We start from the raw sequence: 57,671 nt of genomic DNA on the forward strand, positions 1-57,671 counted from the left end.
ATGAACGAGGACGACATGAGCGAGCGCGGCCTGAAGCTCTTCGACGAGGTCGACATCACCAGCGTCGCCAAGGACGGCAGCACCCGCAGCCTGTACCGCTACAAGGCGGTGCCGTACGACATCCCGCAGGGCTGTGCGGCCGGGTACATGCCGGAGATGAACGTGCTGTGCGCCATCGGCGACTACAGCACGCAGAGCGACCAGCCGCTGATGAAGAACGTCAACGTGCGGGTGGTCCCGGCCGCTCCGGCGAAGTAGACCCCGGGCGCGCGTGGCCGGTCCCCACGGCGGGACCGGCCGCGCCGTGCCGTAGGCGTGCCGTGCGCCGCCGCGTCGTCAGCCGCCGAGTTCGATGGTGCGCCGGGTCTGCGCGCCCGTCTTGGGCAGCAGCACCGTCAGCACGCCGTCGGAGAGATCGGCCTGCACGCCGTCCACGTTCACGTCGCCGGGCACGCGGACGCCGTAGGAGAAGGTGCCCGACCTGCGGCGCAGTGCGTTGGTGCCCTCGGTGTCGTCGAGTCTGCCGTGGATGTGCAGTTCCCGGCCGTCCACCTCGACGCTGACCTGGTCGCGCGGGATGCCGGGGAGTTCGGCGCGCACCAGATAGGCGTCGCCCGCGTCCTCCTCCTCGACGAGCGGCATCCAGTGCCGCGCCGGGCTCTCCGGCTGCGCGGACTGCTCCACCAGGCGGCTGACCTCGCCCCAGAGCTGCTGGAGTTCCACCACGGGATCGTGACCGGCCCACCAGGCCGACCTCGCGGTCCCGGCGTCGCCCGCTCGTTCGTCCATGCCTGTCTCCGATTCGTCTCCTCGGCCTTTCGGATTTCCGAGTCTAGGCCCGATGCTCTCCGCCCGCGCAGGCAACGGAGAGTGACGGAATTCGGGTGTGCGTGATACAGCGATAAAAGATGCGCGCGGTGCTCCGACAAGGCGCCATTAAGAGAGGAGAAAGCCGCCGGACGACCTTGTGAAGAGGTCTGGACAAGCGGTGTGGAAAACCCCCTGGAGCCCTTGCGGGAGCTCGCCCGCTCGGGTTGCGGCGCACTGGACATCGCGGTTCAGTGAAAACCTGATCCGTCGCGCACCAGGAGCTGCCATGTCGATGTCGTTCGGCTCACCGTTCGGTTCGTCCGACCCATTCAGCGATCTGCTGAATCGGTTCTTCGGCATGTCGCCGGCGTCCTCGCCCCCAGCAGTCCAGCGCGTGCCCATCGGCCGGCTCCTGACCGAGTCCTCGCAGGAACTGCTCAACCTTGCGGCGCAGCGCGCGGAGGAGGACGGCACCTCCGACCTCGACACCCAGCACCTGCTGTGGGCGGCCACCAAGGTGGAGCCCTCGCGCAGGCTGCTCGCCCAGGCCGGGGTCGACCCCGACAAGCTCGCGCAGACCATCGCCGAGGTCCTTCCCAGCGAGTCCAGCACCCCCTCCGCCGAGCCGGGCCTCACTCCCGCCGCCAAGCGCACCCTCGCCGACGCCTTCGCCCAGTCCCAGGCGGCCGGCGTCTCCTACATCGGGCCCGAGCACATCCTCGCCGCGCTCCTCGACGACGCCGACTCCGGCGCCGGGCGCCTGCTGTCCGCCGAGGGCGTCGACGGCAGGAAGCTCGCCTCCCGCACCGAGCAGGCCGCCCGGCAGGACCAGGGCCGCGCCGGGGGCGGACCCGCCAGCACGCTGGACGAGTTCGGGCGCGACCTCACCGAGGAGGCCAAGCAGGGCAAGCTCGACCCGGTCGTCGGACGTGCCGACGAGATCGAGCAGACGGTCGAGATCCTCTCCCGCCGCTCCAAGAACAACCCGGTCCTCATCGGCGAGCCCGGCGTCGGCAAGACCGCCATCGTGGAGGGCCTGGCGCAGCGCATCGTCATCGGGGACGTGCCCGAGACGCTGAAGGACAAGCGGGTCGTCGCCCTCGACATGTCGGGCCTGGTGGCCGGCGCGCAGTACCGCGGCCAGTTCGAGGAGCGACTGAAGAAGGTCATCGAGGACGTCCAGGCGTCCGAGGGCGAGATCATCCTCTTCATCGACGAGCTGCACACCGTCGTCGGCGCGGGCGCCACCGGCGAGGGCTCGATGGACGCGGGCAACATCCTCAAGCCCGCCCTCGCGCGCGGCGAGCTGCACGTGGTGGGCGCGACGACCATCGACGAGTACCGCAGGTACGTCGAGAAGGACGCCGCCCTGGAGCGCCGCTTCCAGCCGGTGATGGTGCCCGAGCCGAGCGTCGCCGAGACGGTGCTGATCCTCGAAGGGCTGCGCGACGCCTACGAGGCGCACCACCAGGTCCGCTTCGAGGACGCCGCGCTGGAGGCGTGCGCCGCGCTGTCCGACCGGTACATCACCGACCGCTTCCTCCCCGACAAGGCCATCGACCTGATGGACCAGGCGGGCGCGCGCGTCCGCCTGCGCAGCGCGGCCCGCTCCACCGAGGTCGTCCGTCGTGAGGACCAGATCGCCAAGCTGCGGCGCGAGCTGGACGAGGCCGTCTCGGGCCAGGACTACGAGCGGGCGAACCAGATCAAGGGCAAGATCGCCGAGGTCGAGGCCGAACTCGCCGGGATCGAGGAGCGTCGCGAGGGCGTCGTCACCGTCACCCCGAACGACATCGCGGACATCGTCTCCCGCCGCACCGGCATCCCCGTCTCCCAGCTCACCGCCAGCGAGAAGGAGCGGCTGCTCAAGCTGGAGGAGGAGATGCACGCGCGGATCGTCGGCCAGAACGAGGCCGTCACCGCCGTCTCCCAGGCGGTCCGCCGCAACCGGGCGGGCATGGGCGACCCCAACCGCCCCGTGGGCTCCTTCCTGTTCCTCGGCCCGACCGGTGTCGGCAAGACCGAGCTGGCCAAGGCCCTCGCCGAGCTGCTGTTCGGCGACGAGGACCGCATGATCCGCTTCGACATGAGCGAGTTCCAGGAGAAGCACACCGTCGCCCGCCTGGTCGGCGCGCCTCCCGGATACGTCGGCTACGAGGAGGCGGGTCAGCTCACCGAGAAGGTCCGCCGCCAGCCGTACAGCGTGGTGCTCTTCGACGAGATCGAGAAGGCCCACCCGGACGTCTTCAGCACGCTGCTGCAGATCCTGGACGACGGCCGCCTGACCGACGGCCAGGGCCGCACCGTCGACTTCCGGCACACGGTCATCATCATGACGTCGAACATCGGCGCCCACCTGATCCTCGCGCACCAGGGCGACGTGTCCGAGATCAAGGACGACCTGCTGGAGGAGCTGCGTGGCAGGTTCCTGCCGGAGTTCCTCAACCGCATCGACGACATCATCATCTTCCACAGCCTCTCCGAGGCGGATCTGTCGCAGATCGTCGACCACCTGCTGGAGCAGAGCCGGCGCCGCGTGCACGCCCAGGGCCTGAACCTGGAGGTCACCGAGGCGGCCAAGAAGCTGCTGATCGCCCATGGCCACCAGCCGGAGTTCGGTGCTCGCCCGCTGCGCCGCACGATCCAGTCGGAGCTGGACAACCGCATCGCCGAGCTGCTGCTCAGCGGCGAGGCCGATCCGGGCGACACGATCGTCGCCGACGTCCGGGACGACTCGATCCACTTCTCGGTGCGCAAGGGCGACGAGCACGAGGGCGACAAGGACAAGAACGCCGAGAAGAAGGCGGAGGCGAAGGGCGGGAAGGCGAAGAAGGACGCCGAGCCGGCCGCCAGGAAGACCGCTTCCTCCGGCGGGCGCAAGAAGGACCACAAGGACGCCGACCGCGAGGAGTCGAAGAAGGGCTGACCGCCCCGGGGCCCGCCCCTCGCGCGGCGGGCCCCCGCAGGCGCGACCCGGGTGTGACCGGCGCCCGGGTTCTCATCGAGGGAGCACCCATGGCGCACCACCACAAGACGAACAAGGAAGTCGAGGGCAACCCCGACCGCGACCACGGGCGCGGGATGCCCCGCCGTCCCGACGAGGAGCGGCTCGAGGAGCGCACCCGGGAGGACGAGCGGGACGTGGGTCTGCCCGTCCGCGAGCCCGAGAGCCCGGAGCGCGTCTACGAGCAGGAGCGCAGCGAGATCGACCGCCAGGTGGACCGCGGCGAGATCGAGACCGGCGACGTCACCCGCAAGGAACGCGACCCCTTCCCGCCGTCCGACTACGACGACTGAGCCACCCCTCGCGGCCGCCGCCCCGAGCCATCTCGTCGCGGCGGCCGCGAGCGCGGGCCCGTGAGGTGACGAAGGGGTCGGGGGTCGTTCCCCACAGGAATGGCCCGTACGATCGCGCTCCATACCCGGTGCGCACGTTCTTCTGGAATGTGCGCACCTTTATCATGATGTGCGCCTGGCCGCACGGCCCGGAATTCGATCGGACCCGCTCCGCACGGCTCCGGGAAGTGCTGCGAGAACTTCCCGGAGCCGTGGGTGATTTCCGGGTCGGGAATTCCGTCGAGAATGCCGCGCAGGCGCCGCGCGATGGCAGCGACGAGTTCGGTGGGCCGGGAATCGGGACCGGTTCCGTAAACGGTCGCGCTCAGAATGTCCGAGGCCGCGAAGCGCCGGCCGCGACGGCGTACCCGAGCCGGGAGCACCGCTCCGCGATCTCGGCGGCGGTGCGGTGCTCCGCGCAGGCGGGCTCGGGGCGGGCGGCTCTCCCCGAGCGATTCGGGCATTCAGGGAGAGTCCACGTGAAGCGTGTGACGGCGGGCGGGGCGTGCCCCGGGGCCCTTCAGCCCTGGTCGCCCGGCGTGCCGAGCGAGACCACGACCGCCGTCGCCTTGCCGTCCGGCGCGTCGTACGACACCGTGTCGCCCGCGCGGTGGCCGAGCAGCGCCTGTCCCAGCGGGCTGTCGGACGTCACAAGGCTCTCGTCGCGCGCGTCGGCGATCTCGCCGATGTGCAGCGTCTGCGTCGTGTCGTCCGAGAACCGGATGGTCACGGTCGTGCCGACGCCCACCACACCCTCGGGCGGCGGACCGGCCAGGTCCGACTGCTTCAGCCGTACCTGCACGTCCTCGATGCGGCCGTCGAGGCGGCGCAACTGGTCGGCGCGCTGCAACTCGTCGGCCTGGTCGGCGCGGTCGCCCACCTCCTCGGGGTCCTTCAGCGTCGAGGCCACCAGCGCGCGTTCCTCGCGCAGGTCGGCCAGCTCCTGTTCGAGCGCGTGACGTGCGTCGGCGCTGATGGGCTCGGGGTCACCGGTCATCCCTGCTCCTGAGGTGGTACAGACGGACTGGCTGGACAGGAGAAACCTTAGGTGGGCCGTCAAGTCGCCTGCCAGTCGGCGCGGGTGACCGGTGACCGGCAGGTGTCCTCGGCCCCGTACGCCGGCTCACCCGCCCGGCACCCACGGCCGCTGCCACGGCACCCCGGCCGCCACGAGCGCGTCGGCCTGCGGCGGGCCCCAGGAGCCGGGCGGGTAGGGGTGCACCGGCGGGGGATACGTCAGCAGCGGCTGCACGATGCGCCAGCACTGTTCCACCACGTCCTGCGGCGCGAAGTAGCGGTCGTCGCCGGTCAGCGCGGCGTACAGCAGCCGCTCGTACGGCGCGAGGGGCGCGCCCAGCTCACGGGCGAAGACGTTGTCCAGCGGGACCATGCGCCACGCGGAGTTCTCGTCCAGCGCGGACAGTTGCAGCCGCATCCCGGCCTCGGGGTCGATGCGCAGCACCAGCTGGTTCCCGGCGACCCGGCACGGATCGGGCAGGAAGCTCAGCGTGGGCGGCTCACGCAGGATCAGCCGCACCTCGGTCACCCGCACCGGCAGCCGCTTGCCCGCGCGGATGAGGATCGGCACCCCGGCCCAGCGCCAGTTGTCGATGCCGAGACGGAGCGCGGCGTACGTCTCCGTCGTCGAACCCGGCGCCACCCCGGAGATCTCCTGGTAGCCGGTGTACTGGCCGAGTACGCAGTCGTGGGCGGCGGCCTCCGGCATCGCGCGCAGCACCTCGACCCGCTTGGCCCACAGGTCGGCCGCGCTGGAGCCGACCGGCGGGTCCATCGCCACCAGCGCGAGGACCAGGAGCAGATGGTTCTGCACCACGTCCCGCACCGCGCCCACGGCGTCGTAGAAGCGGCCGCGCTGCTCCACCCCGAACTCTTCGGCCAGGGTGATCTGCACGGCCGACACGCTGTCGCGGTGCCACACCTCGGCCAGCGCGGAGTTGGCGAACCGCAGATACTCCAGCTCGATGACCGGCTCCTTGCCCAGGAAGTGGTCCACGCGGAGGATCTGCCCCTCGTCCAGTACCTGGGTGAGCTGCCGGTTCAGCGCCCGGGCGGAGGCCAGGCCGTGTCCGAAGGGCTTCTCGAGCGCCACCCGCGCCTGGCCGAGCAGCCGCGCGGCGGCGAGCTGGTCCACGATCGGCGTGAACAGCGAGGGCGGGGTCTCCAGATAGAACAACGGGCTCCTGCGACCGCCCAGTCGATCCGCGAGGCGATGGTAGGGGTCGGGGCCCTGGAGATCCCCGTGGATATAGCTCAGACGGCTCGCCAGCCGGTCGAAGACGGCCTCGTTGACGGACGGTTCGGCCGCTTCCACCGCCTCGCGGGCCCGCTCCACGAGCTGGGCGTCCGTCAGCTCGCGGCCCGCCAGGCCGATCACCGGGCAGTCGAGCAGCCCGCGCCGCTCCAGCCGGTACAGCGCGGGGAACGTCATCTTCTGTGCGAGGTCCCCGGTCACCCCGAAGATCACCAGAGCATCGGCTTCCCACGTACCGGGCATGGGCTCCCGCTCCTCACCGTCGACGCGATCCTTCCTGGCCATCGTCCGTGTCCCGGACCTGGTACGCGACTCGGCCGTGCAGCGGTGGCTCGGTACGGGGACGGCATGTACGGTGTCCGGACGCGTCGCGCGGTGGCCCGTTCCGCCGTGCGGCCGGACCGAGCCGTCGACAGTCGCAGGAGGTATCCCATGTCCTCGAAGCGCCGCCGTAAGAAGAAGGCCCGCCGCGGCAACGCCGCGAACCACGGCAAGCGGCCTCAGAGCTGACACCGGCCTGAGACGCACGGGCCCGGGTTCTCTCCCCCGCAGGAGAGGAACCCGGGCCCGGCCTCGTTCTCCCGCCCGACGGCCCGGGCTCGCTCAGCCCCGCCGCGCCGGTTCCCTCACCTCGCCGCTGCCGCCGGGCGGGTGTCCGAAGCGGGCCTGGAGAGCCGCGTCGATCTCCTCGTACGAGCGGTCCCTCGTCTCCGGGACGAAGCGGGCCACGAACAGCAGGCCCAGGAAGCAGATCACCGCGAAGACCAGGAAGGTCTGGCCCTGGCCGATGGCCGCGGCCACGGGCAGGAACGCCTGGCCGACGACGAAGTTGGCGATCCAGTTGGCCGTCGTCGCCGTACTCGAACCCAGCGCGCGCACCCGGGGCGGGAAGACCTCGCCGACCAGCACCCAGAAGACCGGCCCGAGGCCACCCGCGTACGCGGCGATGTACAGGATCATGCACACCAGGGACAGCTCGGAGTTCCAGCCCGCGACGAAGCTCAGCCCGAGCAGCGCCACCAGGAGCGCCATCCCGGCCAGCGAGACCAGCAGCAGGGTGCGACGGCCCGCGCGGTCGATCAGCTTCGTGGCCAGGACCGTCATCAGCAGGTTGATCACGCCGATGAACACGGAGTAGAAGATCGAGTCCGAGGCGCTCAGACCGGTCTTCTCGATGATCGTCGGGGCGTAGTAGACGATCGTGTTGATGCCGCCGAACTGCTGGATCAGGGCCATCGTCAGGCCCACGGCCAGGGCGGGGCGCACGCCCGGCGTGAGCAGGGTGCGCCAGCCCACCGGGCGCTCCGGCTCCTCGCCCGGCTCGCGGCGCGGCCCCGGCACCTCGTTGCGCAGCCGGGCCACCACCCGGGACGCTTCCTCAGGCGGCAGCACCCGGCCCAGCACCTCGCGCGCCTGCCGCCAGCGGCCCCGGCGCACCAGCCAGGGCAGCGACTCCGGCACCACCAGCAGACAGCCCAGGGTCAGCACGGTCGCCGGGACCGCGCCGAGCGCGAACATCAGCCGCCAGTCACGGCTGCCCGCGAACGCCAGGTCCACGAGGTACGACACCAGGATGCCGGTCGTGATCATGAGCTGGTTGGCGCTGAGCACCCGGCCCCGGACACGGGTGGGGGAGATCTCCGAGAGGTACACCGGCACGGTCGCCGAGGCCGCGCCCACCGCCAGACCGAGCACCACGCGGCCGATCAGCAGGGTCCAGTAGGCGGGCGCCGTCGCCGCGACGGCCGTACCCACGAGGAAGACCGCGCCTTCGAGGGCGACCGCCTTCCGGCGCCCGAGCGCGTCGGCGAGACGGCCCGCGCACAGCGCGCCCACCATCGCGCCCGCGAGCAGGACGCTGACGATCGTGCCCTGCTCGGTGGGGGAGAGGCGGAAGTCGTCGGTGACGAACAGCAGCGCTCCGGAGACGACGCCGGTGTCGTAGCCGAACAGGAAACCGCCGACGGCGATCATCGCCGCCCACCGGTAGATCCTCCGCATCCCCTCGGGCGGCACCTCGGTGACCGGCCCACGCGTCCCCGGTTCGCGGGAGAACCCCTGCATCTGCGCGTCCCCTCGTCCTGGGCGTGTCCTGGGAGTGCGTCCCGGGTGTGGGCCGGGTGGCGGTGCGGGCAAGGTCTTCCGCGCCGGGCCGCCGCGGAAACGGGCGCGGACCTGGGCGGGTACGCCTTTCGCCCGGACGGACGGCAGCGATGGCCGGGGCGTCCAGTGCCGACGAGACTGGACGGCGAGCACCGGCCCAGGCCGTCCCGGGGCCGGCCCCGTCCGGGCCGCACCCGCGCGTGCGCCGCCACGCCGGGACGTCCCGCACCGAAGGGGATTACTGTCCGGCTATGAGCGAACAGGGTGAACCCGAGCAGGAACCCGGGACGAACGCGCCCAAGGGCCCCTACCTGGACGCGAGGGTGGGTTCGGCGGCCGGTCCGGGCGCGGGCGGATCGACGTTCACGGTGCTGGTGGCCGCCGCCGCCAACCTCGGCGTCGCCCTCGCCAAGGCCGTCGCCGGTGTCCTCAGCGGCTCCAGCGCGATGCTGGCCGAGGCCGGGCACTCGGCCGCCGACACCGTCACCGAGGGGCTGCTGTTCGTCGCCCTCAAACGCAGCCGGAAACCGGCCGACGAGGACCATCCCCTCGGCTACGGCCCCGAGCGGTACATCTGGGCACTGCTCGCCTCCGTCGCCACCTTCGTCGGCGGTGGCGTCTTCGCCCTCTACGACGGCATCCACGCCCTCACCCACGGCGAGAAGCCGGGCAACCCGCTGATCTCCTACATCGTGCTCGCGGTCGCCTTCGTCCTGGAGGGGCTCTCCCTGCGCACCGGCCTCCGGCAGGCCACCGGACGCGCCGAGCACTTCCGGGTGCCCATCCTGCGCTACCTCCAGCACACCCCCGACACGGCCGTGAAGGCCGTCGTCATGGAGGACTCCGCCGCCCTCGTCGGCCTCGTCCTCGCCGCGCTCGGTCTCCTCGGCGGCCAGCTCACCGGCTCCGGCGTGTGGGACGGCATCGCGTCCGTCCTCATCGGTGTCCTGCTGATCATCGTCGCCTGGGTCCTCGGCCGCGCCAACACCGAACTCCTCGTGGGTCGCGCCCTGCCCAAACCGATGCGGGACGCGGTACGCCGCGAACTGCTCTCCGTCGACGCCGTCCAGGAGGTCCTGGAACTCACCACCATGGTCCAGGGCCCCGGCGAGATCCTCATCGCCGCGAAGATCGACTTCCGCGACGTCTCCACCTCCAGTCAGATCGAATGGGCCTGCGAGGAGGCGGAGACCCGCCTGCGCACCTTGATCCCGGCGGTGAAGCGCGTGTACCTGGACCCGACACCACCGCGTACGCCTGCGCCTCCGGCGGCTTGACGGGCGGGGTGGAGCCCCGTCCGCCGCCTGCGGGGCACGTCGGTCTCGAACTTCGGGCGCTGGACCGGTCCGCACAGTGGCAGGGGGGCATACCGTCGCACGGCGCGGATCGGGGTCCGTCCGCCGGCGTCGGGCCCGCGCCGTCACGCCGGCCGCGGCACCATGCGGGACAGACCGTGGCGGTCGTAGTAGCGGGTGGCGGTGAAGCCGAAGACGAGGCCGACGACGAAGCCGATGGCGATCATCTGCCAGCCTCGGTCGAGGCCGGCGTCGGCGCGGGCGTCGAAGTAGAGGATCGCGCGGACGCCGGAGGCGAGTTGGCGCATGGGCTCGAAGGCGCCGAGGAAGCGGTAGAAGCCGGGGACCGCTTCCAGGGGGACCGTGGCACCCGAGGAGGGGAGGGCGAAGGCGATGAAGACGAACATCGAGACGAGCTGCCCGAGGGTGCCGAACGCGGCGTTGATCGCCTGCACGCACAGGCCGACGGTGAGCGTCGCGCAGTAGGAGAAGATCCACAGCAGGCCGGGGTGGGGGGCGTCCATGCCCAGCACGCCGACCGTCGCCAGCATGATCAGCGAGGTGGTGAGCAGGGACAGCCCCGCCGTCATGACCATCTTCAGCACCAGCGTCTGCGTACGGCTGATCGGAACCGTCGCCCTGCGCGAGTGCCAGGGGCCGATCTCGCTGTCCGCGTAGCCGAGCGCGCTGTCGACCGTGTTGTGGATGATGTTGCCCCCGATGAACCCGGACAGCACCAGCAGCAGCGCGTAGTAGAAGGCGGTCAGACCGAGCCCGCTGTGCGCCCCGATGGGATGGCCGACGGCGGTACGGACCTCCACCGGATCGGCGATCAGCACCCGCGTGGACGCGCTCTCGCCCCGCACCGCCGGGGAGGCGGAGAGCTGCTTGCCGACCGAGAGCGAGATCTGGTGCGCCGCCCGCTGGGTGATCTGGCTCGCCAGCGAGGAAGCAAGGCTGCCCACGCCGGGGTTGGTCAGCACGGTGAGCGTCGGCCGCTCGGCCGCGCGGGAGGTGGGCAGCGCGGCCACCGTGTCCGTGAAGTCGGCCGGGATCACCAGCGCGCCGTAGATCCGCCCGGTGTCGAGCCGCTCCTGCGCCTGCGCCCGGGTCAGCTTCAGCCAGCGCACCTCGCCCCCTTGCGTGGACGCGAGCACGGAACGGCTCGCCTGCGCGCCCAGATTGGCCGTCTGCCCCGGCAGCGGCTTGCCGGTGTCCTCGTCGACCACCGCCACGGGCAGCCGGTGCAGGCTCCCGGTGGGGGTGAGGATGCCGCCCATGTAGAGAAGGGAGAGGAGCAGCGACACCAGCCCGGTCATCACGGCCGGCACGATCCACAGCTTGCGCTTCCGCAGCAACCGGCTCGCCGGGAGCCGGTGGACGGAGGGGCGCGGAGGCTTCCCGGAGGCCATACAACTCCAAGGTCGTGGCGGCGGACGACGCACGGGACGGCCCGCGCGCAGACGACGATAGATCGCACACGGACGAACCGGACGACACGACACTTCTCGTCCGCGAGGGCGCAGGCGTCCCGCCGCTTCACCGCCGTCGCCGGGGACGCCCGTCTCCTTCCGGGTGACCGGACGGGTCCGACCTCGTAGGGTTCCGGTACCGCGCCCGTACGGCGTGCCCGGCGGCACCCGGCGAGCGCGCCCCGCGAGCGAAGGGACACTCGGCCCCGTGACCTCTCCACGCCTGCCTCCCCGGCCGTTCGTCGTGATCGGCAACACCAACCTCGGCCGCCGCGTCTGCGCGACCCTCCAGGAACGTGGCCGTACGGTCACCCACCTGGCCAAGCCCGGCGACCGGGAGCTGCGGGCCGCGCTCGCCGACGGCGCCGAGGGCGTCGCGATCCTGCTGCACGACGACGTGGCGGCCCTGCGCTACGCGCTCGCCGTCGCCCACCTGGTGCCCAGCGTCCCCATCGTCGCCACCGTCTTCGACCGGACCGTCTCCGACGAACTCGAACGCCTGCTGCCCCAGTGCGACGTGACCTCGCCCGCCGACCTCGCCGCCCCCGCGCTCGCCGGACCCTGCGTCGACCCGGCCAACCTCGCCCTGGAGCGCTCCGGCGAACGGCTGCGCGCCGTACGCGCCCGCGACGGCGTGCCGTGTCTGGAGGAGTGGCTGCCCTCCCGGCGCGGAGCGGCGCACCGCATGGGACGGCTCGCCGGTCAGCTCCGGCCGTACGACGCGGGCGCCCGGCTCCTGCTCATCGGGCTGTTCGGCATTCTCGCCGTCCTCGCGGGCGACTGGTCCTGGATGGTCGCGCACGGCCATCCGCCCGCCGAGGCGTTCTTCCACGCGGCCCGCGTCGTGGCCGGGGTGGGACCGGCGATGGCAGGCGAGGACGAGACCGGCTACCAGATCACCTCCGGGTTCGCGATGCTCGCCACCCTCGTCTTCAGCGCCCTGTTCACCGCCGGGATCATCGAGCGGATGCTCGGCCTGAAACTGATCGGGCTCATCGGTCCGCGCACGCTGCCCCGCTCCGGACACGTCATCGTCGTCGGCATGGGGCAGGTCGGTATGCGGCTGGCCGCCGAACTCCAGCGGCTCGGCATCCCCGTCGTCGGCGTCGAGCGCGACCCGCACGCCACGACCGCGCGCCTCGCCCGCTCTCTCGGCATCCCCGTCATGACGGGCCACGGCGGGGACCGGGCCGTCCTCGAACGGCTGCGCCTCGGCCACGCCCGCGCGCTCGCCGCCGTCGGCTCGGACGACCTGGACAACATCGCCGTCGCCATCGCCGCCCACGGCGTGGCCCCCGGCACCCGCATCGTCGTCCGCGCCGGGGAGCACGAGGCCATCGCGGAGACCCGCTCCCTGCTCCCGATGGGCACCGTCCGCGACGTCACCAGCCTCGCCGCCGCCTACGTCCTCGCCCGGCTGCTGCGCGAACCGGTCACCGGAGTGGTCGCGCACCAACACGACGTCTGCCTCCAGACGGACGAGGAGACCTTCGTCCCCTTCCCCCTGACCTCCCGCGACCACTGCCCCCACCCCAACGGCACCGCGTCCGCCCCGGAGGCCCCGGCCGCGCACCACTGAGCGGTACCGGCCCGCCTCCTCGGGCGGCGCGCGCGGCGGTGAGGCCGAACACGGAGAGAGGACCGCTGCTCCCGACGGAAGGATCTCCCCAGGGGGCTGCCGCACCGCACGGATCTCGGAGTCCTGGCCCTGCGCCTGGGCACCGGTGGCGTCCTGGCCGCGCACGGCGCGCGGAAGCTCTTCGGCCGGTTCGGCGGGGGCGGGATCGAGGGCACCGCCCAGGCGATGGAGGCCATGGGGTACAAGCCCGGCAAACCGAGCGCCATCGCCTCCGGACTCGCCGAGGGCGGCGGCGGTCTGCTGCTCGCGTTCGGTCTCGCCACTCCGACGGCCGGTGCCGCGGTGGCGGGCGGCATGTCGGGTGCCGTCGCCGTGCACCGCAAGTCCGGATTCTTCATCACCTCGGGCGGCTACGGATATCCGGCCTTTCTCGGTTTCGTCGCGGCCACCATCGGCCTGTTCGGACCGGGTCGCCATTCCCTGGACCGGGTCATCGGCTACCGCCTCGACCGGCCCGGCCTGATCGCGCTCTCCTTCCTGGCGAGCGGTGCCGCCGCGGCTGTGGTCGTGGGACGCCGGGAACGGGCGGTCTCGGGGACGCGAAGGAGGAGGCGAAGGAGAGCGCACGGGCGGCCGTGAGGGCGAGCGCGGCGGCGATGGAGTGAGCATCTGCTCGCGTGACGCCCTCAGGCGAGCCGCAGCTGCGAGCGGCAAGGGGAGAAAAGCCTCGGATGTGCGATGAAGGACTCGGTCTCCCGGTCCGGGTCCTTCGCATTTCCGCCTTTCCTGCCATTGCTCTCGACCGCCTGTCAACCAGCCGTCAAGGAAAGGAAGTTGGGATTATGTCCCGAATTCCCCGGCTATTGCGCGTCGCGTGGCGTGGGGTCTTTCACCGGCATAGTCTGATTAAAGCGCCATATAAGGGATATGGATGCCTGCCCAACGGCGGAAGGGTGAGAGCCTTGAGCACCTTGGACGAAGAACAGTCAAAGATGATGGAAGCGGAGTCGGATCTCGAACCCCGCGTGGGCCCGATCCCCAAAGGGGAACCGTACTTCCACCCCTACCATCACCCCGCCGCAGGCTGGGGCGCCGCCACGAGCGTGACCAAGTTCCTGCTGCGCGAGGGCACGCTGGTCGAGGGCCCGCGGGCAATCATGAAGATGAACCACGAGAACGGTGGTTTCGACTGTCCCGGATGCGCGTGGCCCGACGACACCAAGGGTCTGAAACTCGACATCTGCGAGAACGGCATCAAGCACGTCACGTGGGAGCTGACCCACAAACGCGCGGGCCGGGAACTCTTCGCCCGCCACACGGTGAGCGAGATGCACGAGTGGAGCGACTACAAGCTGGAGGACCAGGGCCGCCTCACCGAGCCCATGGTCTACGACGCGGCCACCGACCACTACGTGCCCATCTCCTGGCACGACGCCTTCGAACTGGTCGGGCGCCATCTGCGCAACCTGGAGAACCCGAACCAGGCGTCGTACTACACCTCGGGACGCCTCGGCAACGAGGCGACCTTCCTGTACCAGCTCATGGCGCGCGAGCTGGGCACCAACAACCTGCCCGACTGCTCCAACATGTGCCACGAAGCCAGCGGCCGCGCCCTGCAGGCATCCCTCGGCACCGGCAAGGGCACCGTCGACCTCAAGGACTGGGAGGCCACCGACGCCCTGTTCATCATCGGCGTCAACGTCGCCTCCAACGCGCCCCGGATGCTGACCTCGCTCACCGAGGCGTTCGACCGCGGTGCGCAGGTCGTCCACATCAACCCGTTCATCGAGGCGGGCGCGACCAAGGCGATCATCCCGCACGACTTCATGGACATGGCCACCTTCCATGCCACGCGGACCAGCACGCTGGACCTCCAGCCGCGGGTCGGCGGCGACATGGCGCTGCTGCGCGGCATGGCCAAGGCCGTTCTGGAGCAGGCGAAGACCGACCCCAAGGCGATCGACAAGCAGTTCATCGAGCGCCACACCGCCGGTTTCGCCGAGTACCGCGCCCTGTGCGAGGCGACTCCGTGGGAGGAGCTGGAGCGTCAGTCCGGGCTCAGCCGGGCCGACATCCTCAAGGCGGCGCGCATCTACACCGACGCCGACCGCTCCATCATCAGCTGGTGCCTCGGCGTCACCCAGCACGAGCACAGCGTCGACACGGTCCGCGAGATCGTGAACGTGCTGCTGCTGCGCGGCAACCTCGGCCGCGAGGGCGCCGGTCCGTCCCCGGTGCGCGGGCACAGCAACGTGCAGGGCAACCGCACCTGCGGCATCGACCACCGTCCGGAGCCGGAGTTCCTGGACCGGCTGGCCGAGGTCTGCAAGATCAACCCGCCGCGCGACCACGGGCTCGACACCGTCGGCACGCTCCAGGCGATGAACCGGGGCGACGTCAAGGTGTTCATCGGCATGGGCGGCAACTTCGCCCTCGCCGTGCCGGACTCGCCGTTCAGCTACGAGGCGCTGCGCAACTGCGACCTCACCGTCCAGGTCAGCACCAAGCTGAACCGCAGTCACGTCGTCCACGGCAAGGAGGCGCTGATCCTTCCGTGCCTCGCCCGCACCGACAAGGACCACCAGCGCAACGGCGTCCAGAGCACCTCCGTCGAGGACTCGATGTCCATGGTGCACCTGTCGGTCGGCATGAAGCGGCCCGCCTCCAAGCATCTGCTGTCGGAGCCCGCGATCATCGCCGGCATGGCGCGTGCGGCGCTGCCCGCGAGCCCCACGCCGTGGGAGTGGTACATCGAGGACTACGACCGTATCCGGGACACCATGTCCGAGGTCCTTGACGGGTTCGAGGACTTCAACCGCCGGGTGCGGCTGCCGCTGGGCTTCCGCATCAAGCAGCCCGCCCGCGAGCTGATCTTCCTCACGGAGTCCGGCAAGGCGGAGTTCTCCCACGCGCCGCTGCCGGACGTGGTCCCGCCGCCCGGGATGCTGATGCTCGGCACCATGCGGTCGCACGACCAGTGGAACACCACGATCTACTCGGACAACGACCGCTACCGGGGCATCAAGAACCTGCGCGAGCTCGTCTTCATGAACGAGGACGACATGCGCGAGCGCGGGATCTCGGAGTTCGACCCGGTGAACATCGTCTCCACGGCGAAGGACGGCAGCCACCGCTACCTCGACGGCTACCTCGCCATCCCGTACGACATGCCCCGGGGCTGCGCGGCCGGGTACATGCCCGAGATGAACGTCCTGATCGCCCTGTGCGACTACAGCACCCAGAGCGACCAGCCGCTCATGAAGCAGGTCAAGGTGCACATCACCCCCGCGACCTGAACACCCGTCCACGACGAGCAGGTGGCCCCCCTCCCGACGAGGGGGGCCACCTGCCGTGCGGAGCGTGCGGGCGCGGGTGCGCGCGGGATGCCGTGCGCACCCGCGCCTCCGGCCCGCGTCCGCTGCCCCGCCCGACGTGGGTCACTCCGGTCGCGGGGCTGCCCCGGTGGGCGCTACTGCTCCGCCGATGCCCGATGCCCGATGCCCGGGGCGCCACGGCTGCCCTGGGCGTCGGGTGCGGCGGACTGCCGTTGCCGCGTGCAGGATCGCCACCGGGGCGCCGGGGCGTCTTGGTGCGGCAGTCCGGCGCGCGGAGGGCTCCCTCGGTGCGCAGCGGAGCCAAGCGTCCGTCGGTCTCGGCTGCCCTGGTGGGCGTATGCCGGTCCGTCGGCCACCGCACTGCGCCGCGCAGATCTTCGGCATCAGAGGAGGCAGACCACCACCGCCCGTGCCGGGTCGGCCCCCTGCGATCGTCACTGACCCGGCCCGTTGGGCTACCTACGCGCCGGCCATCCCTCTGTTGCAAAAACGGAGGTGGGGAAGCCTCTCCGCGCGCTGCCGCGGGCCAGGTCGGTCGCGGGTGACAGGTGCCCGCGTGGTGCCGCGGCGCCGGCGCCCCACGGCCGGGCGCTGTGGCCGTCCGCGGTGTCGGACGTGGTGGGCGCCATCTGCCCGGTGCCGCAGGGCGGTTCGGCGCGGTGAGGCTCTCCCGGTTCCGCTGCGGAACCGGGAGAGCCTCGATGGGCGCGATCCTTCCTCAGTGGCCCGACGGGATGTGGTGGACGGCGATGCGCTTGCTGAAGACCCAGTAGGTCCATGCCTGGTAGAGGACGATGAGCGGGGCGAAGATCGCCGCGACGATGCTCATCACGGTCAGGGTGTAGGAGCCGGACGAGGCGTTGCTGACCGTCAGGGACCAGGCGGGGTTGAGCGTGGAGGGCATGACCTCCGGGAAGAGCGTCAGGAACAGCATGGCGACGGATGCCACGATGCTCAGCCCCGTGAAGATGAACGCCCAGCCCTCGCGGCCCAGTTGGTTGAAGAACAGGGCGATCGGCAGCGCCACGAACGCGACGATCATCACGGCGAGGCTCTGGCCGTTGCCGGAGTTCGCCTGGGTCCACAGCAGGAAGGCGAGCAGCAGCAGAAGGCTGATCACCCCCAGGACGGGCACGAACTTGCGGGCCCGCTCCCGGATTTCACCGGCTGTCTTGAGCGCCGCGAAGACCGCGCCGTGGGCGACGCAGACCGCCAGCAGGGTGAACCCGCCGAGGATCGCGTACCCGTTGAAGAGGTCGCCGGGCGTCCCCACGTACGACTTGCCCGCGTTGATCGCGATGCCGCGCACCATGTTGGCGAAGACGACACCCCACAGGAACGGCAGGATCAGCGAGGTCCAGAAGGTGACCTGTTCCCAACTGCGCTGCCAGCGCTCGCTGTCGCGTTTGGCGCGGTACTCGAAGGACACGCCCCGTCCGATCAGCATGAGCACGATGATCAGCAGCGGGATGTAGAAGCCGCTGAACAGCGTGGCGTACCAGTCGGGGAAGGCCGCGAAGGTGGCTCCGGCGGCCGCGATCACCCAGACCTCGTTGCCGTCCCAGACGGGTGCGATCGTGTTGATGAGGACGCGCCGCTCCTTGTCGTTCCGGGCCATCACCTGGGTGAGGACGCCGATGCCGAAGTCGAAGCCCTCCAGGAAGAAGTAGCCGACCCAGAGGAGGGCGATCAGGATGAACCAGAGATCGTGGAGATGCATGGCCGTCCGTCCTCAGTAGGCGATCGAGAGGGGCTTGTCCTGCTCGTCCGGGGAGATGCGCATGGTCGGGTCCTTGGACGGCGGTCTCTCCTCCACGTCCGGACCGGGTTTGGCGTACTTGACCATGAGCCCTCCTTCGACCACCGCGAGAATCGCGTAGACGGCACTGAGCGCGGCCAGCGAGCCGATCTGGGTGCCGATGCTCACGTTCGGGGAGACGGCGTCCGCGGTCTTCATCAGGTGGAACACCACCCAGGGCTGGCGGCCCATCTCGGTGAAGATCCAGCCGAAGCTGTTGGAGATCAGCGGGAAGCCCAGCGTGAGCAGCACGATGCGCCAGCTCCACTTGGTGAAGAAGTCGTTCATCCTGATCTTGTCGGTGATCATCAGGTTGGGTGGCTCGTCCTCACCCGTGCGGTACCTGGACTGCACCCAGAATTTCTTGCGCGTGAGCCAGAGGCCGAGCACGCCGATGCCGAAGCTCGTCATCCCGAAGAAGATCATGAGCCGGAAGCCCCAGTACGTCATGAAGATGTTCGGGATGTAGTCCGTGCGGGTGCCGCCGAAGAGCCGGACCTGTTCGTCGGCCCGGTTGTTGATGCCGGGGACGGCCGAGTGGAAGTTGCTCTTGGCGAGGAAGGACAGGGCACCGGGAACTTCCAGTGCGACGTCGTTGCGTCCCTTGCTGACGTCGCCGACCGAGAAGATGGAGAAGGGTGCCGGTGCCTGGGTGTCCCACAGGGCCTCCGCCGCGGCCATCTTCATGGGCTGCTGCCGGAACATGACCTTGCCGAGCTGGTCGCCGCTGAACGCGGTCAGGATTCCGGCGACCAGCATGACCACCAGCGCGCACCGCAGGGAAGCCCGCATGGCGGCGATCCGGCGGCGGTCGGTGTCCTTGCCCCTCTTGGCCCGCCACAGGTGATAGGCGGCGATGCCCATCACGAAGGCCGCGCCGGTGATGAACGCCGCGGACAGGGTGTGGAAGACCTGGGTCAGGGTCGTGTCCTGGAACAGCACCCGCCAGATGTCCACGAGCCGCGCCTTGCCGGAGACGGGGTCGATCCGGTAGCCGACCGGGTGCTGCATGAAGGAGTTGGCCGCGAGGATGAAGTACGCCGAGAGAAGACTGCCGATCGTGACGATCCAGATGGTCGCGAGATGTACCTTCTTGGGCAGCCGGTGCCAGCCGAAGATCCACAGACCGATGAACACGGACTCGAAGAAGAAGGCGATCAGCGCCTCCATCGCCAGCGGGGCACCGAAGACGTCACCGACGAAGCGGGAGTAGCTGGACCAGTTCATCCCGAACTGGAACTCCTGGAAGATGCCCGTGACCACACCCAGCGCGATGTTGATCAGCAGGAGCTTGCCCCAGAACTTGGTCGCGTGGAAGTACTTCTCCTTTCCCGTCCGCACCCAGGCCGTCTCCAGACCGGCGACGATGCCTCCCAGGCCGATGCTGAGCGGGACGAAGAGGAAGTGGTAGACGGTGGTGACACCGAACTGCCATCGGGCGATGGTCTCGTGAGCGATTGCTAGTTCCACTGCGTCCTTCTCTCGCTTCGATCCAGCCGCATTGTGGCTAAAAGGTATCTCCAGCGCATAGTCGCGTCGACTCGAACAAATACCGCGCAACCGGGCGAGCAGTGAAAGCCGCCCCGGCGGTCGCGAGCCCTCCCAGGTTCGGCGTGCCCCACGGGTGACCGGGAGCGCTGCCGAGGGCGGGCTGTTCGGGTGAGCCGGGGTGCCGGTGCGGGGCGGAGGTGCTCGGGCCGCCGCCGCGCGCGGGGTCGCACCTGCGCACCGAAAGGCCGGACGTCCGTCGCAGATGCGACCTTTATGTGGCATTTATTCCGTAAATGGTTTGTCCCCGCAATCGAATGGCGGCGGCAATGCCTATTGCCGTCCCGCCATTCCTTCACGTTCGGCGCATAACCGGCCGGTAATCACGCGAGAACAGCATCCCCGAGCCACTGCGCGGCCAGCAGCGCGGCCCGTACGGAGAAGTCGTCGTCGAGGTCGCGGGCGCCGCCCGGCAGCAGGGCGGACGCCTGGCGCACCCGGTACTGCACCGAGTTGCGGTGCAGGTTCAGCGCGGCCGCGGCGGCCGCGTGACTGCGTCTGCGGGCGAGGAACACCCGCAGCGTCTCGCGCAGTACGGCACCCCGCGCGCCGGGCTCGGCCAGCTCACCGAGCGTCACCGTCACGAAGTCCCGTACCGCCGCCGGATCGCCCGCCGTCAGCGCGGTGCGGGTGATCTGTTTGGAGGGCCAGCCCCTCCACCGGCAGACTCAGGACTATGAGATCCACGACGCCGCCCTGGGCCTCCTGGAGAGCGGCCATGTCACGGTGCGCGACATGCTGAGCCGCCAGCCCTGGCCCACCGACGGCCCCGACCACCCCGTGCACGACGTGCGTTCGCGGCACCCGCTGCGTCCGGTCCCCGGCACGCCGTCCGTCCCGGACACCGCCTCATGACCTCCGCCCTCGTGGTCGGCGGCGGGCCCAACGGGCTCGCCGCGGCCGCCCTGCTCGCGCGGGCGGGCCTTGAGGTCACCCTGCTGGAAGCCTCGGACGAGGTCGGCGGCGGCACCCGCAGCCACGAGGCCCTCGTGCCCGGACTGCTGCACGACCACTGCTCCGCCATCCACCCCCTGGCCCTCACCTCACCCGCGCTGCGCGCCCTGGACCTGGAACGGCACGGACTGCGCTGGCTGCTGCCCGAGATCGACTGCGTCCACCCCCTGGACGACGGCGACGCGGGCGTCCTGCTGCGCTCCGTCGAGGACACCGGCCGTCTCCTCGGCGCCGACGGCGACCGCTACCGGGCCCTCCTCGGCTCCTCCGTACGGAACTGGGACGCGCTCGCCACCGACGTGATGGGACCGCTGCTGCGCGTGCCCTCGCACCCGCTGCTGCTCGCCCGCTTCGGACTGCCCACCACCCTGCCCGCCGCCGCCCTCGCCAGGCTCTTCACGACGGAGCGGGCCCGCGCCCTGTGGGCCGGGGTCGCCGCCCACGCCTACCGTCCGCTGAACCGCCCGCTCACCTCGGCCATCGGGCTCGGCATCCTCGCCGCCGGACACGCGGCCGGGTGGGCCGTCGCCGAGGGCGGCTCGCAATCCATCGCCCGCGCCCTGGAAAAGGTCCTGCGCGAACACGGCGGCACGATCCACACCGGCGTCCGGGTCACCGACCGGCGGCAGCTCCCGCCCGCCGACGTCACCCTGCTCGACCTCGACCCCGGCCAGACCGCCGCGATCTACGGCGACCTGCTGCCCGCCCGGGTCCGGGCCGCCTACCGGCGCTTCCGGCGCGGTCCCGGTGCCTACAAGGTCGACCTGGCCGTCGAGGGCGGCGTCCCCTGGACCGACGCCGACGCCCGGCGCGCGGGCACGGTCCACCTCGGCGGCACCTTCGCCGAGATCGCCCACGCCGAGCGCGAGGTGTCGGCGGGCCGGATGCCCGAGCGGCCCTTCGTCCTGGTCGGCCAGCAGTATCTGGCCGACCCCGGCCGCTCGGTGGGCGACGTGCACCCCGTCTGGACGTACGCCCACGTCCCGTACGGCTACGACGGGGACGCCACCGGGGCCATCCTCGCCCAACTGGAGCGGTTCGCGCCCGGAGTGCGGGAGCGCGTCGTGGGCATGGAGGTCACCCGGCCCGCCGGTTTCGCCGCCGCCAACCCCAACTTCGCGGGTGGCGACATCCTCACCGGCGCGAAGACCGCGGCTCAGCTGGTGCTCGGTGCCCGTCCCGCGCTCGACCCGTATGCCACGGGTCTGCCCGGGGTGTTCCTGTGCTCGGCGGCCACGCCTCCGGGACCCGGCGCCCACGGGATGTGCGGCGCGGGTGCGGCGGCTTCCGCGCTGCGGCACCTCGGCGTTCGTACCGATCCGCTCGCGGACCGAGCGCGAGCGGTCTGAGTGCCAGCGGTCTGAGGGCGAGCGGTCTGAGTGCGAGCGGGCGGCTCCGGATCGAGGGGCCGCCCGCGTACGGGAGTTCAGCTGCCGGTTCAGCTGCCCGCGAGGAGCTCCAGCGTGTCGATCACGCGGTTCGAGAAACCCCACTCGTTGTCGTACCAGGCGACGACCTTGATGTGCCGGCCGTCCACCCGGGTCAGTGCCGAGTCGAAGATCGAGGAGGCCGGGTTGCCGACGATGTCGGCCGAGACCAGCGCGTCCTCCGAGTACTCCAGCACCCCGGCGAGCGGACCCTCGGCGGCGGCGCGGTAGGCGGCCAGCACCTCGTCGCGGGTGACGTCCCGCGAGACCGTGGTGTTCAGCTCCACGATCGAGCCCACCGGCACCGGCACCCGGATCGAGTCGCCCGACAGCTTGCCGTCCAGGCCCGGCAGCACCAGGCCGATGGCCTTGGCCGCGCCGGTCGTCGTCGGCACGATGTTCACGCCGGCGGCACGCGCCCGGCGGGCGTCGCGGTGCGGGCCGTCCTGGAGGTTCTGCTCCTGGGTGTAGGCGTGCACCGTCGTCATGAAGCCGTGCTCGATGCCCGCGAGGTCGTCCAGGACGGCGGCCAGCGGGGCCAGCGCGTTGGTCGTGCAGGAGGCGTTCGACACGACGGTGTGCAGCGCCGGGTCGTAGGCGTCGGTGTTCACGCCGTACGCCAGCGTCACGTCCGCGCCGTCCGACGGCGCGCTCACCAGCACCCGGCTCGCGCCCGCGTCCAGGTGGACGCGCGCGGCCTTGGCGGCGGTGAAGCGGCCGGTCGCCTCCAGGACGATGTCCACGCCCAGCTCCGCCCACGGCAGCTGCGCCGGGTCGCGCTCGGCGAGCACCTTGATGCGACGGCCGTCGACCACCAGGGTGTCCCCGTCCACGGACACCGGGCGGCCCAGGCGTCCTGCGGTGGTGTCGAAGGCGAGCAGCCGGGCGAGCACGGCGGGCTCGGTGAGGTCGTTGACGGCGACCACTTCGAGGTCGCTCCCGCGCTCCAGCAGCGCGCGCAGCACATTGCGTCCGATGCGGCCGAATCCGTTGACGGCGATACGAGTCATGAATGGTGTCCCTTCCGTTCGCCCCCAGATTCGCGGGCGGCGCGCGGGCGGGGGAGCGGCGGGAGCGCCATGGTTCGCAAGGATCGTGCCAGGCGTTCCCGTCGGTACTGCCAGTGGCTCGGCTCCCCTTCGTGGAGGTGCGCCTGTCGCTCAGCTCCCCTTGGTGAAGGTGCGCCGGTAGTCGCTCGGCGTCGTCCCCAGCACGCGCTGGAAGTGCAGCCGCAGATTCGCGCCCGTGCCGAGCCCCACCTCGGCCGCGATCCGCTCCACCCCGTGGTCCGAGCGCTCGAGGAGCTCGCGGGCCAGGTCGACGCGGGCCCGGGTCACCCACTCCATCGGCGTGTATCCGGTGTCCTCCACGAACCGCCGCGAGAAGGTGCGCGGCGACACCGAGGCGTGCCGGGCCAGCGCGGAGAGGCTCAGCGGCTCCCCGAGCCTGCGCAGCGCCCACTCCCGCGTCCCGGCGAACCGCTCGCCCAGCGGCTCGGGCACGCTGCGCGGCACGTACTGCGCCTGACCCCCGCTGCGATAGGGGGCCGCGACCAGGCGCCGGGCCGCGTGGTTGGACGCGGCCACCCCGAGGTCGCCGCGCAGGATGTGCAGACACAGGTCGATGCCGGAGGCGGCGCCCGCCGAGGTGAGCACGCTGCCCTCGTCCACGAACAGCACGTTGCCGTCCACGCGGACCAGCGGATGCCGCTCTGCCAGGGCGCGGGTGTAGTGCCAGTGCGTCGTGGCCCGCCTCCCGTCGAGCAGCCCCGTCGCCGCCAGAGCGAACGCGCCCGTCGAGATCGCCGCGAGCCGCGCCCCGCGCGCGTGCGCCGTGAGCAGCGCCGTGACGACGGCGGCCGGAGGGTCCTCCCGGTCCGGGAACCGGTAGCCGGGCACGAACACGATGTCCGCCCACTCCAGCGCCTCCAGGCCGTGTGCCACGTGGTACGACAGCCCGTCGCCGCCGGTCACCAGACCGGGCTCGGCCCCGCAGACCCGCACCTCGTACGGCATGGAGGCACGGGTCGTGAACACCTGGGCGGGGATGCCCACATCGAGCGGCTTGGCCCCTTCGAGGACGAGGACGGCGGCGCGCAGCAGCGGGGGAGACGGCACGGGAGCCAGCGTACGAGGACGGCGAACCGGCACGCTGACACGGCGTGTTCACCGCGTGCCCGCAGGTCCCGCCCTGCCGGGAGAGGAAGATCACCCGGACCGGCGCGGTCTTGGCCGCGCCCCTCGTACGCGGTACCGTCGGTGCGAAATCGATGACGGCGGAGCGGAAGCCGGTGGGAATCCGGCACGGTCGCGCCACTGTGAGCGAGGCCCCATGAGGGCAGCGCGAGTCAGACCCGTGGCCGTCGTCCTGTGCACCACCGAGATGGGACGCGAATTCCCGAGGAGGTCCTGCCATGGCGCAGACCGTCGCTCCGCCGACAGCCACCACCCCCGCCGTACCCGCCAAGCTGCCGCTCAAGGACATCGCGCCCTGGGCCGTCTTCTTCGGCGTCCTCATGCTGGTCCTGCTCTACTTCGTCGGCGCCGAGCAGGGCGCCACCTCCGTGTTCAACGGCACGGACGTCCACGAGTGGGTGCACGACGCCCGCCACCTGCTCGGCTTCCCCTGCCACTGACGTAAGGGACGCCGCAGGCCCATGAACTCCGCAACGGTCAGAAACCTCCTGGTCCGGGGCATGTTGGCGGGTCTCGCCGCCGGGCTGCTCGCCCTGGTCGCCGCCTACTTCCTCGGTGAACCGAACGTCGACCGGGCGATCGCCTTCGAGGACGCCCACTCCCATGAGCACGAGATGGAGGTCGTCTCCCGCTCCCTGCAGTCCACCGCCGGTCTCGCCACCGGCGTCCTGGTCTACGGGGTCGCCTTCGGCGGCATCGCCGCGCTCGCGTTCTGCTTCGCGCTCGGCCGCGTCGGCCTCTTCGGCCCCCGCGCGACCGCGCTGCTGCTGTCCACGGCCGCGCTGCTCGCGGTGTACGTCGTGCCGTTCCTCAAGTACCCGGCGAACCCGCCCTCGGTGGGCGAGCCGGACACCATCGGCAAGCGCACCACGCTGTACTTCCTGATGATGCTGCTCAGTGTGCTGCTGGCGGTCGGCGCCACCCTGCTCGGCAAGCGGCTCGCCCCGGGCCTGGGGACCTGGTACGCCACCGTCGTGGCCGTCGCCGCCTTCGCGGTGGTGATCGGCCTCGCGTACGCGTTCCTGCCGGTGGTCAACGAGGTGCCCAGGGACTTCCCGGCCACCTTGCTCTGGCGCTTCCGGCTCGCCGCGCTGGCCGTCCAGGCCGTGCTGTGGGGCGGATTCGGGCTGCTCTTCGGCGAGTTGGCCGAGCGGCAGCTCAACCCGCGCCCGGCGAAGGTCCCGGCGGCGGTGGCCGCCTCGGGCTGAGCCGGCCGTTCGACGACGGCCGTACGACGACGAGAGGGCCCCGGGACCGTCCGGGGCCCTCTCGCGTTCGTCCGCCCGGCCCCCGCCACCGGGAGCGGCACGGAGCCAGGGCGAAGAGCGGCGCCCGGTGGGACCGAGTACCGGGCGCCGACTCGCCAAAGTCACTCAGCCTTGCCTGAGTTTCACCGGTCGGTCCGGGAACGGTCGGATTCGGGCGGTGACGTCGCCTCTCCGCCGAGCGGGCGCCCGAGACGTAGATTCCAGCGTCCGGCCCGGCCGCTCAACTCCGTGACGGTCAGCGGCAGTACGTCCAGGCGCCAGAACGTCTCCGGAGGCAGGACGAGTGCGTGGACGACGGCCGCGCGGACGACGTCCGGTTCGACGACGGCGAGCGTGCGGGAGTCCGCCGGTACCTCCGACTCCAGCCAGCCGCCGACGCGTTGGCACAGAGCGCGCACCGACTCCCCGCCGTGCGGGGAGCTTTCGGGATCGGCGAGCCACCGCATCAGCGCCTCCGGCTCGGCGCCGCCCACCTCCGCCAGGGTGCGCCCGCGCCAGCGGCCCGCGTCGAGCGTGGCCAGATTCGGCAACTCCGCGGCTTCGAGACCGAGTTCGCCCGCCGTCTCCTGGCACCGGGCGCCGGGCGACCGCACGACCCGCTCGGCGCGGGGCAGCATGCCCGCCGCCGCGCGAGCACGGGCCGCGCCGGAGGCGTCGAGGGGGCCGAGCCCGTCGTAGAACCGGGCTTGCCGCAGCGCCGGGCTGCTCGCGGGGGAGACGAGGAGGACACGGCTGGTCACGGGGCTCCTGGTGCTGTCGTACGGGCGGACGGCGAAGGTAACACCGTCACGGTGCGTCGAGGTCCGTGCCCCGGGAGACCTCCTCCCGGCTCGCCAACTCCGCCCGGACCGAGTCCAGATGGGCGACCAGGGCGTCCACCGCGTCACCGCCGAGGGCGAGCCGCGGTGGGGTGTGCTCGGCGTCCAGGGGTTGACCGGCGGCCCGGCCGGGCGGCCGCGGGTGGGGATGCCGTCGGCCGGGGCCAGGGCGAAGACGGGCGCTTCCCGACCAGGCGGCTTCAGGCGTTCGCCCCCAGTCGGGTGAGCGCCGCCGTCACCAGCGCGGCCGTCCCCGTCTCCAACGTCAGCCGGACGCTGGGGAGATAGCGCGGGGAGTGGTTGCCGGGGAGGGTGCGGAACTTCTCTGTCGGGGTGTCGCCCGGCGCCGCCGCCCACTGGGCCGGGCCCACGGTGCCGAGCATCCAGTAGCCGCCCCGGATGGCGGGATGGCCGTGGACGCCGGCGCCCGCGCCCGTGAGCAGGGGGAAGTCCTCGGTGGCCGTGGTGGCGGGCCAGCCCGTGACGCGAGCGGGGCCGAATGCCGCGCGGTGGACCTGTCGTACGGTCGCCGTGACCTCGGGGTCGGGGAGCGTGACCCCGGAGCGGGACAGTTCGGTGACCGTCACCCGGGGTGGCAGCGCGGCGGCGGACGCCTCGGCGCGGGCCACGCGCTCCACGGCGGCGGCCGCGCCGCAGAGCGCCGACTCGGAGAACGCCCGTATGGTGACGCGGAGTTCGGCGCGGGAGGCGATCACGTTCCCGGCGTGACCGGCGTCGCCCGTATGCAGTGCGGAGGCCGTGACCGTGAGGCGTTCGGCCGGGTCGCTCTCCCGGGCGGCGATGGCGGGCAGGCGGGTGACCAATCCTGCCGCCGCCGACAGCGGGTCGGCCGACAGGTGCGGGGTCGCCGCGTGGCCGCCGTCGCCCTCGAAGACCAGCTCCAGTGTGCGGCTGCCCGCCAGCACCGGGCCGTCGGCGTGGGCCACCATCCCCGCCGGGAACGCGGCCGTGTGCTGCGCCAGCACCACGTCGGGCACCGTGATCCGCTCGTACAGCCCGTCCTCCAGCATGGCCCGTGCCCCGCTCAGCGTCTCCTCGGCGGGCTGTCCGACGACCAGGAGCGTGCCGCGCCAGCTGCTCGGGTGCGTGGCGAACCAGCGGGCGGCCGCCGCCGCGCAGGCCAGGTGGGCGTCGTGGCCGCAGGCGTGCATGACCGGTACCGGGCGCCCGTCGGGGCCGGGGGCGGTGACGCTGCTCGCGTAGGGGGCGCCGGTGCGCTCCGCGACCGGGAGCGCGTCGAGTTCGGCACGCAGGAGGACGACCGGACCGTCGCCGTTGCGGAGCTCCGCCGCCACGCCGTGACCGCCCACGCCCCGCAGCACGCGGAAGCCGTCCGACTCCAGCCAGTGAGCGAACCGGGCCGCCGTGCGGGCCTCCGCACCGGACAGCTCGGGGTGCCGGTGCAGGTCGAGGTACAGCTCGGCGGCCGGGGCGAGCAGGGTATGTACGTCCGGCGACTCGCCCCCGGGGAACGGGGTTTCGTGGAGGTCGGGCACGGCGGGGCTCCTCGGGATCGTGGCCGGTCCGGGCGGAACGCGGGGTTCATGGCCCGGCTTGGACGGAACATGTCAGCGATGTGACAGCGGTACGCCAGGACGCTGACAACGGACGCGCGTAGAAAAGGAGTTGCCGAAGGCCACGGCCTCCGGCGGGTTCGCCGCACCACCGGCCGGGCGTCGTCCCGTCCGGCAGTACGTCCCCTGACCCGGAAGGAGCCATCATGGCTGACAACAACCTCGCCTCCCTCGCCCAGGAGATCCTGGACCTGGAGTCGGAGACCTTCGAGATCACCGACTACTCGGACGCCAGCGAGGTCATGCTCGGCTCGTCCACGAGCTGCTCGTCCACGAGCACCTGCTCCAGCACGACCAGCACCACCTCCTGCACCGCCTGACGCTCGTCGTCGGCCCCGACGGTCCCCGGCACGCGTCTCGCGCGCCGGGGACCGTCGGCGTGAACGGGCTCTGGCAAAAGACTCGTTCACGTCTCCGAAGACCGGCTTAGGGGAGCCGGTCCCGGGGCGACGGCTCTACGGGAACGGATGCGGCACCCTCCGCAGCTCCTCCTCCCGCAGCGGTGCCGCCACCATCCCCGCCCGATGGGGCGCCGTGCGCAGCCGGGGCATGTGCAGCGCCCGCTGCCGCAGCCAGCCGAAGTCGATCGGCAGCAGCCCGGGCGCGAGCGTCGCCACCGTGCGCAGTCCCATCCGCCGCTGCTCGGGAGTCGTCTGGTCCACGGCGACGACATCGCATCCCGCCCCGGCCAGCAGATCCCGCAACAGCAGCAGATCGTCCCGGAGATCACCGGTGCGGGGACGCAATTCCTCCCACCCAGAGAACAGTTCGTCCGGGGTGGCCGTTCGTTGCGGGTTCAGATACTCACCCGCGTGCTCCCGCATCGCGGGCAGCCCGAACAGTGCCGCATGGTCGGGCAGCCGCCGCACCAGATCGAAGTCCTCGGCCATGGCGGCGAGTTCACCCGGCCGTTCCGCCACCTGGCCCGGCAGATGCGGGATGTACGTCAGGATCTCGGAGACCGCCGACTCGACGGCCGTCTCCGGGTCGAAGGACGCCCCCGCCGCGAAGGCGAGGGTGCCCGGGCCGTCGTCGCGGCGTACCGCGAGACCGGTCACGACGGGCACCGGGAGGTCCACCCGGTTGTCGAAGACGTGCACGTCGTAGCCCTGGAGCGCGGCCCGCGCGACCATCGCCCGCACCCGGGGTCCTGTCACCGCCGCCAGGTCGATCTCGGGCAGCGGGAGGCTGCCGTACCAGCCGAGCAGGAAGGCGTCCCGCTCGACCAGTTCGAGCAGCCCGAAGAAGACCGCCTCCTCCCAGGTGCCGCCCGTGGCACACCCGTTGGAGCACTCGAAGACGAAATTGTCCGCCCGGGTGCCTTCGCTGTAGTACACCAGCCGCGCCGGGACGAGTACCTCGCGTTCGTTGCGCAACGACCAGCCGCTCACCCAGGGGATGGGCCGGGCCGGGTCGAAGGGCTCGACCATCGGGTCCTCGGCGTAGGTGCGCGGGCCGTAGAGCCCGCAGGCGCGCGGGTCCAGGGCGCGCTCGCCCAGCTCCTCGAGGGAGGCGGTGACGACCGGCGCGCGGTGACGCCGGTGCGTTCCCGCGTACCGCTCCAGGCCCTCCAGGAAGGCCAACTCCCTGCTGCCGGCGAAAGAGTTGGACTGACCGCTCCACGTCACGTCGGTCAGACCGGCGTACCCCCGCATGAAGACGCTGCCCGCGACCGGCGCCGTCGTCGGCGAGGTCACGTCGATCCAGGTGCCACCGCCGAGCACCCCGCACACCGGGTTGGCGAGCCCCTTCACCGGGAGCGGATAGTCCGCCGCGCGGCGCAGCCGGTACGCGTCACGGTCGGGCTTGGGCAGCGAGGCCGGCGCCGAGAGCGTGGCCTCCGACGCCGCGCGTGCCGAGTCCTCCCCCGTGAAGGGACGGCACTGCGGGCACATCGGCTCGGGCACCAGCGGGAAGGTACGCACCCGCAGGGTCTCCAGGTCCACCTCGGTGACCTGCGGCAACGCGGCATCCGCGCCTCGCGCACGATGCCGGGCGGCACCCGAGACGATCAGCCGGTGCAGCGACCACACGGCGTCCACCGTGTGGTCGGGCAGCATGGGCCACTGCCCGGCCGCCGTCGTCTCGATCCCGGTCTCCAGCGCGTCCCGCTCGGTACGGGTGCGCAGCCGCTGGCGGCGCATCGCCAGACACGTGCCGCACGCGGCCGGATTCCCCGGCGCCCCGCCCCACGGGCCCAACAGCACGGCCTGCGCGGTGAGATGGACGTCCGCCGGGTTCGGCGGCAGCTCGGCGCGGACGCTCTCGCCGAGCACATTGGTGTCGCCGATCCGGGAGACGGCGGGCGCGGGCAGCCCGGCCGTGGCGGCGCGCGCCGCGAGCCGGGCCGCCAGGTCGGCCCGGGCGGCCTCCAGGGGCGCGGGTGCGAGCGTGGTCGTCATGTGCGGTTGCTCCAGCGGAAGATCCGGGTGGCGATCAGCCCGAAGACCGCGGCGAACACGACGAGCCCCGCACAGTCGAGGCCGATGTCCCCGAGGTCGCCCCGGCCGCCCATCGCGTCGGTGAGACCGTCGTTCAGGTAGTGCAGCGGCAGCACCTTGGCGACCGTGCGCAGCCAGCTCGGCATCAGGTCGTCGGGGAAGAACGAGCCGGACAGGAACGCCATCGGCACCATCACCAGGTTGGCGATGGCCGCGACCGCCTCCGGGGTGTTCGCCAGGCTGCCGACGACCAGACCCATCGCCAGGAACGCGGTCACCCCGAGGACGAGGAGCGGAAACGCCGCCCACCAGGGGCCGTTCAGCTCAAGACCGAAGAACGGCAGCAGCGCGACGGCGGTGAACAGCAGCGTCTGCGTGAGCGCCACGGCCAGCGCCACCGTCCAGCGGGACGCGATCAGGGTGCGCAGCGGGGTCGGGGTGCGCCAGATCAGCCGCAGCAGATCGTCACGGCGCTGCTGCATGAGGGAGAACCCGACCGAGAACACGGCCGCGTTGCCCACGCCCCAGGACAGCACGCCCGGCGCGATGTAGTTGATGGACGCCAGTCCGCCGTCGACGTGCTGACCCTGGAAGATCAGCCCGAACAGCACCAGGAAGGCCAGCGGGAAGGCGAAGGTGAAGAAGAGGGTCGTCTTGTCGCGCACGCTCGCGACATAGGTGGCCCTGGTCAGTGCGGCGTAGGCGCTCAACGGTGGTGCTCCGATCCGGTGCCGGTCAGCGAGAGGTAGGCGTCTTCGAGGGTGGGGGTGCGGACGGTGACCGAGTCGATGTCGACCAGGTCGCCCAGCACGGGGAGCACCCGGTTGGGCACGGTCGTCTCCAGGACCAGGTCGCCGCCCTCCACGCCGGCCCGGTCCACCCCGTCCAGGGCGAGCGCGGCCTCGGGGGTCACCCGCCCGGCGGGCACGAGGAGCCGGGTGGGCGCGTGCAGCGCGCGGATCAGATTGCGCGGCGAGTCCAGCGCGACGACCCGTCCGCCGGCGATGATCGCGACCCGGTCGCACAGCGCCTCGGCCTCGTCGAGGTAGTGCGTGGTGCAGATGATCGTGCGCCCCTCCGAGCGCAACGACCTGAGCAGCTCCCACAGTTCGCGCCGCGCCTCCGGGTCGAGGGCGGCCGTCGGCTCGTCCAGGAAGATCAGCTCCGGCTCGTGCAGCAGCGCCGTCGCGACCGCGAGCCGCTGGCGCTGACCGCCGGAGAGATGGTCGATCCGGGCGTTCTCCTTCTCGGTGAGTCCGACCCGCTCCAGCGCCGTCGTCGCCACCTCGGGCCCCATGCCGTAGAGCGCGGCGACCGTGCGCAGATGCTCCCCGGCGGTGAGCCGGGCGAAGAACGCCGAGGACTGGGTCTGCACACCCATCCGCGCCAGCAGCGCGGTGTCGCGCGGCCACGGGCTCCGCCCGAAGACGCGCACGGTGCCCGAGTCGGCCTCGCGCATCCCCTCGACGATCTCCACCAGGGTGGTCTTGCCCGCGCCGTTGGGGCCGAGCACGCCGAAGAACTCGCCGTGCCGCACGGAGAGCGAGACCCCGTCGAGGGCGGTCACCTCGCCATACCGCTTGGTCACGCCGTCGAGGGCGACGACCGTCTCGGTGGGGGGCTCGGGGTGTCCGGCGTCGGACCCGGTCCCGGGACCGGTCTCCTTCGCGGGCTCGGTCTCGGTCTTGCTGTCGGGTGCGCTCATCTCGCCTTTCCTTGCTGTATCCAAAGCGGCCGGGACGACCGCCGGAGCGGCACCTCCCGGCGGACTGTGGGGGTGGGGGACGGTACGGGGGGCGGGGGCCGCTTCCGGCGTCGCCGTCGCGCGCCGCTCCCGCAGCGAGCGACCGAGCCCGCCCAGCGCCCACAGCAGCAGCACGGCCGCGAGCAGGGCGGGCGGCAGGAACCAGGCGAGCATCGCGTAGCGGTCCGGGAACATCGACCTCAGCGCCGCCCCGCACAGCACGAGCAGCGCCGCGCTCTGCACGGCGAGCAGCAGGGCGAAGCCGCCGTACAGCAGCCGCAGCCGCACCGGGTACGCGGCGACGCCCGGCCCCCGCCGGAGCACGCGCCGTACCGCGAGTGCGAGGAACGTGCGGCTGCCGCCCGCGAGTTCGACCACTCCGAGGGCGTGGGCGAGCGCCTTGTAGCCGTCGAGGGGCGGCAGCGGGAGGAGGTTGGCGAGGCCCAGTACCGTGCCGAGCAGCAGCAGCGCGCCGAGCGCGGAGTGGCCGTCGGCGCCGGCCGGGAGCAGGGCCCACAGTGCGTAGAAGGGCACCAGGAAGAGCAGGTTGGCGAATGCTCCCGCGCAGGCGGTGGCCACCTTGCGGCGCCGGCTGCCGAGGAACTGAACGTCCTCCACCTCGCAGTACAGGTACGTCGCGAAGCAGAACCAGCGCAGCCCGATCTCGGTGACCTTCCCGCCCCAGGCACGCGCGAACAGCCCGTGCGCCAGCTCGTGCAGGGCCAGCCCGCACCACAGCACACAGCCGATCGCGAAAAGCAGCACCGGCTGCCGCGCGGTCTCCTCCGTCTGCCTCCACAGCGTGCCCGCCTGGACGGCGACGGCGACGAGCACACCCGCCGCCAGTGCGGTGAGCACCGTGAGGACGGCGGGGCGGCGCGCCCACGTGGTCGTCCGGTGGAGCCGGTCCATCAGCGCGGGCGCGTCCGCCACCATCCGGGTGCGACCGGCGAGAATCCCGTTCGGCGGATGCCCGGAGCCGGGCGGGGGACCCGCGGCGGGCGCGGGGGAGCCTTCCATCAGCCCCCTGCCGTGCAGCAGCCGCAGCAACTGCCCCCACTGCGCCTCGCCCAGCCTGGCCCCGAACGTCCCGGCGTAGTCCTGCCCGATCTCGGCCAGCGTGCGGCTGCCGTCCATGCGGCTGATCAGGAAGTGTTCCTTCGGGCCGATCTCCAGGCGGCGCCCGGAGCGCGGGTCCTTCAGCAGATGGACCCGGGCGGCCCCGCGCACCAGCGCGGGCCCTTTGACGAGGTCGGGCCGCACCCGGGGCCGCGCGGCGAGAAAGGTCTCGGTGGTCACGCCCCGCCCTCCGGCTGCGGACACGCGCCGCCGTCGCGCAGGGCGCGCGCGAGGACGTACGACAGGAACGCCTCGTCCCGCACGGTCGTGCTCAGCCGGTTGTTGGTCATGTGCATGTACGGGGAGAGCAACATGGGCAGCGCCTGCGCGGACCCCTCGGGGACGATGTCCCGCGTGCCGTCGTACGAGCGGAAGACCAGCGCACCCTTCTCCGCCAACTCCGTCGCCCGCTCCCGGAGTTCGGCGCAGTGCCCGGACCAGCCGCGCAGGAAGGCGGGAAGCCGCGCCGACTCGCCCCCGGCGACCGCCCGCCGGATCTCCCGGAACCTCCCCGGCAGGCTCGTGCCCATCGCGGAGTAGGCGCGGTCGTAGCCGTGGTCGGCGGTGTAGTTGGTGGTGCTGAACGCCCGGTTCCAGAAGCTGTGGTAGCGGTCCAGGAAGGTCAGCAGCGCCTCCTCGTCCCGCAGGAACGTGCCGGACATGACCATCATGAGCTGGGCTGAGAGCCCCAGCAGCACGGTGCGCACATGGAGGTTCATCGTGCGCGCGGCCTCGATCACCAGGTCGCTGGAGTGCTGGAAGTGCCACTCGGCCAGCTCGATCCCGGCCGGACCGCCGTACTTGCCGTACTCCGGCTCGTACGGGCGGTCCTCGAAGGAGTTGTTGGGCCGCAGCAGCATCTTGCCGTCCGGACCCAGGTACTCCGAGCGTTCCTCGTCCCCGAACTCCAGCGTGAACAGCGTCTCGTAGAGGTCCGCGAAGAAGCCGTCCCTCACCTCGTACAGCGCGGGCCGCTCCCGCAGGAACGCGGCGAGCGCGGCGTGCGTCCGCTCCCGTACGGTCCCGGTGTCGGCGGCCCGGGCGGGCTTGAGACGCAGCCGCAGATGCGGTCCCTCCAGCCAGTAGTTGATGAAGAAGTACCCGGCGAGCAGCCCCTCTTCGGTGAGTGCGTCCACCAGCGGGCGGACGCACTGGAGGAGCAGCGGGCGGGGGCTGGCCGCGTAGAAGATGTGCACGGCCAGCCACTCGCCGGGAGCGTCGTCCCCGGCGGCCGGTCCGGGCGCGGCGGAGGATGCGGTGGAAACGGTCATCGGGGTCCGTCCTCTTCGGGCCGTCCGGCCGGGCCGGGGAGCAGTTCTACGGCGAGTTCGGCGACGTGCCGGCCGCGCGGGGAGGTGACGTGCAGTTCGTCCTCGCCGGGGAGCATCTCCTCGAACACGGTCCGGACGCGCTTCCCGGCGAGGAGCCCTTCGAGGGCGGTGAGCGAGAGCGGGGACTCGAAGTCGACGTACTGCGGCTTCGAGCCGCCGAACCAGGCCGGGGCGTCCCCGGAGCCGGACTCCTCGTGGACGGTCGCGAACACCCGGGCGGGCAGCCCGTGCCGCTCGCGCCAGCGGTGCCAGTTCAGGTACCACTCGCCGTCCGTCGCGCCCGGCGTTCGCAGCGGCAGCGAGCCGTCGGCCGCCGTCCAGGAGCGCCGCTGGAGGACCAGCGCGTGATGGCGCACGCGTGGTCTGCGGGTGACCCCCGCCTCGGCGGGACCCTCCGGCACCCCGCGCCACACGTCGGGGACGGCGCGGGAGGTGGGGGAGAAGAGCAGCAGGGTGCGGGGGATCTCGGGCAGCACCATCGGGACCAGGTAGCCGAGGTAGACCGGGACGACCTCGCGGTCCAGGCGGCGTGAGCGCAGCAGCAGCCGGTCGGTGGTCTCGTCGTGGACGGCGTAGAGGTCGTCCAGGTGGAGGCGGGCCTCCTCGGGGGCGGTGCTGTGTTCGCCGGGGCAGACGATCTCGTGGTCGGTGAGACGTCCGTGCAGGTTCAGGTTGGTGGTGGCGGCACCGGCGGTCACCTCGGCGAGGACGGCGCCGGGCGGCAGGGTGCCGCGCAACTCCTCGCGCAGGGCGTCGGTCAGGCCGACCGAGTCCGCGCCGTCGAAGCAGTGCGTGAAGCGGGTGAAGGGGAAGCACAGGCCGCCGTAGGAGTTGTTGAGCACGGCCAGTGGGCCGTCGTCGCGGCGGGCGAGCTGGAGGAAGTGGCTCTGCGGGGCGAAGGCGGGCGCGGCGGAGCCGAGTTCGGCGGCTGCCGCGTCCACCGTGGCGTCGTCGAGGACGAACTCCGGTGCGTCGGACGGAAGGCCGGTCCAGCTCGCGCGCACCCGGGCGGTGAGAGCGGCTCGGGCCCGGTCGATGGCCGTGATCTCGGGCAGGCCGAGCCAGTTCTCCTCGGGGGCGTGGCTGCCGTCGGGGAGGTAGCCGCTCCTGGCCGAGGTGAACTGGAGGTACTGGCGGAAGATGTCCTCGTGGAAGTCGTGGACCAGGCGCAGCAGATCGTCGCAGCGGCCGCCGCGTCCGTAGCGGGCGAGGAAGAAGCCCTTGAGGGTGAGGCGTTGGGGGAGTGCCACGTCGAACGCGGGCAGCACGCGGCCGATGGAACGCAGCGGCCCGCCCGCCAGCGCGGCCCACTCGGCGAGCCCCGCCGTGGTGGTTCCGGCGGAGACGTCCTCGTAGAGCAGGGTCTGCGGAAGCACGGGTCGTTCGGCTCCCAAGTCGGCTTGCAGGGACTGTAGTTCGGTACGCAGCCCGGAGAGAGCCGCGCGCCGGGCGGGCACGTCGGCCGCCGCATAGCCGGCGATGGCGGCGGCCGGGCCGTCCAGTCGGGCGGCGAGCGTGTCGGCCCACGGCAGTCCGAGTCCGCGCAACGCCGCCTGGAACGCCGCCAGCGGATCGGCGCTGTGCACGCTGGTCTCCAGCGTGGGCAGCCGCAGCATCCCCAGGTCGCGCAGCGCGGCGAGGTAGTGCTCGGCCTCCTCGTCCCCGGCGCCGGTGGTGTCCGCCAGCCAGCTTGCCAACTGCCCATGCGTCAGCGGGGTTTCCGCGTCGCGCAGCAGCTCCAGCATCTGGTCCAGGGCGCCCTGGCGGCGCAGGAAGAACAACCGGTCCTGCGCGGCGTCGAAGCTGACCGGCGCGCTGTCGTCGCCCGCCGTCACGGCCCGGCGGACGTAGCGCACCCGGTCGTCGTCCAGCTTCCAGCCGGAGGCGAGCGCGACCGGCAGGCCGGCCCGGCGCACCGGGTCGGCGGTGATCAGCTCGGCGAGCCGGGCGAGGACGACGACGTTGAGCCGGGGGTGACTGGTCCAGGCGTCCCCGACGACGGTCTCGTCACCCTCAGCCTCGAAACGCCCCAGCGCCACACCGGTCAGCGTGCTGAAGGGACTGGTCTTGCAGGCCGTCCGGTAGAGGTACGAAAGCAGCGAGCGCTCCATCTTGCGCGCCCGCTTGCCCGGCAGCGGCGCCGGATCGGCGGCGAACGCGTCCAACCTCTCCTCCAGCGTGGGCGAGGCCAGCAGCAGGCCCCGGCGCAGCCGGTCGTCGCGGGCGAGCCCGCGCAGCGCGGCACGGGTGCGGGCCAGCCCGTCCGCGACGACCTTCTCGCCCTCGACCCGCAACTCCTCGAAGCGGACGCGGGCTTCCAGCCAGGCGGCCAGATCCGCCCCGGTCGTACCGCCAAGGCCCTCGGCCAGGGCGCGGGCCGCGTCCAGGTCGCCTGGCAGGCGGTTGTTGAAGACCTGCCGTCGCAGCGCGAGCAGGCGACGGCGCCGCGCGGCGTCCTCCGTCGCGCCGACGGCGGCGGACAGCGGATCGCTCAGCCGGGCGCCGAGGTCGCGCAGCCGTGCCTCCTCGGCGGCCGTGCGGGCGGCCCAGCCGGCCGCCTCGGGCGCGCGCAGCGCCTCCACGGCGGTGACGGGCAGACCGGCCACGCGCAGCATGAACCGGTGATGCAGGCCGACCGGCCCGGCGGTGCCGGGGGTGTCCTGCGCGGTGGTGGCGGTCGGGCTCATGCCGGGCCCCTTTCGTCTGTCGGCCGCTCGTCCGTCGACCGCTCGTCTCTTGGCCGCCCGGAGCCCCGGCGCACCGGGGAGGCGTACGGGATGCGGGTCACCGGGCGACGATGTCGTAGCGGTAGTCGGCCGGACGGCGGCGCTCGTCGCCGATCATCATGATCAGCAGCGGGATCTCGCCCCGCCCGTCGGCGCCGAACTCCTCCGCGTACGACACGCAGTCGAAGCCGAGCGCGACCCCGCAGCCGGTCCCGGCGGCCGACGCGGCGGTGTACACGGCCTGGGCGGTGGCGCCCACGACGGCGTTGACCAGCCGGTAGCCCCGGTCGCCCACCGCGTCCATGACGGCGTGCGTGTGCGCGACCGGGACCAGGACGGCCGCGGCCTGCTCCAGGTTGTAGTTGGCCAGGAAGTAGTTCTCCTGGAGGAAGGCCCCGAAGGACCCGGCCCGCGTCAGCACCAGCTCGCCGGTGTCCCGGTCGTACTCGTACAGTCCCGGCGGCACCTCGCGTACGTGGTTCACGAACACGTGCAGCCGGGTGAGCGGCGGTGCGCCGGGCGTCTCCGCGTCGGTGTCCAGGCAGCTCCCGGCGACGGCCGCGGCGAGGACGGCCGAGAGCGTGGCCGTGTCGAGCGGGCTTCCGGTGAACCGGCCGAAGCTGCTGCGCCGTTCACGCAGCGCCCGGCGTACCGGGGCGTCCAGGGGCGCGGGGCCGGGCAGCGCGATTCGCTCGCCGGGACCGGCTGGAGGAGCGAGCGCGGGGTCGAGCACGCCGGGCGCGGGACGGTCGGCGGAGCCCTCCACCGTGGCGGCGTGCACGCGCCGAAGCGTCGGGAAGGTCAGGGTCCGCCGCGACTTCTCCGTGGGCACCCGGCGCACCCGCGCCCCGGACACCGGACCGGAGCCGGCGTCCGGGGCGGTGCCCGCCCAGCGCAGCGGCACCACCGCGAACACCCCGTCCTCCTCCGGGTCGAAGCCCAGCAGCCGACCGATGCGCGGCTCGTCGAACCAGAACGCGCTGCCCAGGCGCAGCCCGTGCGCGCGGGCCCACATGCGCCAGGTCTGGAGCAGGGCGCCGATGTCCATGGTGATCGCGTGGTAGCAGAAGCTGTTGTACTTGAAGGCGTTCTGCCAGAACGTCACGCCCAGGACCAGGAATTGATCGGTGTCCGCCGCCTCCGGCAGCACGCCGAGCGCATCCCGGACCTCGCCGGACACGTCCCCGGACAGGAGCCGGGTGAGCCGGTGGTGCGGGGTGTCGTAGTAGTAGACGCCCGGGTTGAGCGGGCCGCTCGCGCCGCTGACCCAGTGCACCCCGATCGGATAGAGGCCGCCGCCGGACGCCGTGCCACGCGACCAGTTGGCGTGCGTGTGGAACGGCAGCGAACCCAGGTCGGAGTTGGCCTGCACGGCGAGACGGCGCCCGGTCAGACCGTAGGAGTCGCGGAGCATCGAGCCGAGCAGCGGCAGCGTGAACGCGCCGTCCCCCGCCTCCCCGAACAGGCCCCGGCCGAGCGTGGCGTCCTCGGCGCATCCCCCGTCGGGCAGCGGGAACGACGGCGCGCCCGGGAAGTGCTTCCCCTTGCGCGGCCGGTCGGCCCAGTCGGGCACGAAGTCGGCCGGCTCCATGGGCGTTCTGCCCCGCCGCATCACCGCGGTCGCGTACTCATGGGCGTATCCCACGGTCACTCCCTTTTGTCTGCATCGTCTGTGGGGGCGCCGGCGCTCTGGCCGGCACCGGAGGAGGTGGAAAGGCTGGTCAAGGGAAGGGGTGCGGCGCGGGGTTGAGGTCTTCCGGCGACAAGTCGTCCGCGCGCAGACCCGCTTCGCGCAGCGCCGTACGGGTGCGGGGCATCAGGGCCGCCCGTTGACGGCTCCACCCGAAGTCGATCGGGATCAGGCCGGGCACCAGCACCTTGACGGTGTGGAAGCCCAACCCCCGCTGTTCGGGCGCGGTCTGGTCGACCACCACCACGTCGAAGCCCTCACCGGTGACGGCCGCGACGCAGGCCGCCACGTCCTCGCGGAGATCCGCGGCCGGACGCGGCGCGCCGTCGGCCAGCGAGGCGAGCGGCACACGCTCCTCGTCGTCCCGGCCGCGCAGCAGGAAGTCGGTGTACCGGCCCATCTCGGGCAGCCCGTACAGCAGCGGATGGTCGTGCAGCACGCGCACCTCGTCGAAGTCGGCCGCCATGCGGCGCAGCCGGGGCTCCTCGCGCGCGGTGCGGCGGCGCAGGTTCACCGAGTCGGTGGCGATCTCGCACAGCCCGCCCGCGAGCGCGTCCTCCGGGTCCGGCGAGGCGCCCGCGCCGAAGCACAGGAGACCCGGACCGCCGTCCACCCGCTCGGCGACGGCGGTGACGACCGGCACCGGAAAGGTGATCCGGGTGTCGAAGAACCGCGCCCGGTAGCCGTACATCGCCAGCCGGTCCACCATCGCGCGGGTCGCGGTCCTGGTGCTGCTCGCCGGGTCGATCTCGGGCAGCCCTGCCCGGCCGAACCAGGCCAGCAGGAACGCGTCCCGCTCGATGGTCTCCATCAGCCCGTGGTGCACCGCCTCGGTCAGACTCCCGCCGGACGCACAGCCGTTGGAGCTCTCCTGCACGAAGCGCCGCCCGATGCCGCCGGGTGCGTGGTAGTACGCGACCACCTCAGGCACCAGCACCGGCCGCTCGTCGCGCAGCGACCAGCCCCACACCCAGTCGACCGGCCGGTCCGGCGCGAAGCGCGGCGCGCCGGTGCCGAGGTCGTGGAAGGAGTCGGCGTACAGCCCCGTCACCCGCGGGTCCACCGCCGTGTCCCCGAGCTCCTCCAACGTGGCCGTGATCACGGTGCGTTTGGCGCGGGCGCGCATCCCGGCATACCGCTCCAGACCCTCGAGCAGCCCCACCCGCACGCTCGTTCCGTAGGTGCCGGTGTGGCCGCCCCAGTAGCACTCGCGTAGGTAGTCGCCGGAGCGGGTGGTGAACGCGCCGACCGTGGACGAGGTGGACGCGGACGCCAGATCCGGCGCGACCGAAGGGCCGAGCATCCCGGTGAGCGGGTTGACGAACGCCTCCAGCGGCAGGTCGTACGCCTCGATGGGCCGCGTGCGGAAGCCGTCCGGGCCGTGCTTGGGGGAGGGGCCGAGCACGATCCTGGCGCCCTCGGCGGTGTCGTCCGGCCGGCGCGCGCAGGTCGGGCATTCGCCGTCCGGGACCAGCGGGAACCGGGAGACGCGCAGCGTCTCCATGTCGAGGAGCCACACCCACGGGCGGTGCGCGGGACCCGGTCGGCGGCTCGCGGCCGTGACCAGCGCGGCGAGCGCGTCCACCGTGAACGCGGTCCGCCACGGCGGCACCCCGGTCGCCCGGGTCTCCCGTCCCCGCTCCAGCGCGTCCCGCAGGAACCCGGCGCGCACCGCCTGCCAGCGCCGGGCCAGACACCGCGGACAGCCGGTCGCCCCGGCCGCAGGGACCGGACCGACCACGGCGTGATGCCCGTACAGGCCGACGGGTACGACGCCGGGCGTGAACTCGACCGCGCCGCAGGCGAGTTCATCGCGTGCCCCGAGCCGCGTCACCGCGCAGGGCGGAGTGCCGGGGCGTGCGGCGAGGTCGGCCGTGAGCGCGGCGCACACCTCGTCCCACGGCTCGCACGCCACCGGATCGGCCACGGCCGCCGTGGTCTCAGTGGGCACGGGACTCCCCGCCGGTCAGCAGGACCCGCACCACGTGCACGTCGCCCGCGGCGAGGTCGGGTGCGGCCACCGGCACCGCGAACGCGTCCCGCCCGTCGGCGGCGAGGCCGTCCAGCACGGCGGCCCACGTCGTGCCGGTCTCGCCGAGGGGTACGACGTCGCGGGCCACCAGCGTCGCCGCCTCCAGGTCGTCCCACACGGCGTCGCCCGTGTCGGGCTCGGCAGCGGCGCGGCGCATCTGCTCCGCCCCGAGCAGATCGCGCAGCGCCTCCAGCACGGCCTCGCGCGGACGGAGCCCACTGCCGACGGCCCAGCGCGTCCGTCCGCTCTCCGGGTCGGTGAACCGGGACAGGACGACCGGGAGTTGGCCTTCCGTGCCGGTCAGGTGCAGGACCTCCGCCGCCACGCCCAGGTTCTCCGCCGAGCGCAGCAGGAAGAGCAGCTCGGGGTCGCCGGTGGGCGAGCCGAGGTCCAGCCCGCGCACCGGAGCGGCCCGTCGGACCGCGCGGCGCAGCGCGTCGCAGGCGAGCGCGGTGCGCAGGGCGCGGGTCAGCGCGGCACGCGGAGTGCCGCCCGCGCCGGTGCCGGCAGAGGTGCGCTCGAACAGCCCCTGGTCGTTCCAGCCGCCCAGGGTGCGCGTCGCGCCCGTGGGGACCAGGACCGTCCGCCCGTCCAGCAGCGAGACGGCCTCGCTCCAGGCGGCGACCCGGTCGGCGGGCACGTCGAGCCCACTGGAGACGGCGAGTTCGGCCGGGGCCACCCGCGCCCACTTGCCGGAGGCCGCCTCCAGCGCGGCCGGGTCCAGTATGTGGGGCGGCACCACATGCTCGGCATACACCTCGGCGGCCCGGAAGAGCGCTGCGAGACGTGCGCCGGCCACATGGTGCACATCGGCGGCGGAGACCTCCCGGACCCGGCCCGGTGCGATGCCGAGCCGTACGGTGCTCAGCTTGAGCGGCGTCTGCTCCCAGTCGTCGTCGGCGTACGCGGTGAAGACTCCGGCCGCCGCGTGGACCAGCACGTCACGCCGCTCCAGCTCGGTGAGCGCGGCCTTGGCGGCGGCCTCGTCGGCCGGGCCGTCGGCGGGGAGCGCGGACGCCTCGTCGTCGGCGTGCGCCTCGCGCAGCACGTCACCCGAGACCGCCTCCACCGGCAACGTGGTCCCCGCGCAGAACGGGCAGCGCGGGTGCGGCAGCAGCGGCTCGGTCAGCACGTCGAGCGAGTCCAGGTCCTGCACGACGATCCCGCCGCGGGTCTCGGCGGGCAGCGCGCCCGTGACCAGGCGGAACACCTCGAAGGCCAGGAGGTTGCCGAGCATCCCGGCAAGGGGCCCGGCCAGGACGCGGTCCGGGGTGCCGAGCGGCGCGGCCGGTCCGACCGAGGACCACAGGTCCGCGCTGTCGGCGGCTTCGGCCCCCGCGCCGAGCCGCAGCGCCGCACAGGACCAGCAGCCGGGTGTACCGGCGGTCGTGGCCGGGCCCACCACCGCGCGGTTGCCGAACGTCCAGGCGCCGAGGAGGCGCCGTCCGGCGGGTACGCCCTCGCCGAGCAGCCTGAGGATCTGCCGGGGCGCGTCGGGGCCGGTCACCAGCACGGTGTCCCAGCCGTCCAGGTCGGCCCAGCCGTAGGTGCCGTCGACGGACTCCGGCAGAGGGGCCACGCGCGGCGGACAGCCCGCGTCCGTCAACTCCCCTGTCTCAGCGTCGAGTTCGGCGATTCCCTCCACGCCGTGCAGCTCGCGGCTGAGCACGGCGGGCGCGGGTTTGACGGTGACGGCCACTGCCTCGCAGCCGTTGCGCAGCAGACCCAGGGCGGCCCAGCGGGCCAGCGCGTCGGTGCCGAGGACCGCGACCGGGGTGGAGCGGAAGCGCAGGAAGCGGCCTGCCGCGTCGTCCGCGTAGTGGTCCAGATAGTCGACCTGATGGGCGAAACGTTTGGCCACCTGCGGCGGGAGCGGGTCGGACGCCGGTCCTGGTCCGGCGTCCCGGGCGAAACCACGCGCGTAGAGTGCGCGCACGAGTCCGTGGACCATGTCGCGCTGCTTGTCCCCCAGGCCGGTACAGATCTCGTCGACCTGCCGTTCGCCGTTGAGATGAGGCACGATCAGGGAGGCGAAGCGGTAGGCGTTCTGGGTGACCACGTTGAAGCCGCCGTGGGCGTTGTGGAAGAGCACGCCGTCCGGGGTCCGGGTGAACAGCACGTCCCGGCGGATGCGGGGACGCGACCGGGCGATCTCCTCGGGAGTGGCGGGAGCCTTGGCCATGCTTGCGGTACCTCCGAAAGACGAGGGGGGACAGCCGGCCGGGGCCGACGCGGGCGGTCCATCGGGTCGTGCGGGTCTTACGGGCCGTGCGGTTTCCGCTGGTGAGGCGGGTCGCGCGGCGCGGGCGCGGGGGGCGGCGCGGTGGCGGGGGCGGTGGCCGGGAGGCTGGTGCCGGCCGCCTGGACGAAGAGCCGCAGCAGGTCGTGGACCCGGTAGTGCCCCGGCGGGTCCTCCGCCAGCAGTCCGGCGTCCACGAGCGCGCGCAGCACCAGGTCGCCGGGCGCCGGGGGAGAGGCCCGGCCGAGACCGGGCGGCGCCTCGCCCGGTGCCGAGGGCGGAACCCCGGAGGCGGGCGGTGCGGGCCGCTGACCGGACGGTTCGCCGCGCAGCACGGCCAGTTGGAGTCCGCGCAGCGCGGGCCCCGGCTCCACACCCAGCTCCGTGGTCAGGTGGGCGTGGATACGGCGGTACTCGGCGAGCGCCTCGGCGCGGCGGCCCGAGCGGTACAGCGCCTCGATCAGCAGCGCGGAGAGCCCTTCGTGACCCGGCTCGGCCCGTACCGCCTCGCGCGCCTCGGCGATCATCTCCCGGTGCCTGCCCAGGCGGAGTTCGCCGTCGAAGACCCGCTCCACGGCGAACAGCCGCTCCTCGGCCAGGCGCGGCACATGGTCGCGGTGTAACTCGTCGGAGTGCACGTTGCCGAGAAGCGGGCCCTTCCACAGCCGTAACGCGGCCCGGCCGAGGCGCAGCGCCTGCTCGGGGTCCTCGGTGGCGGACGCCCGGCCGAGCAGCCCCCGGAACTGGAGCAGGTCCAGGGTCTCGGCGTCGGCATGCAGCCGGTAGCCGCCGGGTACGGCCTCGACCGCGCCGTCGGCGACGCCGTACTTGGTGAACAGCCTGCGCAGTCTCAGGACGCAGGTGTGCAGGGCGGAGCGGCCCCCGGCGGGCGGCCGGTCGCCCCACACGACGCGCTGGAGCAGCTCGGCGGAGACGACCGCGCCCGGGTGCAGGAGCAGGGCCGCCAGCAGGGACGTGGGCCTGGAGGGCTGGAGCACGACCGTCTCGCGGCCGTCGGTGATGGCCAGCAGGCCGAGGACGAGGAAGCGGGGGCGGCCGGGGTGTGCCGCGGCGGCCAGTCGCTCGGGAAGGGCGCCGTCGGGCGCGTGGACACCGGTCTTCACCACAGCCTTTCGCATCGCACGGTGAGTGATGCACCAACGGCTTCGCAGGACATGACACTTGTTCACATCCGGGGTGTAGGTTGTGAACAAGTCCCCTGCCGAGAGGGGAACTTAGAAGCGAACGGGTCATCCCGTCCAGTGGTTGGCGCGAAACAACTGGTTACGTCTGAGGTCCAAGCGCCTTGCCGCGCCGCAGTGTTGGCGAGTGGTCCGGCAGGGCATACCCTCCCGGTGGAGCCACGCGGCGCTCCCCGCAAGGCCGCACAGGGGAGGAACCATGCTGTGGTGGGCGCTCGTCCCGGTCGTCACGATGATCACCGGGCCGGTGGTCCTCTACGTCCTCAGCCGCCGCAAGCGGACGGACGACGACACCGAGGAACGCTACGAGGAACTCTCCCGCAAGTACGACGAGTTGCTGGAGAAGACGGAGTCCGCCGAACCGCCTGCGCCGGGTGACCGCCACCCGCACGCGTGAGACGCCGCGCCCCCGGGCACAATGACCGGATGCCCGACGGGACCGTCCTCTTCACGCTGCCGCGCGGCGCCACGGGCTTCTTCCGCCCGCAGGACGGCCCGCTCCCGGACACCGACCGCCGCGCCTTCCGTACCGCCCTCCACGCGGCCGCCCGTGCCGCCGGAGGACGGATCGGTGACGTGGTGGAACAGACGTATCCCCGCACCTACCACGCCGCGACCGTCGTCGACCGCGCGGGGAAGTGGACCGTGCTCTGCCACGCCCACCACCCGTGGATCGCGTTCGCCGACGAGCTGCACGACCTGGGCGTGAGCGGCTTCCTCGCGCCGCCGGAGTGGGCCGGCGTCTTCGCCGACGCGGGGTTCACGGTGCTCGGAGCGGACCTGCTGACGGCGCCGCTCTCCGCGATGGACACTTCGGCGTCGACCGCGTCCGACCGGTCCGGGATCCGTTACCACCGCGTCACCGCACTCGGCGAAGTCCTCTTCAACGCCTGGGACTGAACCACCCTCACGCCGGGGCGTGTTCGCTCATGTACCAGCCGTCCACGCGGGGTCCGACCAGGTCGGCCGGCCAGCCTGCCGTGGCCACCGCCGCGTCGTAGACCGCGTCGCCGAACGACACGATCGACTGATGGGGGTCCGGGGTCTCACGGAGCGTGGACCACGGGAGGATGACGAGGCCCGCGTCGGGGTGCCACTCGGCTCCGTCGACGCCCCAGGAGCGGCCGTCGAGGCCGTCCGGCTGGGGCCAGATGTAGGCGTACATCCCGATGTCCAGCGGATTGCCGCCGCCGGACTTGGTGTTGTCGAAGGAGAAGCCCACCGACACGTACTCGTAGAGCTGGGCGTTGCGCATGAACGGCGGGCCCTGGGGCGGGGGAGAGGTCGGCTGGGCGCGGAAGCGGGTCGCGGAGAGGTCGAAGCCGCCCCACATCAGCCCGACGCGCGGCCGGTGTCCGAGGTAGGGGGCCTGCCACGCCTCCAGGCCGTCGGCGGCCAGGTTGAACGCCTCCCACATGTGCCGGGCGGGGTGGGCCGACCAGACACGCTCGGCGCGGTCGTCCTCGAAGGCGTGCGGCGCGCCCGGGATCTCGCAGATCAGCGAGCTGTGTGGGGCGGGGATGCCGAGCTGCGCCGCCGCGTCGCAGAAGTGGGCGTAGAAGTCGGCCACCGAGGTCCGCGACAGCGACAGCGTGCGCGTGCCGTCGTCGGTCTCGATCACCACGTCACCGTCGAGCAGCCGGTAGTGCACCGTGAAGGTCACCCCGTCGCGCCGGTAGACCGGAGTCGTCAGACCGCGTGGTGTGACGGTGAGGACGATGTTGCCCCAGCCGACCTGGAAGGGATCGTCCAGGGCGTACTTCCCCGCGATCTGCACGACCCGGTTCACGTACTCGATCATGGGACCCAGTTCCGCGTGGTCCAGCACCGGCCACGCGTCGGAACGTGTGCTCACGAAGGCCTCCCGACGTGTCGGAGGATCGTTCTGGGACGAGAGGACCGGCCCGGCCTCGACGTGGGCCCGGACCGCGCCCTCATTTTCCCACGGTCGCCCGCGTCCCGCCCGTTCCCCACCCCGCCTCACCGGTCGCAAGCCGCCGTCCCGGCCGCGCCGCACCCCGCCCTGCCGGATCGCCCCCGCCGTGCGACCATGGCGGACGTAGTGGCACACGGGGCGCGCAGGGGCGTACCGCCGGTGCCGGAACCGGCGCGCCAGGACGCGCGGGTGAACCGGCGACCGCCCCCGGGAGGAGCGCGACCGGCCGCTCCCGCCCAGCCCGCCAGGACCGCCCCGTCAGCGAGTCCGGGAGGAACCCAGCATGGCGTCGTCCGAGACCGCCGGTACGTCACCGGCCACCGGCGCGGGACCGGCCCCGGACGTGCCGGGCGCGTCCGGGATGCAGTTCGGCATCTTCACCGTCGGGGACGTCACAGCCGACCCCACCACGGGACGCACTCCCACCGAGGCGGAGCGCATCCAGGCCACCGTCGCCATCGCGCGCAAGGCCGAGGAGGTCGGACTCGACGTCTTCGCGACCGGCGAGCACCACAACCCGCCCTTCGTGCCGTCCTCGCCCACCACCCTGCTCGCCTACATCGCCGCGCAGACCGAGCGCATCATCCTGTCGACCTCCACCACGCTGATCACCACCAACGACCCGGTGAAGATCGCCGAGGACTTCAGCGTGCTCCAGCACCTCTGCGGCGGCCGCACGGACGTCATGCTCGGCCGCGGCAACACCGGCCCGGTCTACCCCTGGTTCGGCCAGGACATCCGCGAGGCACTCCCGCTGACCGTCGAGCACTACAACCTGCTGCGCCGCCTGTGGCGCGAGGAAACGGTGGACTGGGAGGGCGAGTTCCGCACCGCGCTCCAGGGCTTCACCCTCACCCCGCGCCCGCTGGACGACGTACCCCCCTACGTCTGGCACGCCTCGATCCGCACCCCCGAGGTCGCCGAACTCGCCGCGTACTTCGGCGACGGCTTCTTCGCGAACCACATCTTCTGGCCCGCCACGCACACCAGACAGCTGGTGAACCTCTACCGCAGGCGGTTCGCGCACTACGGCCACGGCACCCCCGGCCATGCCGTCGTCGGTCTCGGCGGCCAGGTCTTCATGCGGCCCAACAGCCAGGACGCGATCGACGAGTTCCGCCCCTACTTCGACAACGCCCCGGTCTACGGCCACGGTCCGTCGCTGGAGGAGTTCACCGAACAGACCCCGCTGACGGTCGGCTCACCGGCCCAGGTCATCGAGAAGACGCTGAACTTCCGCAACTACGTGGGCGACTACCAGCGTCAGCTCTTCCTCATGGACCACGCGGGCCTGCCGCTGAAGACCGTGCTCGAACAGCTCGACCTCCTCGGAGAAGAGGTGGTGCCGGTCCTCCGCAAGGAGTTCGCCGTCGGCAGACCCGCCGACGTACCGGCCGCCCCCACCCACCAGTCGCTGCTGCGCGCCCGCCGGGCGGAGGAACAAGAGGCCGGCGACGGCAGTGAGCCGGACGCCGACGACGAAGGGAACCCCGAGACCCGATGAAGATCACCATCATCTCCGGCGGCCTGCGCGAGCCGTCCTCCACCCGGCTGCTCGCCGACCGCCTGGCCATGGCCGTCACCAAGGACCTGGAAGCCCAGGGCGAACCGGTCGAGCTGTCCTACGTCGAACTGCGCCCGCTGGCCCACGCCATCATGGACGCCATGCTCACCGGCTTCGGCGGAGGGGCGCTGGAGGCGGCGTTCGAGCAGATCAGGGAGGCGGACGGGGTCATCGCCGTCACGCCCGCGTTCAACGCCTCCTTCAGCGGGCTGTTCAAGTCCTTCTTCGACGTGCTCCCGGAGGAGACCCTCGCCGACATGCCCGTCCTGATCGGCGCGACCGGCGGCACCGAACGCCACTCCCTGGTGCTCGAGCACGCCCTGCGCCCGATGTTCTCCTACCTGCACGCCATCGTCTCGCCCCGCCCGGTCTACGCCGCCACCGGCGACTTCGGCGCACAGAGCGGCACGGCACTCGGCAACCGCATCACCGCGGCCGCGGCCGACTTCACCCGGGTGCTCCGCTCCTGCGGACCGCGCTCCCGGCGTGACGCGGGCGAGGAGGAACTCGCCGCGATGCAGCGCCTGTTGACCGGCGAGCCGTAGCCGCGCCCGACCCGCTTCCGGTGCGCCCCGCCCGACCCCGCCCCCACAAAGCAACAATTCAGGACACGTCCAAAACTTTGAACCAAGCCTGAAGCGACAAATCTTGACGTCCTCGAACGTGGTCCGTACCTTCCGCAACGGCTGTGACGCGTTCCGCGACGGAAACGGAACGCGGTTTCCCCGCACGCCGGTTGGAAGCACGTCCCGTCCTTCGAGGAGCAGACGATGCGCCGAGAGAGATCGCTTTTACCGTCCGTCCTGGCCGCCCTGCTGCTCCTGCTGGGCTCCCTGATCGGACTCGCCGGGCGCGCCGAGGCCGCCGGTTCGCTGCCGTGCGACATCTACGGCGCGGCCGGCACCCCCTGCGTCGCCGCGCACAGCACGACCCGCGCCCTGTTCTCCGCCTACAGCGGCCCGCTCTACCAGGTCACCCGCGCGTCGGACGGCGCCACCGCCGACATCGGCGTCCTGTCGGCGGGCGGCTACGCCGACGCCAACCGTCAGGACACCTTCTGTGGCGGCTCCACCTGCCGGATCAGCAAGGTCTACGACCAGACCACCCGCCACAACGACCTGACCCCCGGCCCGGCCGGCACCGCCGGGATGGGCGCCGACCGGGGCGCCGACGCGAGCGAGATCGCCGTCACCGCGGGCGGCCACAAGGTCTACGGCATCTGGATCTCCCCGGGTGTCGGCTACCGCTACACCGGGGTCGCCTCCGGCGTCGCCGTCAACGGACAGCCCGAGGGCGCCTACATGGTGGCCAGCGGCACCCACGTCGGCTCCGCCTGCTGCTTCGACTACGGCAACGCCGAGCGCACCCCGGCCGACACCGGCAACGGCCACATGGACGCCGTCAGTATCGCCACCACCTGCTACTTCGCCCCCTGCACCGGCTCGGGACCGTGGGTCGAGGCCGACCTGGAGAACGGCATGTTCCAGGGCGACAACGGCTCCAACACCGCCAACCGGGGCAACGGCAGCACATACGTCACCGCCATGCTCAAGAACAACGGCCAGACCAGGTACGCCCTCAAGGGCGGCGACTCCCAGTCCGGCGCCCTGACCACCTGGTGGGACGGCGGGCTGCCCACGCGCGGCGGCTACAAGCCCATGCAGCAGGAGGGCGGCATCATCCTGGGCACGGGCGGTGACAACAGCAACTGGAACATGGGCACCTTCTTCGAGGGCGTGATGGTCGCGGGCTACCCGACGGACGCCGCCGACAACGCCGTCCAGGCCAACATCGTCTCGGTCGGCTACTCCGGCCAGACCAACGTGCCCAACGGCCCCCAGGGCACCATCACCGGACCCGGCAACAAGTGCGTGGACGTCGCCGCCGACGACACGGGCGTCAACGGCGCCGCCGTCCAGCTCTGGGACTGCCAGTCCTACGCCGAGGACCAGCACTGGACGCACAACCCCGACGGCTCGCTCGGCACCATCGGCCGCTGCCTCGACATCAACGGCAACGGCACCGCCAACGGCACCAAGGTCGAACTCTGGGACTGCGACGGCGTCGGCGGCCAGAAGTGGGTCCAGCAGTCGGACGGCTCGCTGCTCAACCCGCAGTCGGGGCGCTGCCTCGACTCGCCCAGCGGCGCCACCGGCAACGGCACCCGGCTGCAGATCTACGACTGCAACGGCTCGGCCGCCCAGAAGTTCGCGGTGAACGGCGGCGCCCCGGTCGCCGGGCCCGGCGGCAAGTGCGTGGACGTCGCCGCCGACGACACCGGTGTCAACGGCACGGCCGTCCAGCTCTGGGACTGCCAGACCTGGGCCGTCGACCAGCACTGGTACCACCGCGCTGACAGCTCCCTGTCCACCCTCGGGCGCTGCCTGGACATCAACGGCAACGGCACGGCCAACGGCACCCAGGTCGAGCTGTGGGACTGCAACGGGGTCGGCGGTCAGAAGTGGGTCCAGCAGAGCGACGGCTCCCTGGTGAACCCGCAGTCCGGGCGCTGCCTGGACCTGCCGGACGGCACCACCACCAACGGCAGCCGGCTGCGGATCTGGGACTGCAACGGCTCGGCCGCCCAGAAGTTCCGGCTCGGCTGAGAACGGCTCGACCGAAGGCGGGCGGGGTGGACCGGGCGGGGTGGACCGGCCGGCCCGCGCCGCCCCGCCGTGGACCCGCCCCTCCCCGGTTCCGGCGCCCGGCCCCCGCACACTGGGGGCCAGGTGTCGTATCCGGAGCCGAAGGGAACCCGTTCGCCCATGCACATCGATCTCACAGGACGCACCGCGCTGGTCACCGGCTCGACCCAGGGCATCGGCGCCGCCATCGCCGCCGGACTCGCCCGCGCCGGGGCCCGCGTGGCCGTCAACGGACGCGACGCCGACCGGGTCGCCGCCGCCATCGCGACCCTCGCCGAGCAGGTCCCGGACGGCGAGTTCACGGCGGCCGCCGCCGACGTCTCCACCGAGGAGGGCGCCGAACGGCTGAAGAACGAGCTGCCGGACGTGGACATCCTCGTCAACAACCTCGGCATCTTCGGCACCGCCGACCCGCTGGAGATCACCGACGAGGAGTGGCGGCGCTACTTCGAGGTCAACGTCCTCGCCGCCGTCCGTCTCACCCGCCTCTACCTCCCCGGCATGACCGAGCGCGGCTGGGGCCGGGTGCAGTACATCGCCAGCGACTCCGCGATCGTCATCCCCGCCGAGATGATCCAGTACGGCATGTCCAAGACCGCTCTGCTCGCGGTCAGCCGGGGCTTCGCCAAGAAGGCGGCGGGCACCGGCGTCACCGTCAACTCCGTCATCGCCGGACCCACCCACACCGGTGGCGTCGAGGACTTCGTGTACGAACTCGTCGACCGCGACCTCCCCTGGGACGAGGCCCAGCGGGTCTTCATGCGCGAGTACCGCCCCCAGTCCCTGCTCCAGCGCCTCATCGAGCCCGAGGAGATCGCCAACATGGTCGTCTACCTCAGCTCCGACCAGGCGTCCGCCACGACGGGCGGCGCGCTGCGCGTGGACGGCGGCTACGTGGACGCGATCGTCCCTTAGGGCCTGTCTGACAATTCTCGTCTGCCGCGCGACGCCATGCACGCACTAGGCGATACGCCCCCCGGAGGGCGTCCTGCCCCACACATGCACATGCCCCTCTGCCGGGTACGCGGGCGGCGCCGGGGCCAGCGTCGCCACGAGCCCGTACCCGCACTTGACGGCCACCCGGCAGGACGCGGTGTTGTCCGCCTGGTGCAGCAGCTCCAGCCGCGTCAGACCGTCCCGGACCGCCCACCCGGTCAACGCCTCCACCGCGCGCGGGGCCACACCACGGCCCCGCGCGCGGGCGGCGGTCCAGTAGCCCACCTCGGCGGTGCCGTCCCCCGGTGAGGCGACCTTCAGGACGACGTGTCCGACCAGTCGCTCGTCCGGCTCCAGCACCGCGAAGGCGAAGCGCTCCCCGGCCTCCCACGCGCGCCGCTGCGTCTCGATCCACCGCTCCGCGTCCGCCGCGTCCGTGAGGGCCGGGAAGCTCGTCCAGCGGCGCAGCGCCGCGTCCCGTTCCAGACGGGTCAGCGCGGCGGCGTCGGCGGGGGCCCAGCGCCGCAGCCGGAGGGCCGTAAACGGTGGAGCGGCGGGTATGTCGATCAGCACCGGGTCATGGTGACACAACCGGCTTGTCGGCGAGCGGAGTTGACATCGGTCCAGGTCTGACGGGCGGGCCGGTGACATGGCAGGATGCAGCGGCCACGCCCCCACCGCCGCCCCGCAGAGGAGACCCCTCCGTGTCCGACGCCGAGACCCGGCCGCCCGCCATCGACACCAGCAAGCCGCACGCCGCCCGGATGTACGACTGGTACCTCGGCGGCAAGGACAACTACCCGGTGGACTGGGCGGCCGCCGAACAGGTCCAGGCGCTGTTCCCGCAGGTGCCCGAACTGGCGCGGGCCAACCGGCGGTTCATGGTGCGGGCCGCGCGGGCCCTGGCCGAGCTGGGGGTGCGGCAGTTCCTCGACATCGGTACCGGCATCCCGACCGACCCCAATCTGCACCAGGTCGTCCAGGCGGTCGGGCCCGAGTCCAAGGTCGTCTACGTCGACAACGACCCGATCGTGCTGCGCCACGCCCAGGCCCTGCTCACCAGCGCGCCCGAGGGCCGTACCGCGTACCTCCAGGCGGACGTCCGCGAGCCCGGGAAGATCGTCGAGTCCGCGCGGGAGATCCTGGACCTCGACGAGCCGGTGGCGCTCTCCATGGTCGCCCTGCTCCACCTCGTCCCCGACGAGTACGGCGCCCTCGACCTGGTCCGCGAACTGCTCGACCCGCTCCCGGCCGGGAGTTTCCTGGTGCTCTCCCACGCCACCGCCGACACCGACCCGGACACCTGGAACGCGGTGGCCGACGTGTACCGGCGCGGCGGCACCCCGGTGGCGGTGCGCTCCCGGACGGAGTTCGCGGAGTTCCTCCGCGGACTGGAGCTGCTGGACCCGGGCATCGCGTTCGTCAGCGACTGGCGCCCCGACTCCGCCGACCAGCGCCGGGGCGCGAGCCTGCCGCTGTACGCGGCGGTCGGACGCAAGCCGCGATAAAGCCACGACGAAGCCACGACGGGCCCGCGCAACGCGCCGGACGACGCCGACCCCGCGCGTACGCGCATGGCGGGCCCATGACGAGGAAAGATGGGCTGAGAGCGTTCGATCACCCCGTCGAACACCCCTACGCGGAGGAGCGGACTCATGCCGCACGAGCGAGCCGGCGCTCTCGCCGGTCCCGAGGACCTTGTCGACGTGGCCCGGCTGGTCACGGCGTACTACGCGCTGCACCCGGACCCGGCGGACCCGGGGCAGCGGGTCGCGTTCGGGACCTCGGGGCACCGGGGCTCGTCCCTGGCGACGGCCTTCAACGAGGACCACATCGCCGCCACCAGCCAGGCGATCTGCGAGTACCGAGCCGAGCGGGGCATCGACGGACCGCTCTTCCTCGGCGCCGACACGCACGCCCTCTCGGAGCCCGCCAAGGTCACCGCCCTGGAGGTGTTCGCCGCCAACGGCGTGACCGTCCTGATCGACAGCGAGGACGGCTACACGCCCACCCCCGCCGTCTCCCTCGCGATCCTCACCCACAACCGCGACCGCACGACCGGTCTCGCGGACGGCGTGGTCGTCACGCCCTCGCACAACCCGCCCGCCGACGGCGGCTTCAAGTACAACCCGCCGAACGGCGGCCCGGCCGGTTCGGACGCCACCTCGTGGATCCAGGACCGCGCCAACCAGATCATCGCGGGCGGCCTGAAGGACGTACGCCGCGTCCCGTACGCCCACGCGCTCGCCGCCGACACCACCGGCCGGTACGACTTCCTCGGTGCCTACGTCCGCGACCTGCCCAGCGTGCTGAACCTCGACGCGGTCCGGGACGCCGGGCTGCGCATCGGCGCCGACCCGCTCGGCGGAGCCTCCGTCGCGTACTGGGGGAGGATCGCCGACGAGCACGGCATCGACCTCACCGTGGTCAACCCGCACACCGACCCCACCTGGCGGTTCATGACGCTGGACTGGGACGGCAAGATCCGCATGGACTGCTCCTCGCCGTACGCGATGGCCTCGCTCATCGAGCAGCGCGACCGGTTCGCCCTCGCCACCGGCAACGACGCCGACGCCGACCGGCACGGCATCGTCACCCCGGACGCCGGGCTGATGAACCCCAACCACTACCTCGCGGTCGCCATCGGCTACCTCTACCGCCACCGCGACCAGTGGCCGCAGGCGACCGGCATCGGCAAGACCCTCGTCTCCTCCTCGATGATCGACCGGGTCGCCGCCGACCTCGGCCGCCATTTGGTCGAAGTCCCGGTCGGCTTCAAGTGGTTCGTGGACGGGCTGCTCAGCGGTGACCTCGGCTTCGGTGGCGAGGAGTCGGCGGGCGCCTCCTTCCTGCGCCGCGACGGCTCGGTGTGGACCACCGACAAGGACGGCATCCTGCTCGCCCTGCTCGCCTCCGAGATCACCGCCGTCACCGGGCGCACCCCCTCCGCGCACTACGCGGACCTCACCGAGCGCTTCGGGGAGCCCGCCTACGCCCGCATCGACGCCCCCGCCACCCGCGAGCAGAAGGCGCTGCTGGCCAAGCTCTCCCCGGCCCAGGTCACCGCCGACACCCTCGCCGGTGAGCCCGTCACCGCCGTCCTCACCGAGGCGCCCGGCAACGGCGCCCCCATCGGCGGCATCAAGGTCACCACCGAGAACGCCTGGTTCGCGGCGCGGCCGTCCGGCACCGAGGACGTGTACAAGGTGTACGCCGAGTCCTTCCTCGGACCGGACCATCTGGCCCGGGTGCAGGAGGAGGCGCAGTCGGTGGTGCTGGCGGCGCTCGGCGACTGACCCTTCGCCTACGGGGGCGCGCCGGGCGCGGCGTCAGCGCCTGCCGTGCCCCCGCTCGAGCGTCGCGAGAACGGCCCGCGCCATCGCCGCCTCGCCGCGCGCGTTGGGGTGGGCCGGGGCGGCGGGCGCGGCCGGCTTCAGCGGCTCGATCCAGCGGTCCTCGGGCGCCTTGCACATGTCGTGACCGACGGTGGGGCCGTAGGTGTCGACGTACTCGACCCGGTTCCACGCCGCGACCAGCCGCAGCATCAGGTCGAGCCGCTTCTCGGTGTCCCGCAGATAGCGGAAGTCGCCGCCCGCGAACGGCACGTCGGGGAAGCAGCCGGTGCCGTCGTCGGGCAGCAGGTCCGGATACCCGACGAGCAGGACCCGCGCGTGCGGCGCCCGTGCGTGGACGGCCCGCAGCACCCGGTCGATCTTCGGCGCGGTGCGCGCCACGGCGACCGCCAGCTCGTCGTACCCGGCGTCCCGGTAGGACCGCTCGCAGGGGTTGCCGTCCGGCTCCTGGGCGCCGAGCCTCGCACAGGTGGAGATGATCGAGCCGAAGCCGACGTCGTTCCCGCCGATCTGCACCGTGACGAGGTCGGTGTCCCGGGTGAGCGCGTCGAGTTGAGGCGGATTGGCCCCCTGTGCCTGCCACATCTGCGCCGTGGTCGCCCCCGAACAGCTCACGTCGTCGAAGCCGTCCACCTCTCTCCGCTCCGCCACCACCGAGGGGTAGTTCTGATCGGAGCGCGCACAACCGGCGTCCACCTGACGGGGGATGAGCGGCCCGGAGGTGTAGGAGTCCCCGAGCGCCACGTAACGGACCCGCCCGTGCCCGGAATGCGCGGTCGCCGGCACCACCGACCCGGCGACCAGGGCGCAACCCCCCACCGCCGCGCCCAGCAGACCGATCCACTTCCGTGAAGTGCCTTGTTTCCGTGCGCGGTTCGCCATGGAGTCCTCCCCCACCCGACAGGCCGTCACTTGCGACCGGGTCTGTATACCGCCGGGTAGCTCCACGGGGCCAGACACGTGAACACACTTTCCGCACAGGGTGATGGGTCGCCCTTCACGCTCCGTCGACGGCGCACACCGCTGTGGAACACTGCGGAAGTCCCGCATCGCCGAGGAGGAACAGCACCAGCATGGCCGTCATCCACCACACCACCCTGAGGCCGACCAAGGTCGAGCTCCTGACGTCCTGGCTGCCCACCCGCCCCTGGTATCAAGGCGGTTGTGAGGAGGCCCGGTTGGAGCGGACCGGCGGTTTCCGGCTGGACGACCCCGAGGGCGAGGTCGGCATCGAGTTCATGGTGGCCACCGACTCCGCGAGCCCCGAGCCGGTCGCCTACCTGGTCCCGCTCGCCTACCGCGGCGCCCCGCTGCCCGGTGCCGAGCATGCCCTGATCGGCACCTCCGAGCACGGCGTCCTCGGCAAGCGCTGGGTGTACGACGGCGCCCACGACCCGGTGCTGGTCACCGAGTTGCTGGCGCTGATCGCGGGCGACGCGCAGGCCATGGCGCAGAGCATCACCGACACCCCCGACCGCGAGGTCACGCGCTCCCACACCGGCTCGCCCCTCCCGCGCACCCCCTTCACGCCGGCCCCGGTCGAGGACGCCGACGGCACGAGCGTTCCCGTGCCCGGCGGGGCGACCCTGCGCGTCCACCGCGTGCTGCGCCCCGACCCGGAGAACCCGCCCGCGCGGCCCGAGGACGCGGTGGGCCACGTGGCGACGGGCTGGCCCGGCCCGGACGACAGCCGTCGGCGCGCGGTCTTGGTGACGCTGCGCACCGACTGAGCGTCCCGGGAGCCGCGCCCCGCGTTCCCCACCCGCGCCTTCTGGCATGAGCAGGTCAGATCTGTCACGCTTGCCCCGGCCGCCCCCTCCTCACCGAGGGGGCACCCCGCACGGCCATCGCGCAGCCCCACCCCACGGCCGCGCCGGCGCACTCCGGCCGGACTCGGTCATCGGCAGGCCGAAACCCCGGCCTTCGCAAAGGAGTAGCGTGTGAGATCCACCCCCCACAAGGCGCTCGGCGGGCTTGCCCTCGCCGCCCTGATCGCCTTCTCCCTGCCCGCGGGCTCAGCCGTCGCCCGGCCCGCGGCATCCACGGCGGCCGCCGCCTGCACCCCGGCCCAGGTCGTCGGCAACGGCGGATTCGAGAGCGGCACCTCGCCCTGGACCCAGTCCTCCAGCGGCCTGATCACCAGCCGTACCGGCCAGAGCGCGCACGGCGGTTCCGCCTTCGCCTGGCTCGACGGCACCGGTGCCACCCGCACCGACACGCTCACCCAGAGCGTCACCGTTCCCAGCGGCTGCGGCAGTGCCACCCTCAGTTTCTATCTGCATGTCGACACCGCCGAGACCACCTCCTCCACCGCCTACGACAAACTGACGGTGAAGCTCGGCGGCACCACCCTCGCGAGCTACTCCAACCTCGACCACGCCACCGGATACGTCCGCGAGACGGTCGACGTGTCCTCGTACGCCGGCCGCACCGTCGACCTCGCCTTCACCGGCACCGAGGACTCCAGCCTGAAGACGAGCTTCGTCCTCGACGACGTCGCCCTCGACACCGCCGACACCACCACCCCGCCCGCGGGCGACAGCGTCCGCACCCCGGCCGCGCCCGACTACACCGTCAGCCTCAGCAGCGACAGCACGGGCACCGTCTGGAACGGCCACGAGAGCGCGACCTTCACCAACGCCTCGGCCGACGCGCTCAACGAGGTCTATCTGAGGCTCTGGGACAACTACCACGGCACCTGCTCCGCCCCGCCCATCAAGGTCGGCAACGTCACCGGCGGCACCGCGGGCGACCTCTCCGTGGCCTGCACCGCGCTGAAGATCACCCTGCCGCAGCCCCTCGCCAAGGGCCAGTCCGCCACCATCGGCTTCGACCTCGGCATCACCGTGCCCGACGGCGCCGACCGGTTCGGCCACGACGGCGCCTTCAGCTTCATCGGCAACGCGCT

The 57,671-nt window shown here is 72.4% G+C and carries 47 protein-coding genes and 1 riboswitch (2 of these 48 only partly in view); of the genes, 23 read left to right on the forward strand and 24 right to left on the reverse strand.

What is annotated here, in order from left to right:
* A protein-coding gene (locus ACWEEU_RS07390; RefSeq protein ID WP_451729537.1) for an FdhF/YdeP family oxidoreductase crosses the window boundary here: on the forward strand, positions 1–258 show its 3' end. 2,049 nt of this gene lie to the left of the window's left edge; only the last 258 of its 2,307 coding nucleotides appear in the window; its start codon lies beyond the left edge, outside the window; the stop codon is at positions 256–258.
* A gap of 78 nt (positions 259–336) precedes the next feature.
* On the opposite strand, the gene ACWEEU_RS07395 is transcribed toward ACWEEU_RS07390, so the two are convergent.
* A complete protein-coding gene (locus ACWEEU_RS07395; RefSeq protein WP_385747515.1) occupies positions 337–789 on the reverse strand; it encodes an Hsp20/alpha crystallin family protein in 453 nt (150 codons plus the stop codon).
* Positions 790–1,096: 307 nt separating this feature from the next.
* Here ACWEEU_RS07395 and ACWEEU_RS07400 point away from each other — a divergent pair, with 307 nt between their 5' ends.
* Positions 1,097–3,736: an ATP-dependent Clp protease ATP-binding subunit gene (locus ACWEEU_RS07400; RefSeq protein WP_451729541.1), complete on the forward strand. Its 2,640-nt coding sequence runs from the start codon at positions 1,097–1,099 to the stop codon at positions 3,734–3,736.
* A gap of 89 nt (positions 3,737–3,825) precedes the next feature.
* A complete protein-coding gene (locus ACWEEU_RS07405) occupies positions 3,826–4,107 on the forward strand; it encodes a hypothetical protein (RefSeq protein ID WP_385747512.1) in 282 nt (93 codons plus the stop codon).
* Positions 4,108–4,666: 559 nt separating this feature from the next.
* Here ACWEEU_RS07405 and ACWEEU_RS07410 read toward each other — a convergent pair.
* Together ACWEEU_RS07410 and ACWEEU_RS07415 are read right to left on the reverse strand one after the other, a co-directional pair.
* The gene (locus ACWEEU_RS07410; protein WP_385747510.1) at positions 4,667–5,143 is read right to left on the reverse strand and encodes a GreA/GreB family elongation factor; all 477 of its coding nucleotides are present in this window, start codon (positions 5,141–5,143) and stop codon (positions 4,667–4,669) included.
* Positions 5,144–5,269: 126 nt separating this feature from the next.
* Positions 5,270–6,661 carry a glucose-6-phosphate dehydrogenase gene (locus ACWEEU_RS07415; RefSeq protein ID WP_451729546.1) on the reverse strand — a complete coding sequence of 464 codons (1,392 nt, stop codon included), beginning with the start codon at positions 6,659–6,661 and terminating at the stop codon, positions 5,270–5,272.
* A gap of 189 nt (positions 6,662–6,850) precedes the next feature.
* On the opposite strand from ACWEEU_RS07415, the gene ACWEEU_RS07420 reads away from it, so the two are divergent.
* Positions 6,851–6,928, forward strand: a complete 78-nt coding sequence (locus tag ACWEEU_RS07420) for a 50S ribosomal protein bL37 (protein WP_374100450.1) — start codon at positions 6,851–6,853, stop codon at positions 6,926–6,928.
* A gap of 93 nt (positions 6,929–7,021) precedes the next feature.
* Here the strand turns inward: ACWEEU_RS07420 and ACWEEU_RS07425 are convergent, their stop codons facing one another.
* Positions 7,022–8,482: a sugar porter family MFS transporter gene (locus ACWEEU_RS07425; RefSeq protein WP_451729549.1), complete on the reverse strand. Its 1,461-nt coding sequence runs from the start codon at positions 8,480–8,482 to the stop codon at positions 7,022–7,024.
* Between the two features lie 290 nt (positions 8,483–8,772).
* On the opposite strand from ACWEEU_RS07425, the gene ACWEEU_RS07430 reads away from it, so the two are divergent.
* Positions 8,773–9,798, forward strand: a complete 1,026-nt coding sequence (locus ACWEEU_RS07430) for a cation diffusion facilitator family transporter (RefSeq protein WP_385747505.1) — start codon at positions 8,773–8,775, stop codon at positions 9,796–9,798.
* 143 nt (positions 9,799–9,941) lie between these two features.
* Here ACWEEU_RS07430 and ACWEEU_RS07435 read toward each other — a convergent pair whose 3' ends face one another.
* Positions 9,942–11,228, reverse strand: coding sequence for a YhgE/Pip domain-containing protein (locus ACWEEU_RS07435; protein ID WP_385747503.1), 1,287 nt, complete (start codon positions 11,226–11,228; stop codon positions 9,942–9,944).
* Positions 11,229–11,496: 268 nt separating this feature from the next.
* On the opposite strand from ACWEEU_RS07435, the gene ACWEEU_RS07440 reads away from it, so the two are divergent.
* From ACWEEU_RS07440 to ACWEEU_RS07450, 3 genes are all read left to right on the forward strand, one after another.
* Complete coding sequence (locus ACWEEU_RS07440) at positions 11,497–12,867, forward strand: potassium channel family protein (RefSeq protein WP_451729554.1); 1,371 nt, start codon at positions 11,497–11,499, stop codon at positions 12,865–12,867.
* 96 nt (positions 12,868–12,963) lie between these two features.
* Positions 12,964–13,506: a DoxX family protein gene (locus ACWEEU_RS07445; RefSeq protein ID WP_451729786.1), complete on the forward strand. Its 543-nt coding sequence runs from the start codon at positions 12,964–12,966 to the stop codon at positions 13,504–13,506.
* 353 nt (positions 13,507–13,859) lie between these two features.
* A complete protein-coding gene (locus tag ACWEEU_RS07450; RefSeq protein ID WP_385747536.1) occupies positions 13,860–16,163 on the forward strand; it encodes an FdhF/YdeP family oxidoreductase in 2,304 nt (767 codons plus the stop codon).
* Between the two features lie 757 nt (positions 16,164–16,920).
* Here the strand turns inward: ACWEEU_RS07450 and cydB are convergent.
* The 3 genes from cydB to ACWEEU_RS07465 form a co-directional block, all read right to left on the reverse strand.
* Positions 16,921–17,922, reverse strand: a complete 1,002-nt coding sequence (cydB, locus tag ACWEEU_RS07455) for a cytochrome d ubiquinol oxidase subunit II (protein ID WP_385750196.1) — start codon at positions 17,920–17,922, stop codon at positions 16,921–16,923.
* Between the two features lie 12 nt (positions 17,923–17,934).
* Positions 17,935–19,470 (reverse strand): cytochrome ubiquinol oxidase subunit I, encoded by a 1,536-nt coding sequence (locus tag ACWEEU_RS07460; protein ID WP_385750194.1) that lies wholly within the window; start codon positions 19,468–19,470, stop codon positions 17,935–17,937.
* Between the two features lie 401 nt (positions 19,471–19,871).
* Entirely contained in the window at positions 19,872–20,132 is a 261-nt protein-coding gene (locus ACWEEU_RS07465) for a helix-turn-helix domain-containing protein (protein ID WP_451729559.1), read from the reverse strand.
* A gap of 46 nt (positions 20,133–20,178) precedes the next feature.
* Here ACWEEU_RS07465 and ACWEEU_RS07470 point away from each other — a divergent pair, with 46 nt between their 5' ends.
* Together ACWEEU_RS07470 and ACWEEU_RS07475 are read left to right on the forward strand one after the other, a co-directional pair.
* Complete coding sequence (locus tag ACWEEU_RS07470; protein ID WP_451729562.1) at positions 20,179–20,403, forward strand: DUF3556 domain-containing protein; 225 nt, start codon at positions 20,179–20,181, stop codon at positions 20,401–20,403.
* Positions 20,400–21,851 carry a phytoene desaturase family protein gene (locus tag ACWEEU_RS07475; protein ID WP_451729565.1) on the forward strand — a complete coding sequence of 484 codons (1,452 nt, stop codon included), beginning with the start codon at positions 20,400–20,402 and terminating at the stop codon, positions 21,849–21,851. The genes ACWEEU_RS07470 and ACWEEU_RS07475 overlap by 4 nt, the downstream gene beginning before the upstream one ends.
* An 89-nt stretch (positions 21,852–21,940) precedes the next feature.
* On the opposite strand, the gene gap is transcribed toward ACWEEU_RS07475, so the two are convergent.
* Together gap and ACWEEU_RS07485 are read right to left on the reverse strand one after the other, a co-directional pair.
* A complete protein-coding gene (gene gap, locus ACWEEU_RS07480; RefSeq protein ID WP_451729568.1) occupies positions 21,941–22,939 on the reverse strand; it encodes a type I glyceraldehyde-3-phosphate dehydrogenase in 999 nt (332 codons plus the stop codon).
* 150 nt (positions 22,940–23,089) lie between these two features.
* Positions 23,090–24,046, reverse strand: a complete 957-nt coding sequence (locus ACWEEU_RS07485; RefSeq protein ID WP_385750180.1) for a GlxA family transcriptional regulator — start codon at positions 24,044–24,046, stop codon at positions 23,090–23,092.
* A gap of 117 nt (positions 24,047–24,163) precedes the next feature.
* A riboswitch (cobalamin riboswitch) is annotated at positions 24,164–24,307 on the forward strand.
* A 35-nt stretch (positions 24,308–24,342) separates the two neighbouring features.
* Between ACWEEU_RS07485 and ACWEEU_RS07490 the strand changes: the two genes are divergently transcribed.
* Positions 24,343–24,564 (forward strand): CbtB domain-containing protein, encoded by a 222-nt coding sequence (locus ACWEEU_RS07490; protein WP_385750177.1) that lies wholly within the window; start codon positions 24,343–24,345, stop codon positions 24,562–24,564.
* Between the two features lie 21 nt (positions 24,565–24,585).
* Entirely contained in the window at positions 24,586–25,332 is a 747-nt protein-coding gene (locus ACWEEU_RS07495) for a CbtA family protein (RefSeq protein WP_451729573.1), read from the forward strand.
* Between the two features lie 182 nt (positions 25,333–25,514).
* Here the strand turns inward: ACWEEU_RS07495 and ACWEEU_RS07500 are convergent, their stop codons facing one another.
* Both ACWEEU_RS07500 and ACWEEU_RS07505 read right to left on the reverse strand, forming a co-directional pair.
* Positions 25,515–26,132 carry a histidine phosphatase family protein gene (locus tag ACWEEU_RS07500; protein ID WP_451729576.1) on the reverse strand — a complete coding sequence of 206 codons (618 nt, stop codon included), beginning with the start codon at positions 26,130–26,132 and terminating at the stop codon, positions 25,515–25,517.
* A 278-nt stretch (positions 26,133–26,410) separates the two neighbouring features.
* Positions 26,411–27,727, reverse strand: a complete 1,317-nt coding sequence (locus tag ACWEEU_RS07505) for an amidohydrolase (RefSeq protein ID WP_451729579.1) — start codon at positions 27,725–27,727, stop codon at positions 26,411–26,413.
* Positions 27,728–27,951: 224 nt separating this feature from the next.
* Here ACWEEU_RS07505 and ACWEEU_RS07510 point away from each other — a divergent pair, with 224 nt between their 5' ends.
* Positions 27,952–28,125: a thiazolylpeptide-type bacteriocin gene (locus tag ACWEEU_RS07510; protein WP_018548797.1), complete on the forward strand. Its 174-nt coding sequence runs from the start codon at positions 27,952–27,954 to the stop codon at positions 28,123–28,125.
* 135 nt (positions 28,126–28,260) lie between these two features.
* Here the strand turns inward: ACWEEU_RS07510 and ACWEEU_RS07515 are convergent, their stop codons facing one another.
* The 9 genes from ACWEEU_RS07515 to ACWEEU_RS07555 all read right to left on the reverse strand — a co-directional run bounded on the left by ACWEEU_RS07515 (position 28,261) and on the right by ACWEEU_RS07555 (position 44,266).
* On the reverse strand, positions 28,261–30,207 hold the full coding sequence (locus ACWEEU_RS07515; protein WP_451729582.1) for a TOMM precursor leader peptide-binding protein: 1,947 nt from the start codon (positions 30,205–30,207) through the stop codon (positions 28,261–28,263).
* Positions 30,204–30,956, reverse strand: a complete 753-nt coding sequence (locus ACWEEU_RS07520; protein WP_451729585.1) for an ABC transporter permease — start codon at positions 30,954–30,956, stop codon at positions 30,204–30,206. The genes ACWEEU_RS07515 and ACWEEU_RS07520 overlap by 4 nt, the downstream gene beginning before the upstream one ends.
* Positions 30,953–33,289 (reverse strand): ATP-binding cassette domain-containing protein, encoded by a 2,337-nt coding sequence (locus tag ACWEEU_RS07525; RefSeq protein WP_451729588.1) that lies wholly within the window; start codon positions 33,287–33,289, stop codon positions 30,953–30,955. Before ACWEEU_RS07525 ends, ACWEEU_RS07520 begins: the two co-directional genes overlap by 4 nt.
* Positions 33,286–34,380, reverse strand: a complete 1,095-nt coding sequence (locus tag ACWEEU_RS07530; protein WP_451729596.1) for a lantibiotic dehydratase C-terminal domain-containing protein — start codon at positions 34,378–34,380, stop codon at positions 33,286–33,288. The genes ACWEEU_RS07525 and ACWEEU_RS07530 overlap by 4 nt, the downstream gene beginning before the upstream one ends.
* Positions 34,377–37,127 (reverse strand): lantibiotic dehydratase, encoded by a 2,751-nt coding sequence (locus ACWEEU_RS07535; RefSeq protein WP_451729599.1) that lies wholly within the window; start codon positions 37,125–37,127, stop codon positions 34,377–34,379. Before ACWEEU_RS07535 ends, ACWEEU_RS07530 begins: the two co-directional genes overlap by 4 nt.
* Positions 37,128–37,224: 97 nt before the next feature.
* A complete protein-coding gene (locus tag ACWEEU_RS07540) occupies positions 37,225–38,811 on the reverse strand; it encodes a SagB family peptide dehydrogenase (protein ID WP_451729602.1) in 1,587 nt (528 codons plus the stop codon).
* A 76-nt stretch (positions 38,812–38,887) separates the two neighbouring features.
* The gene (locus tag ACWEEU_RS07545; protein WP_451729605.1) at positions 38,888–40,807 is read right to left on the reverse strand and encodes a TOMM precursor leader peptide-binding protein; all 1,920 of its coding nucleotides are present in this window, start codon (positions 40,805–40,807) and stop codon (positions 38,888–38,890) included.
* Positions 40,797–43,070, reverse strand: a complete 2,274-nt coding sequence (locus tag ACWEEU_RS07550) for a TOMM precursor leader peptide-binding protein (RefSeq protein ID WP_451729608.1) — start codon at positions 43,068–43,070, stop codon at positions 40,797–40,799. The genes ACWEEU_RS07545 and ACWEEU_RS07550 overlap by 11 nt, the downstream gene beginning before the upstream one ends.
* 77 nt (positions 43,071–43,147) lie before the next feature.
* Complete coding sequence (locus tag ACWEEU_RS07555) at positions 43,148–44,266, reverse strand: AfsR/SARP family transcriptional regulator (protein WP_451729611.1); 1,119 nt, start codon at positions 44,264–44,266, stop codon at positions 43,148–43,150.
* Positions 44,267–44,528: 262 nt separating this feature from the next.
* On the opposite strand from ACWEEU_RS07555, the gene ACWEEU_RS07560 reads away from it, so the two are divergent.
* Positions 44,529–44,726: a hypothetical protein gene (locus tag ACWEEU_RS07560; protein WP_385745405.1), complete on the forward strand. Its 198-nt coding sequence runs from the start codon at positions 44,529–44,531 to the stop codon at positions 44,724–44,726.
* Between the two features lie 29 nt (positions 44,727–44,755).
* On the forward strand, positions 44,756–45,229 hold the full coding sequence (locus ACWEEU_RS07565) for a hypothetical protein (protein ID WP_451729616.1): 474 nt from the start codon (positions 44,756–44,758) through the stop codon (positions 45,227–45,229).
* 7 nt (positions 45,230–45,236) lie between these two features.
* Here ACWEEU_RS07565 and ACWEEU_RS07570 read toward each other — a convergent pair whose 3' ends face one another.
* Positions 45,237–46,184: a DUF5996 family protein gene (locus ACWEEU_RS07570; RefSeq protein ID WP_385745401.1), complete on the reverse strand. Its 948-nt coding sequence runs from the start codon at positions 46,182–46,184 to the stop codon at positions 45,237–45,239.
* Positions 46,185–46,626: 442 nt separating this feature from the next.
* Here ACWEEU_RS07570 and ACWEEU_RS07575 point away from each other — a divergent pair, with 442 nt between their 5' ends.
* The 4 genes from ACWEEU_RS07575 to ACWEEU_RS07590 all read left to right on the forward strand — a co-directional run bounded on the left by ACWEEU_RS07575 (position 46,627) and on the right by ACWEEU_RS07590 (position 51,389).
* Entirely contained in the window at positions 46,627–47,769 is a 1,143-nt protein-coding gene (locus ACWEEU_RS07575) for an LLM class flavin-dependent oxidoreductase (RefSeq protein ID WP_385745422.1), read from the forward strand.
* Positions 47,766–48,374, forward strand: coding sequence for a CE1759 family FMN reductase (locus tag ACWEEU_RS07580; RefSeq protein WP_451729619.1), 609 nt, complete (start codon positions 47,766–47,768; stop codon positions 48,372–48,374). Before ACWEEU_RS07575 ends, ACWEEU_RS07580 begins: the two co-directional genes overlap by 4 nt.
* 225 nt (positions 48,375–48,599) lie before the next feature.
* Complete coding sequence (locus ACWEEU_RS07585) at positions 48,600–50,435, forward strand: arabinofuranosidase catalytic domain-containing protein (protein ID WP_451729622.1); 1,836 nt, start codon at positions 48,600–48,602, stop codon at positions 50,433–50,435.
* Positions 50,436–50,594: 159 nt separating this feature from the next.
* Positions 50,595–51,389 carry an SDR family NAD(P)-dependent oxidoreductase gene (locus tag ACWEEU_RS07590; protein ID WP_451729625.1) on the forward strand — a complete coding sequence of 265 codons (795 nt, stop codon included), beginning with the start codon at positions 50,595–50,597 and terminating at the stop codon, positions 51,387–51,389.
* Between the two features lie 45 nt (positions 51,390–51,434).
* Here the strand turns inward: ACWEEU_RS07590 and ACWEEU_RS07595 are convergent, their stop codons facing one another.
* The gene (locus tag ACWEEU_RS07595; protein WP_451729628.1) at positions 51,435–51,983 is read right to left on the reverse strand and encodes a GNAT family N-acetyltransferase; all 549 of its coding nucleotides are present in this window, start codon (positions 51,981–51,983) and stop codon (positions 51,435–51,437) included.
* A gap of 131 nt (positions 51,984–52,114) precedes the next feature.
* On the opposite strand from ACWEEU_RS07595, the gene ACWEEU_RS07600 reads away from it, so the two are divergent.
* A complete protein-coding gene (locus tag ACWEEU_RS07600) occupies positions 52,115–52,918 on the forward strand; it encodes an SAM-dependent methyltransferase (protein WP_451729631.1) in 804 nt (267 codons plus the stop codon).
* A gap of 147 nt (positions 52,919–53,065) precedes the next feature.
* A complete protein-coding gene (gene pgm / locus ACWEEU_RS07605) occupies positions 53,066–54,706 on the forward strand; it encodes a phosphoglucomutase (alpha-D-glucose-1,6-bisphosphate-dependent) (RefSeq protein ID WP_451729634.1) in 1,641 nt (546 codons plus the stop codon).
* Positions 54,707–54,739: 33 nt separating this feature from the next.
* On the opposite strand, the gene ACWEEU_RS07610 is transcribed toward pgm, so the two are convergent.
* Positions 54,740–55,645 carry an SGNH/GDSL hydrolase family protein gene (locus ACWEEU_RS07610; protein ID WP_451729637.1) on the reverse strand — a complete coding sequence of 302 codons (906 nt, stop codon included), beginning with the start codon at positions 55,643–55,645 and terminating at the stop codon, positions 54,740–54,742.
* 191 nt (positions 55,646–55,836) lie between these two features.
* Between ACWEEU_RS07610 and ACWEEU_RS07615 the strand changes: the two genes are divergently transcribed.
* Positions 55,837–56,493 carry a maltokinase N-terminal cap-like domain-containing protein gene (locus ACWEEU_RS07615; RefSeq protein ID WP_451729640.1) on the forward strand — a complete coding sequence of 219 codons (657 nt, stop codon included), beginning with the start codon at positions 55,837–55,839 and terminating at the stop codon, positions 56,491–56,493.
* Positions 56,494–56,703: 210 nt separating this feature from the next.
* A protein-coding gene (locus ACWEEU_RS07620; RefSeq protein WP_451729643.1) for a M1 family aminopeptidase crosses the window boundary here: on the forward strand, positions 56,704–57,671 show its 5' portion. 889 nt of this gene lie beyond the right edge of the window; 968 of the gene's 1,857 nt are visible here — the first part of the coding sequence; its start codon is at positions 56,704–56,706; the stop codon falls past the right edge of the window.

The organism is Streptomyces sp. NPDC005004 (assembly GCF_053600675.1).

Bases quoted from the DNA above. Each gene is read 5' to 3' on its own strand.
- ACWEEU_RS07475 (WP_451729565.1), top strand. From the start codon at position 20,400: ATGACCTCCGCCCTCGTGGTCGGCGGCGGGCCCAACGGGCTCGCCGCG.
- ACWEEU_RS07575 (WP_385745422.1), top strand. From the start codon at position 46,627: ATGCAGTTCGGCATCTTCACCGTCGGGGACGTCACAGCCGACCCCACC.
- cydB (WP_385750196.1), bottom strand. From the start codon at position 17,922: ATGCATCTCCACGATCTCTGGTTCATCCTGATCGCCCTCCTCTGGGTC.
- ACWEEU_RS07535 (WP_451729599.1), bottom strand. From the start codon at position 37,127: ATGAGCCCGACCGCCACCACCGCGCAGGACACCCCCGGCACCGCCGGG.
- ACWEEU_RS07420 (WP_374100450.1), top strand. From the start codon at position 6,851: ATGTCCTCGAAGCGCCGCCGTAAGAAGAAGGCCCGCCGCGGCAACGCC.
- ACWEEU_RS07450 (WP_385747536.1), top strand. From the start codon at position 13,860: ATGATGGAAGCGGAGTCGGATCTCGAACCCCGCGTGGGCCCGATCCCC.
- ACWEEU_RS07415 (WP_451729546.1), bottom strand. From the start codon at position 6,661: ATGCCCGGTACGTGGGAAGCCGATGCTCTGGTGATCTTCGGGGTGACC.
- ACWEEU_RS07430 (WP_385747505.1), top strand. From the start codon at position 8,773: ATGAGCGAACAGGGTGAACCCGAGCAGGAACCCGGGACGAACGCGCCC.
- ACWEEU_RS07560 (WP_385745405.1), top strand. From the start codon at position 44,529: ATGCTGTGGTGGGCGCTCGTCCCGGTCGTCACGATGATCACCGGGCCG.
- ACWEEU_RS07490 (WP_385750177.1), top strand. From the start codon at position 24,343: ATGGCGCAGACCGTCGCTCCGCCGACAGCCACCACCCCCGCCGTACCC.
- ACWEEU_RS07610 (WP_451729637.1), bottom strand. From the start codon at position 55,645: ATGGCGAACCGCGCACGGAAACAAGGCACTTCACGGAAGTGGATCGGT.
- ACWEEU_RS07405 (WP_385747512.1), top strand. From the start codon at position 3,826: ATGGCGCACCACCACAAGACGAACAAGGAAGTCGAGGGCAACCCCGAC.
- ACWEEU_RS07435 (WP_385747503.1), bottom strand. From the start codon at position 11,228: ATGGCCTCCGGGAAGCCTCCGCGCCCCTCCGTCCACCGGCTCCCGGCG.
- ACWEEU_RS07555 (WP_451729611.1), bottom strand. From the start codon at position 44,266: ATGCGAAAGGCTGTGGTGAAGACCGGTGTCCACGCGCCCGACGGCGCC.
- ACWEEU_RS07395 (WP_385747515.1), bottom strand. From the start codon at position 789: ATGGACGAACGAGCGGGCGACGCCGGGACCGCGAGGTCGGCCTGGTGG.
- pgm (WP_451729634.1), top strand. From the start codon at position 53,066: ATGCCGCACGAGCGAGCCGGCGCTCTCGCCGGTCCCGAGGACCTTGTC.
- ACWEEU_RS07565 (WP_451729616.1), top strand. From the start codon at position 44,756: ATGCCCGACGGGACCGTCCTCTTCACGCTGCCGCGCGGCGCCACGGGC.
- gap (WP_451729568.1), bottom strand. From the start codon at position 22,939: ATGACTCGTATCGCCGTCAACGGATTCGGCCGCATCGGACGCAATGTG.
- ACWEEU_RS07585 (WP_451729622.1), top strand. From the start codon at position 48,600: ATGCGCCGAGAGAGATCGCTTTTACCGTCCGTCCTGGCCGCCCTGCTG.
- ACWEEU_RS07425 (WP_451729549.1), bottom strand. From the start codon at position 8,482: ATGCAGGGGTTCTCCCGCGAACCGGGGACGCGTGGGCCGGTCACCGAG.
- ACWEEU_RS07590 (WP_451729625.1), top strand. From the start codon at position 50,595: ATGCACATCGATCTCACAGGACGCACCGCGCTGGTCACCGGCTCGACC.
- ACWEEU_RS07510 (WP_018548797.1), top strand. From the start codon at position 27,952: ATGGCTGACAACAACCTCGCCTCCCTCGCCCAGGAGATCCTGGACCTG.
- ACWEEU_RS07550 (WP_451729608.1), bottom strand. From the start codon at position 43,070: ATGGCCAAGGCTCCCGCCACTCCCGAGGAGATCGCCCGGTCGCGTCCC.
- ACWEEU_RS07615 (WP_451729640.1), top strand. From the start codon at position 55,837: ATGGCCGTCATCCACCACACCACCCTGAGGCCGACCAAGGTCGAGCTC.
- ACWEEU_RS07515 (WP_451729582.1), bottom strand. From the start codon at position 30,207: ATGACGACCACGCTCGCACCCGCGCCCCTGGAGGCCGCCCGGGCCGAC.
- ACWEEU_RS07580 (WP_451729619.1), top strand. From the start codon at position 47,766: ATGAAGATCACCATCATCTCCGGCGGCCTGCGCGAGCCGTCCTCCACC.
- ACWEEU_RS07495 (WP_451729573.1), top strand. From the start codon at position 24,586: ATGAACTCCGCAACGGTCAGAAACCTCCTGGTCCGGGGCATGTTGGCG.
- ACWEEU_RS07400 (WP_451729541.1), top strand. From the start codon at position 1,097: ATGTCGATGTCGTTCGGCTCACCGTTCGGTTCGTCCGACCCATTCAGC.
- ACWEEU_RS07410 (WP_385747510.1), bottom strand. From the start codon at position 5,143: ATGACCGGTGACCCCGAGCCCATCAGCGCCGACGCACGTCACGCGCTC.
- ACWEEU_RS07530 (WP_451729596.1), bottom strand. From the start codon at position 34,380: ATGACCGTTTCCACCGCATCCTCCGCCGCGCCCGGACCGGCCGCCGGG.